This window comes from Streptomyces sp. ADMS (genome assembly GCF_033441795.1).
Lineage (GTDB): Bacteria > Actinomycetota > Actinomycetes > Streptomycetales > Streptomycetaceae > Streptomyces.
The window spans coordinates 1-56,010 of the sequence record NZ_JAVFVX010000013.1 but is presented as its reverse complement, the minus strand read 5'-3'; the positions used below and the strand labels follow the sequence as shown (position 1 = coordinate 56,010).

The 56,010-nt window shown below is 71.0% G+C and carries 52 protein-coding genes and 3 pseudogenes (1 of these 55 only partly in view); 24 read left to right on the top strand and 31 right to left on the bottom strand.

Annotated elements, in window-relative coordinates:
• Both RB628_RS08775 and RB628_RS08770 read right to left on the bottom strand, forming a co-directional pair.
• Positions 1-127 carry the start of a hypothetical protein gene (locus RB628_RS08775; RefSeq protein ID WP_318319741.1) on the bottom strand. 539 nt of this gene lie to the left of the window's left edge, so the window shows 127 of its 666 coding nt (coding positions 1-127); it begins with the start codon at positions 125-127; its stop codon lies off the left edge, out of view.
• A gap of 728 nt (positions 128-855) precedes the next feature.
• Positions 856-1,650: an RNA polymerase sigma factor SigF gene (locus tag RB628_RS08770; RefSeq protein WP_318319740.1), complete on the bottom strand. Its 795-nt coding sequence runs from the start codon at positions 1,648-1,650 to the stop codon at positions 856-858.
• A 658-nt stretch (positions 1,651-2,308) separates the two neighbouring features.
• Between RB628_RS08770 and RB628_RS08765 the strand changes: the two genes are divergently transcribed.
• From RB628_RS08765 to RB628_RS08755, 3 genes are read left to right on the top strand one after another with little or no spacing between them, the layout of a single operon-like run.
• Positions 2,309-2,722 carry a DUF2795 domain-containing protein gene (locus tag RB628_RS08765; protein WP_318319739.1) on the top strand — a complete coding sequence of 138 codons (414 nt, stop codon included), beginning with the start codon at positions 2,309-2,311 and terminating at the stop codon, positions 2,720-2,722.
• On the top strand, positions 2,719-3,177 hold the full coding sequence (locus RB628_RS08760; protein ID WP_318319738.1) for a CBS domain-containing protein: 459 nt from the start codon (positions 2,719-2,721) through the stop codon (positions 3,175-3,177). Before RB628_RS08765 ends, RB628_RS08760 begins: the two co-directional genes overlap by 4 nt.
• A gap of 19 nt (positions 3,178-3,196) precedes the next feature.
• Positions 3,197-3,742 (top strand): type 1 glutamine amidotransferase domain-containing protein, encoded by a 546-nt coding sequence (locus RB628_RS08755; protein ID WP_318319737.1) that lies wholly within the window; start codon positions 3,197-3,199, stop codon positions 3,740-3,742.
• Positions 3,743-3,885: 143 nt separating this feature from the next.
• Here RB628_RS08755 and RB628_RS08750 read toward each other — a convergent pair whose 3' ends face one another.
• From RB628_RS08750 to RB628_RS08740, 3 genes are all read right to left on the bottom strand, one after another.
• Positions 3,886-4,128: a DUF6158 family protein gene (locus RB628_RS08750; RefSeq protein WP_318319736.1), complete on the bottom strand. Its 243-nt coding sequence runs from the start codon at positions 4,126-4,128 to the stop codon at positions 3,886-3,888.
• Positions 4,129-4,196: 68 nt separating this feature from the next.
• The gene (locus tag RB628_RS08745) at positions 4,197-5,816 is read right to left on the bottom strand and encodes an ABC-F family ATP-binding cassette domain-containing protein (RefSeq protein ID WP_318319735.1); all 1,620 of its coding nucleotides are present in this window, start codon (positions 5,814-5,816) and stop codon (positions 4,197-4,199) included.
• 328 nt (positions 5,817-6,144) lie between these two features.
• Positions 6,145-6,804 (bottom strand): histidine phosphatase family protein, encoded by a 660-nt coding sequence (locus tag RB628_RS08740; RefSeq protein WP_318319734.1) that lies wholly within the window; start codon positions 6,802-6,804, stop codon positions 6,145-6,147.
• A 114-nt stretch (positions 6,805-6,918) separates the two neighbouring features.
• On the opposite strand from RB628_RS08740, the gene RB628_RS08735 reads away from it, so the two are divergent.
• From RB628_RS08735 to RB628_RS08725, 3 genes are all read left to right on the top strand, one after another.
• Positions 6,919-8,412 (top strand): bifunctional phosphatase PAP2/diacylglycerol kinase family protein, encoded by a 1,494-nt coding sequence (locus tag RB628_RS08735; protein WP_318319733.1) that lies wholly within the window; start codon positions 6,919-6,921, stop codon positions 8,410-8,412.
• 123 nt (positions 8,413-8,535) lie between these two features.
• Positions 8,536-9,369, top strand: coding sequence for a class I SAM-dependent methyltransferase (locus RB628_RS08730; protein WP_318319732.1), 834 nt, complete (start codon positions 8,536-8,538; stop codon positions 9,367-9,369).
• 71 nt (positions 9,370-9,440) lie between these two features.
• Positions 9,441-9,611 (top strand): hydrophobic protein, encoded by a 171-nt coding sequence (locus RB628_RS08725; RefSeq protein ID WP_318319731.1) that lies wholly within the window; start codon positions 9,441-9,443, stop codon positions 9,609-9,611.
• A gap of 181 nt (positions 9,612-9,792) precedes the next feature.
• Here the strand turns inward: RB628_RS08725 and RB628_RS08720 are convergent.
• The 3 genes and pseudogenes from RB628_RS08720 to RB628_RS08710 all read right to left on the bottom strand — a co-directional run.
• Positions 9,793-10,095: pseudogene (locus RB628_RS08720) on the bottom strand (DNA primase); the annotation flags it as partial.
• Positions 10,096-10,402: 307 nt separating this feature from the next.
• A complete protein-coding gene (locus RB628_RS08715; protein ID WP_318319730.1) occupies positions 10,403-12,274 on the bottom strand; it encodes a transketolase in 1,872 nt (623 codons plus the stop codon).
• Entirely contained in the window at positions 12,271-13,701 is a 1,431-nt protein-coding gene (locus tag RB628_RS08710; RefSeq protein WP_318319729.1) for an NAD(P)/FAD-dependent oxidoreductase, read from the bottom strand. Before RB628_RS08710 ends, RB628_RS08715 begins: the two co-directional genes overlap by 4 nt.
• A gap of 223 nt (positions 13,702-13,924) precedes the next feature.
• On the opposite strand from RB628_RS08710, the gene RB628_RS08705 reads away from it, so the two are divergent.
• Positions 13,925-14,884: a TIGR03557 family F420-dependent LLM class oxidoreductase gene (locus RB628_RS08705; protein WP_318319728.1), complete on the top strand. Its 960-nt coding sequence runs from the start codon at positions 13,925-13,927 to the stop codon at positions 14,882-14,884.
• Between the two features lie 200 nt (positions 14,885-15,084).
• Here the strand turns inward: RB628_RS08705 and RB628_RS08700 are convergent, their stop codons facing one another.
• The 11 genes from RB628_RS08700 to RB628_RS08650 form a co-directional block, all read right to left on the bottom strand.
• A complete protein-coding gene (locus RB628_RS08700) occupies positions 15,085-15,636 on the bottom strand; it encodes a GNAT family protein (protein WP_318319727.1) in 552 nt (183 codons plus the stop codon).
• 26 nt (positions 15,637-15,662) lie between these two features.
• Positions 15,663-15,854, bottom strand: a complete 192-nt coding sequence (locus tag RB628_RS08695; protein ID WP_318319726.1) for a hypothetical protein — start codon at positions 15,852-15,854, stop codon at positions 15,663-15,665.
• Positions 15,855-15,987: 133 nt separating this feature from the next.
• Positions 15,988-16,917, bottom strand: a complete 930-nt coding sequence (locus RB628_RS08690; RefSeq protein WP_318319725.1) for an LD-carboxypeptidase — start codon at positions 16,915-16,917, stop codon at positions 15,988-15,990.
• The gene (locus RB628_RS08685; protein ID WP_318319791.1) at positions 16,914-18,872 is read right to left on the bottom strand and encodes a prolyl oligopeptidase family serine peptidase; all 1,959 of its coding nucleotides are present in this window, start codon (positions 18,870-18,872) and stop codon (positions 16,914-16,916) included. The genes RB628_RS08690 and RB628_RS08685 overlap by 4 nt, the downstream gene beginning before the upstream one ends.
• 15 nt (positions 18,873-18,887) lie before the next feature.
• Positions 18,888-20,192 carry a M20/M25/M40 family metallo-hydrolase gene (locus tag RB628_RS08680; RefSeq protein ID WP_318319724.1) on the bottom strand — a complete coding sequence of 435 codons (1,305 nt, stop codon included), beginning with the start codon at positions 20,190-20,192 and terminating at the stop codon, positions 18,888-18,890.
• The gene (locus RB628_RS08675; protein ID WP_318319723.1) at positions 20,185-21,018 is read right to left on the bottom strand and encodes a M55 family metallopeptidase; all 834 of its coding nucleotides are present in this window, start codon (positions 21,016-21,018) and stop codon (positions 20,185-20,187) included. The genes RB628_RS08680 and RB628_RS08675 overlap by 8 nt, the downstream gene beginning before the upstream one ends.
• 225 nt (positions 21,019-21,243) lie before the next feature.
• On the bottom strand, positions 21,244-22,095 hold the full coding sequence (locus tag RB628_RS08670) for a hypothetical protein (protein ID WP_318319722.1): 852 nt from the start codon (positions 22,093-22,095) through the stop codon (positions 21,244-21,246).
• 304 nt (positions 22,096-22,399) lie between these two features.
• On the bottom strand, positions 22,400-23,125 hold the full coding sequence (locus tag RB628_RS08665; protein WP_318319721.1) for a class I SAM-dependent methyltransferase: 726 nt from the start codon (positions 23,123-23,125) through the stop codon (positions 22,400-22,402).
• Positions 23,126-23,353: 228 nt separating this feature from the next.
• Complete coding sequence (locus RB628_RS08660; protein ID WP_318319720.1) at positions 23,354-25,813, bottom strand: SpoIIE family protein phosphatase; 2,460 nt, start codon at positions 25,811-25,813, stop codon at positions 23,354-23,356.
• Positions 25,814-26,012: 199 nt separating this feature from the next.
• On the bottom strand, positions 26,013-28,436 hold the full coding sequence (locus RB628_RS08655) for an MFS transporter (RefSeq protein ID WP_318319719.1): 2,424 nt from the start codon (positions 28,434-28,436) through the stop codon (positions 26,013-26,015).
• A 163-nt stretch (positions 28,437-28,599) separates the two neighbouring features.
• The gene (locus tag RB628_RS08650; protein WP_318319718.1) at positions 28,600-29,043 is read right to left on the bottom strand and encodes an SRPBCC family protein; all 444 of its coding nucleotides are present in this window, start codon (positions 29,041-29,043) and stop codon (positions 28,600-28,602) included.
• Between the two features lie 204 nt (positions 29,044-29,247).
• Here RB628_RS08650 and RB628_RS08645 point away from each other — a divergent pair.
• A pseudogene (locus RB628_RS08645) lies at positions 29,248-29,352 on the top strand (radical SAM protein); the annotation flags it as partial.
• 14 nt (positions 29,353-29,366) lie between these two features.
• On the opposite strand, the gene RB628_RS42540 reads toward RB628_RS08645, so the two are convergent.
• Positions 29,367-29,702: a DUF6415 family natural product biosynthesis protein gene (locus tag RB628_RS42540; RefSeq protein WP_412180619.1), complete on the bottom strand. Its 336-nt coding sequence runs from the start codon at positions 29,700-29,702 to the stop codon at positions 29,367-29,369.
• Positions 29,703-29,869: 167 nt separating this feature from the next.
• Here RB628_RS42540 and RB628_RS08640 point away from each other — a divergent pair, with 167 nt between their 5' ends.
• On the top strand, positions 29,870-30,280 hold the full coding sequence (locus tag RB628_RS08640) for a RidA family protein (protein ID WP_318319717.1): 411 nt from the start codon (positions 29,870-29,872) through the stop codon (positions 30,278-30,280).
• Positions 30,281-30,310: 30 nt separating this feature from the next.
• Here the strand turns inward: RB628_RS08640 and RB628_RS08635 are convergent, their stop codons facing one another.
• Positions 30,311-30,466, bottom strand: coding sequence for a hypothetical protein (locus tag RB628_RS08635; protein WP_318319716.1), 156 nt, complete (start codon positions 30,464-30,466; stop codon positions 30,311-30,313).
• Here RB628_RS08635 and RB628_RS08630 point away from each other — a divergent pair.
• The 3 genes and pseudogenes from RB628_RS08630 (at position 30,465) to RB628_RS08620 (ending at position 31,532) form a co-directional block, all read left to right on the top strand.
• Positions 30,465-30,644: a hypothetical protein gene (locus RB628_RS08630; protein ID WP_318319715.1), complete on the top strand. Its 180-nt coding sequence runs from the start codon at positions 30,465-30,467 to the stop codon at positions 30,642-30,644. The genes RB628_RS08635 and RB628_RS08630 overlap by 2 nt on opposite strands.
• Positions 30,602-30,952: pseudogene (locus RB628_RS08625) on the top strand (radical SAM protein); the annotation flags it as partial. The gene RB628_RS08630 and the pseudogene RB628_RS08625, both read left to right, overlap by 43 nt.
• A 52-nt stretch (positions 30,953-31,004) precedes the next feature.
• Positions 31,005-31,532 carry a GNAT family N-acetyltransferase gene (locus RB628_RS08620; RefSeq protein WP_318319714.1) on the top strand — a complete coding sequence of 176 codons (528 nt, stop codon included), beginning with the start codon at positions 31,005-31,007 and terminating at the stop codon, positions 31,530-31,532.
• A 4-nt stretch (positions 31,533-31,536) separates the two neighbouring features.
• Here RB628_RS08620 and RB628_RS08615 read toward each other — a convergent pair whose 3' ends face one another.
• Positions 31,537-32,118 (bottom strand): adenylosuccinate lyase, encoded by a 582-nt coding sequence (locus tag RB628_RS08615; protein ID WP_318319713.1) that lies wholly within the window; start codon positions 32,116-32,118, stop codon positions 31,537-31,539.
• Positions 32,119-32,524: 406 nt separating this feature from the next.
• On the opposite strand from RB628_RS08615, the gene RB628_RS08610 reads away from it, so the two are divergent.
• The 9 genes from RB628_RS08610 (at position 32,525) to pssA (ending at position 43,533) form a co-directional block, all read left to right on the top strand.
• Positions 32,525-34,330: a 3-hydroxybutyryl-CoA dehydrogenase gene (locus RB628_RS08610; RefSeq protein ID WP_318319712.1), complete on the top strand. Its 1,806-nt coding sequence runs from the start codon at positions 32,525-32,527 to the stop codon at positions 34,328-34,330.
• A 196-nt stretch (positions 34,331-34,526) separates the two neighbouring features.
• Positions 34,527-35,339 (top strand): TetR family transcriptional regulator, encoded by an 813-nt coding sequence (locus tag RB628_RS08605; RefSeq protein WP_318319711.1) that lies wholly within the window; start codon positions 34,527-34,529, stop codon positions 35,337-35,339.
• A gap of 406 nt (positions 35,340-35,745) precedes the next feature.
• Positions 35,746-37,089, top strand: coding sequence for a crotonyl-CoA carboxylase/reductase (gene ccrA, locus RB628_RS08600; RefSeq protein ID WP_318319710.1), 1,344 nt, complete (start codon positions 35,746-35,748; stop codon positions 37,087-37,089).
• A 16-nt stretch (positions 37,090-37,105) separates the two neighbouring features.
• A complete protein-coding gene (locus RB628_RS08595; RefSeq protein WP_318319709.1) occupies positions 37,106-39,187 on the top strand; it encodes a protein meaA in 2,082 nt (693 codons plus the stop codon).
• A complete protein-coding gene (locus RB628_RS08590) occupies positions 39,184-40,143 on the top strand; it encodes a CoA ester lyase (RefSeq protein ID WP_318319708.1) in 960 nt (319 codons plus the stop codon). Before RB628_RS08595 ends, RB628_RS08590 begins: the two co-directional genes overlap by 4 nt.
• Before the next feature lie 5 nt (positions 40,144-40,148).
• The gene (locus tag RB628_RS08585; RefSeq protein ID WP_318319707.1) at positions 40,149-40,661 is read left to right on the top strand and encodes a MaoC family dehydratase; all 513 of its coding nucleotides are present in this window, start codon (positions 40,149-40,151) and stop codon (positions 40,659-40,661) included.
• A 2-nt stretch (positions 40,662-40,663) separates the two neighbouring features.
• Entirely contained in the window at positions 40,664-41,869 is a 1,206-nt protein-coding gene (locus RB628_RS08580; protein WP_318319706.1) for an acyl-CoA dehydrogenase family protein, read from the top strand.
• Between the two features lie 169 nt (positions 41,870-42,038).
• A complete protein-coding gene (locus RB628_RS08575; RefSeq protein WP_318319705.1) occupies positions 42,039-42,695 on the top strand; it encodes a phosphatidylserine decarboxylase in 657 nt (218 codons plus the stop codon).
• Positions 42,696-42,711: 16 nt separating this feature from the next.
• Positions 42,712-43,533 carry a CDP-diacylglycerol--serine O-phosphatidyltransferase gene (gene pssA / locus RB628_RS08570; RefSeq protein ID WP_318319790.1) on the top strand — a complete coding sequence of 274 codons (822 nt, stop codon included), beginning with the start codon at positions 42,712-42,714 and terminating at the stop codon, positions 43,531-43,533.
• Between the two features lie 82 nt (positions 43,534-43,615).
• Here pssA and RB628_RS08565 read toward each other — a convergent pair whose 3' ends face one another.
• From RB628_RS08565 to RB628_RS08545, 5 genes are read right to left on the bottom strand one after another with little or no spacing between them, the layout of a single operon-like run.
• On the bottom strand, positions 43,616-44,887 hold the full coding sequence (locus RB628_RS08565; RefSeq protein ID WP_318319704.1) for an ABC transporter substrate-binding protein: 1,272 nt from the start codon (positions 44,885-44,887) through the stop codon (positions 43,616-43,618).
• Positions 44,884-46,014 carry a branched-chain amino acid ABC transporter permease gene (locus tag RB628_RS08560; RefSeq protein ID WP_412180616.1) on the bottom strand — a complete coding sequence of 377 codons (1,131 nt, stop codon included), beginning with the start codon at positions 46,012-46,014 and terminating at the stop codon, positions 44,884-44,886. The genes RB628_RS08565 and RB628_RS08560 overlap by 4 nt, the downstream gene beginning before the upstream one ends.
• Entirely contained in the window at positions 46,007-46,897 is an 891-nt protein-coding gene (locus RB628_RS08555) for a branched-chain amino acid ABC transporter permease (protein ID WP_318319703.1), read from the bottom strand. Before RB628_RS08555 ends, RB628_RS08560 begins: the two co-directional genes overlap by 8 nt.
• Complete coding sequence (locus tag RB628_RS08550; RefSeq protein WP_412180615.1) at positions 46,894-47,706, bottom strand: ABC transporter ATP-binding protein; 813 nt, start codon at positions 47,704-47,706, stop codon at positions 46,894-46,896. The genes RB628_RS08555 and RB628_RS08550 overlap by 4 nt, the downstream gene beginning before the upstream one ends.
• A 6-nt stretch (positions 47,707-47,712) precedes the next feature.
• Positions 47,713-48,642: an ABC transporter ATP-binding protein gene (locus RB628_RS08545; protein WP_318319702.1), complete on the bottom strand. Its 930-nt coding sequence runs from the start codon at positions 48,640-48,642 to the stop codon at positions 47,713-47,715.
• 196 nt (positions 48,643-48,838) lie between these two features.
• Between RB628_RS08545 and RB628_RS08540 the strand changes: the two genes are divergently transcribed.
• Positions 48,839-50,080 carry a helix-turn-helix domain-containing protein gene (locus RB628_RS08540; RefSeq protein ID WP_318319701.1) on the top strand — a complete coding sequence of 414 codons (1,242 nt, stop codon included), beginning with the start codon at positions 48,839-48,841 and terminating at the stop codon, positions 50,078-50,080.
• 26 nt (positions 50,081-50,106) lie between these two features.
• Here the strand turns inward: RB628_RS08540 and RB628_RS08535 are convergent, their stop codons facing one another.
• On the bottom strand, positions 50,107-51,225 hold the full coding sequence (locus tag RB628_RS08535) for a glycerate kinase (RefSeq protein ID WP_318319787.1): 1,119 nt from the start codon (positions 51,223-51,225) through the stop codon (positions 50,107-50,109).
• 197 nt (positions 51,226-51,422) lie between these two features.
• Between RB628_RS08535 and RB628_RS08530 the strand changes: the two genes are divergently transcribed.
• On the top strand, positions 51,423-52,517 hold the full coding sequence (locus RB628_RS08530; protein ID WP_318319700.1) for an ADP-ribosylglycohydrolase family protein: 1,095 nt from the start codon (positions 51,423-51,425) through the stop codon (positions 52,515-52,517).
• 51 nt (positions 52,518-52,568) lie between these two features.
• Entirely contained in the window at positions 52,569-53,060 is a 492-nt protein-coding gene (locus tag RB628_RS08525; protein WP_318319699.1) for an NUDIX hydrolase, read from the top strand.
• 18 nt (positions 53,061-53,078) lie between these two features.
• On the opposite strand, the gene RB628_RS08520 is transcribed toward RB628_RS08525, so the two are convergent.
• From RB628_RS08520 to RB628_RS08510, 3 genes are all read right to left on the bottom strand, one after another.
• Positions 53,079-53,285: a DUF2191 domain-containing protein gene (locus RB628_RS08520; RefSeq protein WP_318319698.1), complete on the bottom strand. Its 207-nt coding sequence runs from the start codon at positions 53,283-53,285 to the stop codon at positions 53,079-53,081.
• Between the two features lie 216 nt (positions 53,286-53,501).
• Positions 53,502-53,990: a methylated-DNA--[protein]-cysteine S-methyltransferase gene (locus RB628_RS08515; protein WP_318319697.1), complete on the bottom strand. Its 489-nt coding sequence runs from the start codon at positions 53,988-53,990 to the stop codon at positions 53,502-53,504.
• Positions 53,991-54,006: 16 nt separating this feature from the next.
• Positions 54,007-55,500 carry an AlkA N-terminal domain-containing protein gene (locus RB628_RS08510; RefSeq protein ID WP_412180618.1) on the bottom strand — a complete coding sequence of 498 codons (1,494 nt, stop codon included), beginning with the start codon at positions 55,498-55,500 and terminating at the stop codon, positions 54,007-54,009.
• Positions 55,501-56,010: the final 510 nt, after the last annotated feature.

Sequence of the window (56,010 nt, the reverse complement as noted above, 5' to 3'; positions counted from 1 at the left end):
TGCCGCCGGGGCCGACGGTGCCCGGGCTGACCTCCCCGGCGGCGTCCGCGGACGCCGCCGAGGCGGCGGTGCCCAGGGCGGCACCGGCCAGGGCGGCGGCGGACAGGACACGGGCGGTGCGGCGCATGGCGGGGCTCCTTCGAGCGACGGCAGCGGGGCACGTCGGGTGATGCCCCGCAGCCCATCACAGCCCGACCGGCGGCGGAGCGCGCGCGGCCGGGCCCCATTCGCGGGACGGGCGCGCCCGAGCGGGTGAAGATGCCCGGGCCCGCCCGCCCTCGTCCGTCCCTGGACCGGGCGTCGGTCCGACAGGGAGACCGGCTCCCCCTCCGGACCGCGTCCGCGCCGGGCGACAACATGCGCGGTACCCCCGGACAGTTTGCGGTTGACGCCCTGCGAGATACGGCGCTGGACGGCGAAGGCGTCGCCGGCGTCACAGCCCAGGACCTGTATGACGATGCCGGACGACCGGTCGACGACAAGCCTGGTGCGCAGGCGGTGCCGAGCTGTTCCAGCTCCCTGAGCGCGGCGCGGTAGGAGCGGTCGCGGCACAGGATCCTGCAGACTGTCCCCTGGTCGTCGCCGGGTGGGCTCCCCCGCGCCGTACGTGCGTCCCGACGCCCCGGACGCCTTCGGCCACCACGCGACCGGCGTACCGATTCCGGGCCTGCGAACGTGACGTCCCTGCCGTGTGAACCGCCGGCCCGCGACGGCGTCGTACACGGGATGCTTCCCCTGCTTCCGCAGCACCCGGCCGGCGCTCTCGACGGCGGAGGCGCGGACGACGGACATGTTCTCTCGTCATACCGCCTCGGCCGTACACGAGTTGGCGGTGAACGGCCCCGGACCGGTCGGTCAGGCCGCGTCCTTCATGACCTGGTCCCGCAGCCGGTTGCAGGAGCGGCTGATCAGGCGGGAGACATGCATCTGGGAGATGCCGAGCTGCTCGGCGATGCGGCTCTGCGTCATGTCCCCGAAGAACCGCATGTAGAGGATGGCACGTTCACGCTCGGGCAGCGCCCGCAGCCGCGGCTTGACGGCCTCGCGGTCGATGACGATGTCGAGGGCCGGGTCGGGTGCGCCGAGCGCGTCGCTGAGGGAGTATCCGTCCTCGCTGCCGGGCAGTTCGGCGTCGAGGGAGAGCGCGGTGAAGCTCTCCAGCGCCTCCAGACCGACCTTGACGTCCTCCTCGCTCATGTTGGCGTGCTCGGCGATCTCGGCGACGGTGGGCCTGCGGCCCGAGATCGTCTGCGACAGGTTCTGGGTGGCGAACCGCACACGGTTGCGCAGGTCCTGGACCCGGCGCGGTACGTGCAGGGTCCACATGTGGTCACGGAAGTGCCGCTTGATCTCACCGGTGATTGTGGGTACGGCGTAACTCTCGAAGGCGTTCCCGAGCTCGGGGTCGTAGCGGTCGACGGCCTTGACCAGGCCCAGCGCGGCCACCTGACGCAGGTCGTCCAGGCTCTCGCCCCGGCTCCGGAAGCGGCCCGCGAGCCGGGCGGCCATGGGCAGCCAGGCCTCGACGATCTTCGCCCGGAGTGTGTCACGCTGCTGGCCGGGAGGAAGCGCCGCAAGCCTGCGGAACGCCTCCGCGGTGTCGGGGGCGTCGTTGTGAGGGTGGCGCTTCGGACTCGTTTGCGTTCGCATGGTGCGTCGCAACTCCCTTGGAGTGCTTGGGTTGGACGGGTCCCCGTGGGAGGTCGCGCACCACCCGGACAGACACATCCGGGCCGGCGGTAAGCCGCTCCCACGGACGTGCCTCCTGTCCGAAGCACTGATGTGCGCCTGCCCCGCCCTTTGCGCGGTAAACAGGTGTGCGCGGCGAACAGGTTTTCCGCGGTGCCACGTGGTGACTCGGCCAGAACCACCTCTACGTATCTCCTTCTGGGGCGTGGTGGAGGCCTTCGGTCTGTCCCGGCGACGGCATCAACGGTCCGCTCGCCACCCGGGGCCGTGCCGGGAACCGGCCCCACCGGGTCCGAGGCGTCCGCGGAACGGCGCAGCGTCCAGTCCCGGCACGTGGAGATGTGCGCGTTCGAGACGGTCGGCCACGCCGAGTTCGGCAATCGCCCCGGAGTACGCGCGGCCACCTCCGGGCACGGCGCGATCCACCTCCTGAACGGCCGGTACGACGCCAGGCCGACCGGGGCGCGACGGTCCGCCAGGGTTCAGGGCGAAGGGACGGGCATTTCCCGCGGTCCGGGTGCGGAGCCGGGAGAAGTCCGGGCGCGGGAAGCTCCGGGCAGGTGTGTCGGCAGCGGATCCTCGGGTACGCGGCGGGCACCCTCGAAGTCTGGAGGCAGTCATGCAACGAGGCAGCGGCCGTGTCAGCGCCCATCGCGACGACGAGATGAAACACGAGGTCCAGAGCCTGCTCAGGTCCGGCCATCCCACCCGCACCGAGGAGTGGCACGACCCGGAGCCCGCCGCCGAGGACGACCCGTGGATCGCGGGCGGTCCGGTGGCTCCCGGCCGAGCGCCGGCCGGGATCGAGACGGTGCGCTTCGAACTGGCCCGCTTCCTGAGCCGTACGTCCTTCCCGGCCGGCCCACGCGAACTGCGCCGCCTCATGCGCGCCGGGCACGCCCCCGACACGCTGGTCGAGCCTCTGGAGCAGCTTCCCGGGGACGCCCGCTACGGCTCCGTGCAGAAGCTCGCCGAGGCGGTCGTGAGCGGTTCCGCATCCGCTGGCACCACCGGAAGGGACCCGCGATCATGACCGAGCTCGTCAGGGACGTCATGACACCCCGGGTCGTCGCGGTGCCGCCGGGCGCCACGCTCGTCGACGCGGCGCAGCTGATGCGGGCCGAGGACATCGGCGATGTCCTCGTGGCGGACCAAGGGGTGCTGGTCGGGGTACTCACCGACCGCGACATCATGGTGCGGGCCGTGGCGGAGGGCGCCGATCCGCTCACCGTGAGTGCCGGGACGGTGTGCACGCCCGACCCGGTGGTGATCGGTCCCGACGAGGCGGTGTCCACCGCCGTCACGCTGATGCGCGAGCACGCGGTGCGCCGGCTGCCGGTCGTCTCGCACGGGAAGCCGGTCGGCATGGTCAGCCTGGGTGACCTCGCGGTGTCGCGGGACCCGGGTTCCGTGCTCGCCGACATCAGCCGGGCCGCGCCGGACAGTCTCCGGGGCATGCCGGGAACGTCGGGCCCCGCCCCCGCCTGAAGAAGGGACACCGAGACACATGCGTATCGCTTTTCTGACCGCCCCCGAGGGCGTCGAACAGATCGAACTCACCGAGCCGTGGCAGGCGGTGGCCGACGCGGGCGGGGAACCCGTGCTCGTGTCGACGGAGCGGGGTGAGATTCAGGCCTTCGACCATCTCGACAAGGCGGACACCTTTCCCGTGGACGAGGTGGCCGGCGAGGCACCGGCCGAGTCCTTCGACGGGCTGGTGCTGCCCGGCGGCGTGGCCAACCCGGACTTCCTGCGCACGGACGAGCGTGCCGTCGCTCTCGTCCGGGACTTCTTCGACCGGGGCCTTCCGGTCGCCGCGATCTGCCACGCCCCGTGGACACTCGTGGAGGCGGACGTCGTGCGCGGCCGGGTGCTCACGTCGTGGCCGAGTTTGCGCACCGACATCCGCAACGCGGGCGGCGACTGGGTGGACGAGCAGGTGCGGATCTGCGACCACGGGCCCAACATCCTGATCACCAGCCGCAAACCCGACGATCTGAAGGCATTCTGCGAGGCACTAGTGGCCGAGTTCGGCAAGAGGACCGCCGGCTGAGGCCTCCGGCCACCGGCAGCCTCGCCCCCGTCGCGGCGGTCGCGGCCCATCGGCACGGGATTCGACCCCCGGTGCGCCGCTGAGAGTCACCGCCGCCGCTGGTGCCGCTCCGGGAGCCGTCGGGCTCCCGGCAGCGGCACCGGTCACTTCTCTGACTCCTGCGTGCAGTCCCGGTCCCGGGCGCCCTCACGGGTACGGCCCGCGGCGATCGGGCGGCGCGGATGGCGGCGCAGGTACTCGCCCTCCAACTGCGCCATACGGCCGTTGTGGGCGCGCAGCGCGTCGTTCGAGCCGTGCAGCAGCGTGTCGTGGCGGGTGCGGTGGATCGTCTCCAGCTCCTTCATCAGCTGCTGGTCGTCCAGCCGGCCCGGGTCGACTCCGTTCATGGTGGCACCCCTGCTCCGTAGAGTCCTTCGATACGGCCCGGGTACCCGTGGCCGCTCGGGCGAAGCCCCTACCGCGCCCGCTCCACCCGTCGCTCGTCCCACACCGGCTCCGGGGTCTCACGGACCCGCCCGTCGCTGCCGAAAACCAGATAGCGATCGAACGAACGAGCGAACCAACGGTCGTGCGTGACGGCGAGAACCGTGCCTTCGAACGCCTCCAGCCCCTCCTGGAGGGCCTCGGCGGACTCCAGGTCCAGGTTGTCCGTCGGCTCGTCCAGCAACAGCGCCGTGACGCCCTCCAGTTCCAGAAGCAGGATCTGGAAACGGGCCTGCTGCCCCCCGGAGAGCCGCTCGAAACGCTGCTCGGCCTGGGCGGTCAGCTCGTAGCGGCGCAGCCGGGACATGGCGGCGCCCCGGTCCTGGGAGTGCTCACCCCACAGGATGTCGAGGAGCGTACGGCCCTCCAGCTCGGGATGGGCGTGCGTCTGCGCGAAGTGCCCGGGCACGACCCGCGCCCCGAGCTTCCACTCGCCCGCGTGGTTCACGGTCTCCCCGGCGAGCAGCCGCAGGAAGTGCGACTTGCCGGAGCCGTTGGAGCCGAGTACGGCGACCCGTTCGCCGTAGAAGACCTCCAGGTCGAAGGGTTGCATCAGCCCGGTGAGCTCAAGTCCCTTGCAGGTGACGGCCCTTACGCCGGTACGGCCGCCCTTGAGTCGCATGGTGATGTCCTGCTCGCGCGGCGGCTCGGGCGGCGGCCCCGCCTCCTCGAACTTCCGCAGCCTGGTCTGCGCGGCCTGATAGCGGGATGCCAACTCATGGCTGATGGAAGCCGCCTGACGGAGGTTCAGCACCAGCTTCTTCAGCTGGGCGTGCTTCTCGTCCCAGCGCCGCCGCAACTCCTCGAAGCGCGCGAACCGTTCACGCCGCGCCTCGTGATAGGTGGCGAACCCTGCGCCGTGCACCCACGCGTCCGCGCCGGCGGGCCCGGGTTCGACGGACACGATCTTCTGGGCGGACCGGGAGAGCAACTCCCTGTCGTGGGAGACGAAGAGCACCGTCTTACGGGTCTCCGCGAGCCGCTCCTCCAGCCACCGCTTGCCCGGTACGTCGAGATAGTTGTCGGGCTCGTCGAGCAGCAGCACCTCGTCCGTGCCGCGCAGCAGCGCCTCCAGCACCAGCCGCTTCTGCTCACCGCCGGACAGCGTGCGCACCAGCCGCCACTGGGCCTTCTCGTACGGCACTCCGAGCGCGGCCGTGGTGCACATGTCCCACAGGGTCTCGGCCTCGTAGCCGCGCGCCTCGGCCCAGTCGGAGAGCGCCTGCGCGTACTGGAGCTGGGCCGCCTCGTCGTCGACGGTCAGCATGCCGTGCTCGGCCAGGTCGACCGCCTTGGCGGCCTCCTGGATCCGTGGTGTGGCGACCGAGACGAGCAGGTCCCGTACGGTCGTCTCGTCCCGTACGGAGCCCACGAACTGGCGCATCACGCCGAGCCCGCCGCTCACGTTGACGGTCCCGCCGTGCGGTTTCAGTTCGCCGGAGATCAGCCGCAGCAGAGTCGTCTTCCCGGCGCCGTTGGGGCCCACGAGGGCCACGACGGCCCCCTCGCCCACCCGGAACGAAACATCGCCGAGCAGCGCCCTCCCGTCGGGAAGGTAGTACTCAAGGTGCGCTGCTTCGAGGTGTCCCATGAGGACGCATTCTGCGGGCCGACCACGACCTCGGGCAAACCCATAAACGCAGACCCGCACCGCCGCGTGCGGTCACGCGCGCGTGACCGCACGCGGCTGGGGCCTGGCGTCCGGATCACGCCGGCTTCAGGCTGCGGCGCCTCATCGGGTCAGGTGAGCGGGGTGTGGTGGGTGCGGCTGCACGGCGGAGGAGGGCGTCACGCGATGGAGGTTCCCGGCTTGAGCGCGGTCGAGAGCGGGGGAGCCGGCAACCGACGGCAACGCCGCTGGGCCCCTCCGGGGAAGTGCGTGCCACACCCCGCGCCCAGGCGTGATCCAGCGACAGGCTCTAACCGTGCAGCGCTTCCCCCGCCGGCCCGCTGCCCGTACCCGGCCCGGCCACCGCGACGACCGCGCCGGCCCAGGACAGGGCCTTCCAGCCGTCTTCCGGCGAGCCCTCCAGGACGACCACGCCGGTGTTGTCGAGCCGGTGCTCGGCGGCGTAGGGCACGTCGACGTTGTCCGCGCGAGCGGCCGTCCACATCCGGATCACGGCACCGTGGCTGACCATCGCGACCGTGCCGGCCCCGCTGTCGGCGGCCTCCGCGACGACCGCGTCGAACCGCCCGAGCACCTCTACGCCGTTCTCCCCGCCCGGCATCCGCGGCTCCGTGTCACCGGCCGACCACGCGAACAAAGTGGTCATGTACGTGTGCGCGGTCTCGGAGTCGCCGGGCAGCATCTCCAGGTCCCCGGCGGACACCTCACGAATGCCGTCGCGTATCTGTACGTCGAGGCCGCGCGCCCCTGCCATCGGGGCCGCGGTCAGTTGCGTACGGGTCAGGGTGGAGGCGTACAGCGCGTCGATGTCCTCGCCCGCGAGCGCCTCCCGCAGCGCTTCGGCCTGCCGCTCCCCCAGCTCGGTCAGTCCGGGCCCCGGAACCGCGGTGTCCAGCAGGTGCTTCACGTTCGACGGGGTCTGACCGTGCCGGATCAGCAGCAGACGCATACGACTTCCCTCTCGCCCACGACCTTGCGAAAGCCCCCTGACTCGTGCGGCCGACGACCGCGAAGGACTCGTCCGACAAGACAAGCAGGCTCACTTCAGGGTACCCAGAGGTGCATGACCGCAGACTTCGACTTCACCATTCCGCAGCCCGGCCGCCACGCCCTGCGCAAGCACCTGCTGAATCTCGACTCCCGGGTGTTCGAGGCCTCCGCCACCCTGCACTGGCCGGGTGCCGAGCCCGTCCTGCCGAGGCTGAGCCGCAGCGCGAACCACGGCGTCCTGTGGTTCGCGACAGCCGCCGCCCTGGCGGTCACCGGGAGCCCCCGGGCCCGCCGGGCCGCCGCCCGGGGCCTCGTCTCCCTCGCCGTGGCCTCCGCGACGATCAACACGGTCGGCAAGCGCTCGGTACGCCGCCCACGCCCCGTTCTGGACCCCGTACCGCTGGCCAGGCAGCTGAAGCGGCAGCCGATCACCACGTCGTTCCCGTCCGGTCACGCGGCGTCGGCGGCCGCTTTCGCGACCGGGGTCGCCCTGGAGTCCCGGGGCCTGGGGGCAGTGGTGGCGCCGGTCGCCTTCTCGGTGGCGATGTCCCGGGTCTACACCGGCGTCCACTTCCCCAGTGACGTGCTGGCCGGCGCGGTCCTGGGCGCGGGCGCCGCGTTCGCCGTACGGAGGCTCGTGCCGACCCGCGACCGCTCCGCGCCCCCGGCCCGGCCGCACGCCACGGTCCCGGCGCTGCCCGACGGCGAGGGTCTGATCCTGGTGGCGAACACGGCGGCGGGCACCGCGGACCGGGTCCGCGCCCTGGAGGACGCGCTGCCGCTGGCGGAGATCGTGGAGTGCGCGCCGGAGGACCTTCGGGACGAACTGGAGAAGGCGGCGGCCCGCTGTCAGGTGCTCGGCGTGTGCGGCGGCGACGGCACGGTGAACACGGCCGCCGGGATCGCCCTGCGCCGTGGACGGCCGCTCGCGGTACTGCCCGGCGGCACGCTCAACCACTTCACGCTCGACCTGGGTGTCAAGGACGCCCAGGACGTCGGCCGGGCGGTACGGCGGGGCGAGGCGGTGCGCGTGGACGTGGGGCGGTTCCGGTCCGGGGACCAGGAGGGAGTCTTCCTCAACAACTGCAGCCTGGGCGTCTACCCGGAGCTGGTGCGTGAACGGGAGCGCTGGTCCGACCGGATCGGTGACTGGCCGGCCGGGGTGCTCGCGGCGGTACGGGTGCTGCGCGCCGACCACCATCCCCTGGAAACTCAACTCCAGGGCGGACGGCGCCCGTTGTGGCTGCTGTTCGCGGGCAACGGCACCTACCACCGCTCGGGTCTCGTACCGGCCCGTCGGCTCGATCTGGCGGACGGACGGCTCGACGTACGGGTGGTGCACGGCGGACGGGGGCCGGCGCTGCGCCTCCTGGCGGCGGCCGTGGCGGGCCCGTTGACGCGATCCCCCGCTCACGCGGGGGTCCTGGTCCACCGTCTCCAGGTGGACGACGTAGCGCCGGGCACCCTTCTCGCGTACGACGGCGAGGCCACGGAGGTGGCGGGCGGCGTGACGCTCGACAAGCTCCCGGAAGCGCTGACGGTCTACCGCCCGCTGGACCCGAACTGACCTTCCCTCACCTCCTCTTGTCCACATTACAAGACGAGGGTCTCATTATTCGGCACGGCTGCGTACGGTGACGAGCGAGTCGTTCGAAGCTGGTCGCTCGAGAAGACGAGAAGGGGCACGGTCATGTCCAAGCCGCAGTCGCAGCCACAGGAGACCGCCGTCTACACGCACGGGCACCACGAGTCCGTGCTCCGCTCGCACACCTGGCGCACCGCCGCCAACTCGGCGGCGTACCTCCTCGGCTCGCTGAAGCCGCACATGAGGATCCTCGACATCGGCTGCGGCCCGGGCACGATCACCGCGGACCTGGCCGAACTGGTTCCCGACGGGCAGGTCACCGGCGTCGACCGAGCGCCGGGCATCCTGGACCAGGCCAGGGCCACAGCGGCCGAACGGGGTCTCGGGAACGTCGGGTTCGCGGTCGCGGACATCCACGCGCTGGACTACCCGGACGACACGTTCTGCGTGGTCCACGCCCATCAGGTGCTCCAGCACGTGGGTGACCCGGTGCGGGCGCTGCGCGAGATGCACAGGGTCACCAGACCGGGCGGGTACGTCGCCGTCCGCGAGTCGGACTACCTGGCCATGGCCTGGTATCCGGCATCGGAGGGCATGGACGCCTGGCTGGACCTGTACCGCCGGGTGGCCCGCGCCAACGGGGGCGAGCCGGACGCGGGGCGTCGGCTGAAGTCCTGGGCGCTGCGGGCCGGGCTCACGGACATCACGGCCACCTCCAGCACCTGGACGTTCGCGGACGCCGACGAGATCGCCTGGTGGAGCGGCCTGTGGGCGGACCGGACACTCGAGTCGGCGTACGCCGACCGGGCGACCGAAGGCGGGCTGGCGACGCCGGAGCAGCTGCGGGCGGTCTCGGAGGCCTGGCAGGAGTGGGGAGGGCGGAAAGACGCCTGGTTCACGGTGCCGCACGGAGAGATTCTCTGCAGAAAGGCCGCCTGATCGCCGCCTGATCCGCTCGGCCGATGTCTGAGACGCCGATTTCGGGAAACCCGGAGTGCAGGAGGTTCACAATGGTTCCCATTCTGCTCGTACTGCTTCTGGCCCTGATTCTCTTCGGTGCCGGATTCGCGGTGGAAATACTCTGGTGGATCGCACTCATCGTGCTCGTCGTCTGGCTACTGGGCTTCCTGGTGCGAGGCACGAGCGCGAGCGGATCAAAGGGTCGTTGGTATCGCTGGTAGCCGGTATCGGCAAATGATCAGCCCCTGGGAAGCAGGGGCTGAGCGGCCCGAGGACCAGATTCTGGTCCTCGGGCCGCAGTCGTTCCATGAATTGCTTGAACCTCGTCCGGAAGTGGCCACTGCAATTCGCCGGCGAACGCCCTGGGCACCTTTGGCGGCCGTCCGCTTACGCCCTCGGGTTGTCGCGGACCTCGCCCGCGCGGCCGTACGGACGGTCGGCCGGTATCCCGGCCTGCCGCTCGGCCATCGCACTGGACGCGGCTCTGGCGAGGTCCCACAGGTCCTCGCGCAGCTGGTCGCCGATCTCCTTGAAACGCGGGTTGTCGCGTAGTTGCAGCCGCACCAGGTCGGTGAGCGCCCGCGGGCTCAGCTGCATCCGCTTGCCGGCCGCCAGGACGCCGACGGCGAAGACCAGTTTCAGTGTTTTCGTACGTCCGAGGACGTAGCCGGCCCCTACCGCGAGGCCCAGTTCCACTCGGTTCATTTGTCGTGCCGTCCCTTGTCGGTGCCCGCGCCTGTGCGCAGGTCTGTCTCCGGTCGGTCAGGAAATTCGCCCTCGCGACGGCCGGGCTCCCCGTCGTCGATCTCGCCCGCCTCCCACCGCTGTTCCAGCTGGAGAAGTCCGGTGCGCGCCTCGGGCGAACGGCGGTGGCCCTCCGCGCTCAGCCCCTGTCGAGCCTTCGCCGCGGCGGCCCCCGCGCGCCCGCCCGCGACCCGTCACCCCGCCCCACGGGTCGGTACGGGTCTGCCGTCCGCCGGTCGGCCCGCACCCGCCGTCACGTCGGTGCCGCTCATGGCGCGATCGCTTCCTCCACGAGCAGTCGGCCCGCCGCCATGATCGCCTCGGCGTCGATGCCGGCGGCGCGCAGTTGTTCGTCGGGACTCGCCGAGCCTGGCATCGTACGGACGGCGAGGCGCGCCATACGGGGCACCGGCCGTCCGTCGAGGAAGGCGTCGAGGACCGCGTCCCCGATGCCGCCCTCCTCACGGTGGTCCTCGACGGTGAGCAGACAGCCCGTCTCCTCGGCGGCCCGGCGCAGCGTGAGCCGGTCGACGGGCTTGACGGAGTACAGGTCGATGACCCGCACCGGAATGCCCTGGGCGTCGAGCGCGACGGCGGCGGCCAGCGCCTCGTGGACGGTCACGCCCGCCGCGACCACCGTCAGCCGGTCCTCGCGCCCGGCGGAGCGCAGCACCTTGCTGCCGCCGACGGGAAACTCCTCGTCGGGCCCGTACAGCACCGGTGTCCCGCCGCGCGAGGTGCGCAGATACCGGATGCCGTCGAGGCCCGCCATCGTGGCGACGAGCCGCGCGGTCTGGTGGGCGTCGCACGGGTACAGCACCGTCGAACCGTGCAGCGCGCGGAACATCGCCAGGTCCTCCAGGCCCATCTGGGAGGGCCCGTCCTGCCCGATCGCGACGCCCGCGTGCGAGCCGACGAGATTGATGCCGACTCCGCTGACCGCCGCCATCCGCAGGAAATCGTGTGCGCGCGTCATGAAGGCAGCGAACGTCGACGCGTACGGAATCCAGCCGCGCGTCGCCAACCCCACGGCGGCGGCGACCAGTTGCTGTTCGGCGATGTAGCACTCGAAGAACCGGTCCGGGTATTCCTTGGCGAAGGCCTCGGCGCGCGTCGAGTCGCTCACCTCGCCGTCGAGGGCCACGACATCGCCCCGGGCGTTGCCGAGCGCGGCGAGCGCCTGCCCGTAGGCGTCCCGGGTGGGGATCTCGTCGCCCTCGCCCCAGCGGGGCGGTTCGAGGTGCCCGGCCCGTACGGCGTGCAGCGCCCGGGCGGCGCGCGGCTCGGGCGGGCGGATGCGGAGCTCGCGGACACCGCCGAGTTCGGCGATCGCCTCGGCGGCGTCCTTCAGCGGTTTGCCGTGCAGCCCCTCGCGGTCCTCGACGGCCGCGACTCCCTTGCCCTTGAGCGTGCGGGCAAGGATGACGACAGGCTGCCGGGCCGTGGACTCGGCCTCGCCGTAGGCACGGTCGATGGCCTCGACATCGTGCCCGTCGATCTCGACGGTGTGCCAGCCGAAGGCCTTGAACCGGCGGGCGTAGGCGTCGAGATCGTGCCCGTGCCGGGTCGGCCCGCGCTGCCCGAGCCGGTTGACGTCGACGACGAGGACCAGATTGTCGAGCTGCTCGTACGAGGCGTGCTCGGCGGCCTCCCACACCGATCCCTCGGCCAGCTCGCTGTCCCCGCACAGCACCCACACCCGGTACCCGGTGCGGTCGAGCCGCTTGCCGCCCAGCGCGATACCGACGGCCACGGGCAGCCCCTGGCCGAGCGACCCGGTGGCCGTCTCGACCCACGGCAGCCGCCGGGGTGTCGGATGCCCTTCGAGCCGGCTGCCGAGCCCGCGGTAGGTGAGCAGCTCGGCGTCGTCGATGGCGCCGACCGCCTTGTAGGCGGCGTAGAGCAGCGGCGAGGCATGCCCCTTGGAGAGGACGAAGCGGTCGTTGCCGGGGTGGGTCGGGCGGTCGAAGTCGTAGCGGAAGTGACGGGCCAGGAGTACGGCCATCAGATCGGCGGCGGACATGGACGAGGTCGGATGCCCGGAGTTCGCGGCGGCCGAGGCCCGAATACTGTCGACGCGCAACTGCTGGCCCAGTTCGACGAGTTCGGCGCTGTTCTGCAGGGGTTCGGCGGTTTTCACGACTCTCCTTCCGATGCTGCGGACTGTTCCGGAGCCCGCTGTGGTGGCTGCTGCGTGTCCCGCCCCGGGGACCTCCGCGCGCCCGGCACCCGCGCCAGTTCGGGCGACGCCGTGTCCAGCGGCACCGACCAGGACCGTACGAGCCCCAACTGCACGCCCTGGCGCGGCAGTACGGCGTCCAGCAGCCAGTCCGCCGCGACCCGCACCCGGTTTCCGGGCATCACCGCGAGGTGGTACGCGCGGGTGACCGCACCGGCGAGCGGCCCGGACAACGAGACGCCGAGCGGGTTGGCGGCGGCCTTGACCCCGCCCAGATCGACGACGAACCCGAGGTCACGATGGCGGTAGGCGCGTCGTGAGCAGATGCCGAGCGAGGCGGCGACGTTGCGAGCGGCGACCTTGCCCTGCCGCCAGGCGTGCTGAGCTGTCATCCCCGTGAACTGCCCGGGTTTGTCGAGGTCGGGTACAGCGGCGGCGTCCCCGCACGCGAACACCTCGGGGTGGCCCGGCACCTGGAGGAAGGGATCGACGATCAGCCGCCCGCGCTCCAGGGGCTGCCCGATGCTCTCGACGAGCGAAGCGAGATGGGGGTCCCCCCGCCCGAAGGGTGGGGGAGGATCCGGGCGGACCCCGACACACCACACAAGGGTGCGCGAGTCGACGAACTCCCCGTCGGACAACAGCACTCCACCGGCCGTCGCCTCCTTGACGGAGGTTTTGGTGCGTACGTCGACGCCCCGTTGACGCAGCACCCGGTCGGCGGTGCGCGACAGTTTCTCGTCCAGCTCGGGCGGGACACGCGGCGCGATGTCGAGCAGCAGCCAGCGGGGCCGCATGCCTTCGCGCAGGGGCTGCTTGCGTACCAGTGCGTCGGTGAACAGCTGCCCCTGCGCGGCGACCTCGGTACCGGTGTAGCCGGCGCCGACCACGACGAACGTACAGCGGGCGGCGCAGCTCTTGGGGTCGTCGGCGGATGCCGCCAGCTCTACCTGCCGGGTCACGTGGTCGCGCGGATACAGCGCCTCGGGCAGCCCGCGGAAGCCGTGGGCGTTCTCCGCGACGCCGGGCACGGGCAGCAGCTTGTTGACGCTGCCGACGGCGAGGACGAGCCGGTCGTAGCCGAGGATGCCGCTCTCGCCCTCGGGGTCCGTGTAGCGCACGGTGCGCGCTTCGAGGTCGATGCCGTCGGCGTCGGCCTCGCCGAGCACCAGGCGTACCCGGGGCAGGGTGCCGGGGAGGGAGACGGTGACGCGACGCGGTTCCAGGACTCCGGAGGCGACCTGTGGCAGCAGGGGCAGACACAGGAAGTGGTCGGTCGGGTTCAGCGGGGTGATGTCGGCCTTCTGCCGGGTCAGCCGGGCCAGGGTGCGGGCCGTCTGGTACCCGGCGAAGCCGCCGCCGACGATCAGGACGCGGGGTCGACTCACGTTTTCGCCTCCGGCGGGGTCTCGCGTACAGAGCCTTCGGTCAACCGTGCGAATGCCGTCATGAGCATCCGTACGAGCTTTCCGCGTCCCCCTGGTCAGGGCACCCAAACGTCCCTCGAAGCCGGTTCCGCCCGCGGTCCTGCCACCCGCGTGCCGGTTTCCCCGTCGCCCGCTGGGTACCCGAAGCACGCCCCGACCCGCCCTTTTCCGGAGGTGCTTCCCCATGCCCGAATACGGCTACTTCCTCGCGTGCGAGGAATTCGGTCCGGCGGACCTCGGCGAGCAGGCGAGGCAGGCCGAACAGGCCGGGTTCCGGGCGCTGTGGATCTCGGACCACTACCACCCGTGGAACGACGCCCAGGGGCAGAGTCCCTTTGTGTGGTCCGTGATCGGCGCGCTGTCGCAGGCGGTGTCGCTGCCCATCGAGACGGCCGTGACCTGCCCGACCGTACGGACGCACCCGGCGGTGGTGGCCCAGGCGGCGGCGACGAGCGCGGTGATGACGGACGGGCGTTTCCGGCTCGGCGTCGGCACCGGCGAGGCGCTGAACGAGCACATCCTCGGCGACCGGTGGGCGCCCGCGCACATCCGCCTGGAGATGCTGGAGGAGGCGATCCAGGTGATGCGCCGCCTGTTCACCGGCGAGGAGGTCACCCACCACGGCCCCCACTACACCGTCGAGAACGCCCGCCTGTACACCGTTCCCGACGAGCCCGTCCCGATCGACGTCTCCGGCTTCGGCCCCCAGGCGACCGCGCTCGCCGCCCGCGTGGGCGACGGCTACATCACCATGGGCCCCGAGGAGGACCTCACGACCCAGTTCCGCAAGGGCGGCGGGGGCGCGGGGCTCGTCAGCGGCGGTACGAAGGTCTGCTACGGCCCCAACCGTGAGGAGGCCGTCCGCACGGTGCACCGGCTGTGGTCCAACCAACTGCTGCCCGGCGAGATGGCCCAGATCCTCCCCACGCCACGCCACTTCGAGCAGCTGGAGCCGCTGGTCACCGAGAACATGGTGAGCGAGAACACGGTCTGCGGCGCCGACGTGGACGAACACGTCTCGGCCCTGTCCGCCTTCGCCGACGCCGGCTTCGACCGGGTGTACGTCAGCCAGATCGGTCCCGACCAGCGCGGCTTCTTCGACTTCTACCGCACGAAGGTGCTGCCCCGGCTGCCGGGCAGTTGAGGAGGGTGAAGCCGGCACCCGGGTACGGAGCGGTAGCGCCCGCGCGGACGGCAGCCCCGGAGAGGCGCGGCGCTGTATCGATCTGCGGCTGCGCCGCGACGGGGGCCCCGCGCGTGCGAAGCCGAGTGGGGGAGCGGCCGGCCACGACGTTCCGCAGGCCACGCACCGGCTCTCCCATCTCACCGGCCTTCAGCGGAGGGCTACCGCTTCACCATGTCCGACGTGATCGCCCACCGTTCGTGGTCCCGCCAGGCCCCGTCGATGTAGAGGAAGTCCGGCGAGAAGCCCTCCAGCCGGAAGCCGCAGCGCCGGGCGAGCGCGATCGAGGCGGTGTTGCCGGGCTGCACGTTGATCTCCAGCCGGTGCAGTCGCAGCGGCGGCCCGAAGGCGTACCGCACGACGAGATCCACTCCCTCGCCCATCAGCCCCCGCCCGGCCGCGTGCGCGAAGGCCCCGTACCCGAGGGCCCCGCACAGAAAGCCGCCCTGGACGATGTTGTTGATGTTGATGAACCCGGCGATGGCACCCCCGGCGCCCTTTTCACACACGAGGAACCCGGCCCTGGCCGGATCCTCGATCAGCCGCCCGGCGTACGAGGCGTAGGCGTCCGGGCTCGCCGGCGGGGCCAGCCAGGGGTGGTGCAGTTCCCGGCTCTCCCGCACCCGGGCGATGAACTCGGCACCGTCCTCGTAGGTGAACGGGCGTATGCCCGCGCGGGGCCCTTCGGCGAGATGTTCACGGTGCTCAGACACTCAGCCACCCTACGCGCGGCCCCCGTTCACCTGCGCCGCCGCATGAAGCAGGCCCCGCGGAGGGCGCCGATGACGGCGGTGCCGAGCAGCCCCGTCCACAGAGGCATCGTCACTTCGGGGATCAGCAGCCGGATCTCGGTGGCGCGGGTGTTCTCGAAGACGAAGATCAGGGCGAGCAGGGCTGCTGACGGCCACCCTGGTGGGCGTCGGCGGCCCACCGGGCACCACCGGTCCTGGCACCGTTCTCGGAGGTCTTCGGGCTCATGGGGCCGGCATCGGCCGGTCCGGGGCTTCTCGCGCCCGCAGGGGTACGCCGGACGGGTGACGGCGCCGGAGGCCGCCGCGCGCCGCTCACCGCAGCGCCGGTTCCTCCAGTGTCAGCGTCCCCGCGTCCGCGTCCAGTTCGGCGGCCACCCCGAAGGGTATGGTGAGCGCCCCGTCGCAGTGCCCGAACCCGAACTCCTCCACCACCGGTACCCCGAGCCCGCCGAGCCGGTCGGCGAACACGGCACGCAGCCCGTCGTACGGACCGCACCGTTCCCACGACCCGAGTGCGACCCCGGCCACGCCGTCGAGCCAGCCGGTACGCAGCAGCTGCGTCAGGGCCCGGTCGATCCGGTACGCGCTCTCCCCCACGTCCTCGATCATGAGCAGCCCGCCGCGCGCACCGGGCCGGGCGTGCGGGGTGCCCCGTTCGGTGGCGAGCAGGCTCAGGCAGCCGCCAAGGGTGACACCCCGGGCCCGCCCGGGCACCAGGGCCCCGCCGCCTCCCACTGCGGCGACGACCCGTACCGACTCCGGATCGAACAGCGTGGCCCGCAGCTGCTCCTGTGCCCGCGCGTTCTTGAGGATGTCGACGGCGGACGTCATCGGCCCGTGCAGCGTGGCGAGTCCCAGGCGCACCGCGAACGCCTCGTGCAGTGCGGTGATGTCGCTGTAGCCGACGAACACCTTGGGCCCGGCCGCCCGCAGCGCGTCCCAGTCGAGCAGGTCGATCATGCGCTGCGCGCCATAGCCGCCGCGGGCGCACAGCACCGCGTCGACCGTGGGGTCGCACCAGGCGGTCTGGAAGTCGGCGGCCCGGTCGGCGTCCGTTCCCGCGAGGTAGCCGAACTCCCCGTGCCGGTCCAGGACATGGGGCGCCACCACCGGGTCGAGGTCCCAGCCGCGCAGGATGTCGAGCCCTGCCTCCAGCCGCTCCTCGCGTACCGGCCCGCTGGGCGCGACGACGGTGACGCGGGCACCCGGCGCGAGCCTCGACGGCCGTACCAGCGGCTTCACCTGACGAGCTCCAGGGCCGGGACACCGGGCGGGTTGAGGCCGAATACCTGTGCGTACAGGGAGAGTTCGGACTCCAGGACACGTACGGTCGTGTCCGCCCGCCGGAATCCGTGCCCCTCCCCCTCGAACGCGATGTACCGGTGCGGCACACGGCGTCCCTCCGCCGCGAGCCGGGCGAGGAACCGTTCGCACTGCACGGGCGGGCAGATGACGTCGTCCAGACCCTGCAGCAGCAGGAAGGGCGCGGTGATGTCGGCGGCGTGCTCGGCGGGCGAGCGTTCCAGATAGCGGGCCGGGACCTCGGCGAGCGGGCCGACCAGGGTCTCCAGGTACTGCGACTCGAAGTCGTGGGTCTCCCCCGAACCCCAGCCGGCCAGGTCGAGGATGGGGTAGAGGATGGTGCCGCAGGCGTAGATGTCGGTGCCGGTGAGGGAGGCCGCCGCGGTCCAGCCGCCCGCGCTGCCGCCCCGCACGGCGAGCCGGGCGCGGTCGGCGGTGCCCTCGTCGGCGAGGGCGAGCGCGACGGCCGCGCAGTCCTCGACGTCGACGACGCCCCACTGCTCGCGCAGCCGGTTGCGGTACTCGCGCCCGTACCCGGTCGAGCCGCCGTAGTTGACCTCGGCGACGCCGATGCCCCGCGAGGTGAAGTAGGCGATCTCCAGGTCGAGCACGAGAGGCGCCCGCCCGGTCGGCCCACCGTGCGCCCACACCACGTACGGCGGCAGCTCGTCGCCGGGCGCCGTGTACCCGGGGTGGTGCGGCGGATAGATGTGCGCGTGGATGTCCCGGCCCTCCGGGCCGGTGAAGGTGCGGATCTGCGGCTCGGGATAGTGCACCGGGTCGACCGGGTCGTGGTGCGCGGCACCGATCACCCGGGCCCGTCCCGTACGGGTGTCCAGCTCGACGACCTCGTACGCGCTGCGCGGGCTGGCCCCGACGGCGACGACCCGGTCGCCGTGCACGGCGAGGGTGGCCGCGAACTCGGTCCAGGGGCCGGCCGCGTCGACGACGTCGCCGGTCTCGGGGTCCAGCAGCCCGAGCGAGGTCGTCCCGCGTCCGTGCACGACGGCGACGGGGCCGTCCTCCAGCGGTGCGAACCAGCGCTGCCCGACCTTCCACAACGCCCCGCCGAACTCCTCCGGCCGGGGACACACGGGCACGTCGTCCCGGTACAGGTTCCACCAGCCGGAGCGGTCGCTGACGTACAACAGCGCTCCGTCGGCCGCCCAGTCCACCTGCGGGATCGACTCCTCGGGCCCGCCGGCGACGGTCCGGGCACCGCTCAGGGTGCCGTCGGTGCCCACATCCGCGACCACCAGTCCGGTCCCGTCCCAGGGCATCCGCGGATGGTCCCAGGCGAGCCAGGCCGCGCGCCGCCCGTCGGGCGAGATCCGGGGCCCGGTGACGAACCGGTGCCGGTCGTCGGTGAGTTCACGGACGGCGTGCCGGTCCTCGGCGCCCGATCCGTCCAGCGGCACGGCGGCGAGCACGCGCCGCACATCGGTGGGTCCGTCGCCGGTGAACTCCTCCAGCACACACCACACTTCACCGAGTTCGAGCCGCAACAGCGGCTCCACCCAGCGCAGTCCGCCCCCGACCGGGGACAACGGCGTCAGCGGCCATGGTTCCTGACCCTCTTGAAGGCAGTACAGCCGCTGATCGGCGAAGTTCACGAACACGACCAGCGGGCCGCCGTCACGCATGGCACCGGCCCACGGATGGCCGCCGTACTCCATGACCCGGCTCCGCACGTTCCACGGCGCGTCCAGGACCGACTCCTGGGAGCCGTCGGCGCGCCGCCGCACCAGGGTGCGCCGGCCGCCCTCGGTGGGCCGGGGCTCGGTCCACCAGGCCTCGTCGCCGACGAAGCCGACGTACTCGGGTGATCCGTCGTGCTCGGCGGCCAGTTCCGCGCCGATGGGCGAGAGCCATGATCCGTACGGCAGTGTCTGCACTGTCTTCCCCACTCGCTAGGCCGTCCGCAGGAACCGGTCGAGTACCCGAACGCCGAAATGCAGCGCCTCGACCGGGACACGCTCGTCGACACCATGGAAAAGTGCCTGGTAGTCGAAGCCCTCGGGCAGCCTGAGCGGCGCGAATCCGTACCCGGTGATGCCGAGCCGCGAGAACTGCTTGGCGTCGGTGCCACCGGACATGCAGTACGGCACCACGAACCCCTCGGGCGCGAACTCCTCGACGGCAGCGCGCATTCGCTCGTACGTGGGCGAGTTCACGGGCGCCTGCAACGCCACCGAGCGATGGTGGAACTTCCACTCCACGTCGGGGCCGGTGAGTTCGTCGAGGGTCGTGCGGAACTCGTCCTCGCAGCCGTACAGAAAGCGCCCGTCGACGTACGCGACGGCCTCGCCGGGGATCACGTTGACCTTGTAACCGGCGTTCAGCATGGTCGGGTTGGCGCTGTTGCGGATGGTCGCCTCGACAAGCCGGGCGGCGGGCCCGAGCTTGGTCAGGAGCCCGTCGACGTCGTCGAGGTCGGGTTCGATCCCGTGGAGGGCGGCCAGTTCGGTGAGCGCGGCCCGGACGGTGGGTGTGAGGCGCAGGGGCCACTCGTACGCGCCGATGCGGGCGACGGCGGCGGCGAGGCGGGTGACGGCGTTGCTGTGGTTGACCTTCGAGCCGTGTCCGGCGCGTCCCCGGGCGGTCAGTTCGAGCCAGGCGGTGCCGCGCTCGCCTGCTGCGATGGGGTACAGGTGCCGTCCGCCGCCGTCGTGGAAGGTGAACGCCCCGGACTCGCCGATCCCTTCGGTGCAGCCCTCGAACAGCGCCGGGTGCTCGGCGGCCAGGAACTCGGAGCCGTCCTCGGCGCTGTCCTCCTCGTCGGCGGTGAACGCGATCACGATGTCGCGACGGGGCCGGACGCCCTGCCTGGCCCAGTCCCGGGCGACGGCGAGGATCATCGCGTCCATGTTCTTCATGTCGACGGCGCCCCGCCCCCAGACGACGCCGTCGCGGATCTCCCCGGAGAACGGGTGCACGCTCCAGTCGTCGGCCCGCGCGGGCACGACGTCGAGATGTCCGTGCAGGAGCAGCGCGTCGGCGGCGGGGTCGGTGCCCTCGATACGGGCGACGACGTTGGTGCGTCCCCTGGTCCGCTCCAGAAGCGTGGGTTCGAGGCCTGCTTCCGCGAGCAGTGCGGCGGCGTACTCGGCGGCGGGCCGCTCCTGGCAGTCGCCGCCGCCGTGGTTGGTCGTGTCGATCCGAATGAGATCGGAGGTGAACGACACCGCCTCGTCGAGAGCCTGCTGCTCAGCCATACTGCTCCTCCACCGCGGCCGAGACGATCGTCGTGACCGCCTTGAAGGTACGAATGCCCTCGTACATTGTGCCGCTGGTGTACGCCACTTTCCGCTCCCCGATCCGCACGACGCCGGGCACGACGGTGGCGGCCATGGCGAGATGCTCGGCGTCGAACTCCAGCGCGAGGGTGAACGGCCCCCCGGCGACGGGCTCATGGCGCACGGCCAGCGCGGCGGCCTCCTTCGCGGCGGCCCGGATGCCGGCGGCGGTCCTGGCGGGCGTCCGGCACACGGCGGCGTACCGCGACACATGGTCCTTGACGGCGACCTTCAGCGCCTCGGGCGCGTATCCGAGCGCGTCCTCGCAGGCGAGGTCGTCGCCGGTGACGAGGACGACGGGCACGCCGTACTCGGCGACCACATGGGAGTTGAGGAGCCCTTCGCTGGCCCGTACGTCGTTCACCCACACGCCGGTGATGGAGTTGGCGAGGTAGGTGTGGGCGAGGACGCCCTCCATGCCGGCGCCCGTGTGATAGCCGACGAAGGCGATCCCGTCGACGTCACCGTGCTGTACACCCTCCACCATGGACAGCGACTTGTGGCGCCCGGTGAGCATCTCCACCCGCTCGTCCAGCCGTTCGAGGAGCAGATTGCGCATGGTCCAGTGGGCCTCGTTGACCAGCACCTCGTCGGCGCCGCCGTCGAAGAAGCCGAGCACGGCGGCGTTGACGTCCGAGGTGAACATCGAACGGCAGCGCTCCCATTGCGGGGTGCCCGGCAGCACATCGGCGGGCCAGGTCACGCCGGTGGCGCCCTCCATGTCGGCGCTGATGAGGATCTTCATCGTGAAACAGTCCCGTCGCAGGTCAGCGGCTCGCTGTCCGAACGTTACGCGCCGGGCTCCGTCCCGACCAGGAAGCACCGCTCGGGCCTCCCTGGTGAACTCACGGATCTCCTCACCGAACCGTTCAGTAGCCAGGGCCACGGCGACAGCCCCGCCTCCCTGCGGAGACGGGGCTGTCAGGCAGGCTGCCGCGCTACGGGACGAGGGTGGCCCCTCGGCTCCCGGTCAGGAGCTGCGGGTGCGTCGGGCCAGGTACAGCGCCCCGGCTCCGAGGGCGACCACCACGGCCGCCGCACCGGCGATCGTGCCGACCGGCGCGCCGGCGCCGGTCTCCGCCAGCGGCGGGGTGCTCTCGCTGGGCGTGGGGGTGGGGGTGGCGGGCGGCGTCGACTCCGCCGGGGGCACGTCCGGGGTGGTGGGCGGCGTGGTGGAGGTGCCGGGGGTGGTGGGCGGGGTCGACTCCTCGGCGGGCGGCTCGCTGCCCTCGGGGGTGGTGGGGGTCGCGGGCGTGGTCGGCGTGGCCGGGGTGCTCGGCGCCGGCTCCGACGGGGTGGGGGCGGGCGGCTCGGAGGCGCCGGTGTCGCACGGCTTCTCGCCGCCGTTCCAGGCCGCTATGAGGTGGTACGGAGTGACCACGCCGTCGGGCTGGTACGGGGCGGGGCCGTGGCCCTCCCCGGTCTGGCCGTCGTACGTGATGTCGTCGCCGTACAGGTCGATCTGCCCGTAGCAGTCCGGCGTCCTCACGCTCAGCTTCTGCCAGGTCCGCTGCTCGTCGTAGTCGGCGCCGAGGTCGGCGGAGGTGAGGTAGACGGTGTCCTTGTCGACCAGGGTCTGGCGGCCGGAGGTGTTCCAGTTCGGGCCCTCGGTCGTGTACTCGGCCAGGGACACCGGGTACTTGCAGCCGTCCCCGACGGTCTGGCCCGGCGCCAGCCGCACCTCGACGGCGCCGGGAGCGCTGTCCCAGGCGCGGAAGCCGCCCTGCGAGGTCCAGTCGGCGCCGGCGATGCGGTACTGGACGGTGGCGGACCGGCACCCGCCGGTGGTGGCACTCGCCGTGGCCGCCCCGAGTACGGGCACGGCAGCGGCGGCGAAAGCGGTTACGGCGAGGACAGCCAGACTTCTGGGCTGTTGCGAACGCGACAAAATAAGCCTCTGTGGATCGAGAAGTGTGGGAGGTGGCTGGGTGCCAGCGACCGGTGCGGGCGGACACCACGAAGGCGTACGCGACCAGGTCACTCGCATCACTTCGCTCGCTTCAGGCACAGCGAAGTGATCCGAATTCTCGCCACCTTTCACGACTCCCGTCAATCCTTCACGAGTTCCCCACATTCCAGGTTGATCACGGTGGCCCCCGGCCGCCCGGCCCGTGCCGCCGCCCTCCTCACCGCTGCTGCGCCACCACGACCCACTTCGAGGGCAGCACGATGCGGGTTCCCTCCGGCGTGTACTCCGTTGTGGTGAGCGGGAGTTCGCCGCTCGCGAGAACCTCCAGGCCCGCCGCACCGAGGTACACGGGCACGGCCGAGTCCGCCACCTCGCCGGGTGCGATGCCGTGCTCGAGGACCGGGCGCAGCTTGGGCGGCGGGCCCTCGGCGCTCTGGGCGAGGCCCATCAGAATGGGGCGCGCGTCCTGCGACAGCTCGACCAGGAAGGCCCGGCCGCGCTGTCCGATCAGGGTCGCGATCCCGTCGACGATGGCCTGCCGGTCGTCGGCGTCGCACTGGTGGAGCACTCCGCGCATGTACACGTTGGTGTCGCCGAGCTTCCCGTGCAGTTCCTCGACCTCGGCCTTCTCGGCGCAGTCGAGCAGTTCGTACTCGGCCGCGCCCTCCGGGTCGGCGCTGCGGGCACGGTCCAGTGCCGCGGGCGAGAGGTCGGCGCCCACGACCCGGGTGAACCGGTCCGTGAGGAATCGGGTCTGGGTGCCGTTGCCGCAGCCGAGGTCCAGCAGGGGCAACTCGAAGTCGGCGAGGTGCGGTTCGTAGACTGCGAGGTGGAGTCCGGCCGTCAGCATCGGCTCCGAGTCCCAGAAGACGCCCCCCTGTCCGTGGGGAGCCTCGCGCCAGAAGCCCTCCCAGGACTCCCTGTACCCACTCGACACGCTCATGCCCAACTCCCCAGGGTGCGACGGCTGCCCGTCGGAGGTGACGGGCCAGTTCGGTCTACCGCGCCCCGGTTGTGCCGACAAGCGCACTGCGCATACCTTCACGGCTCGTTCGAGAGGTGTACGCCGGTGTGCGCCTCGCACGCCTCCCCCGGCCCCGCGGCACGACAATCCAAACACAGGGCACTGACGATGCCGGAGCCACGCCACCCGTTCCCTGCAGGCGGAGCGTCAGCGGCGACGCGGCAACGTGAGTTCGAACCAGACGGTCTTGCCCGCGACCGTACGGCTCGTGCCCCACTCCCGGGCCAGCGTGCTCACCACACGCAGCCCGCGGCCGAACAGGTCGGTGGGGTCGGTGCTGAGCAGCGTGGGCAGGGTGTGATCGTCGTCGTCCACCTCGCACAGCAGCGTCTCGCCACGCACCAGCCGCAGCTCGACGGGACGCCCGTGCGAGTGCCGTACGGCGTTGGTGACGAGTTCACTGACCAGCACCTCGGCACTCTCCACCAGCCGCTCCAGGCCCCAGTCGTAGAGCTGTTCACGGACCACGGCACGGGCCCGGCCGACCTCGGCCGGGTCGAGGGCGAGCCGCCACTCGGCGACGTCGTCGGGTTCGATGCCGTTGAGGCGGGCCATCAGCAGCGCGACGTCGTCCTTGCGGCCGCCTCGTGTGTTGAGGGCGCGGATGATGGTGTCGCAGGCGTCGTCCATGGAGGCGGCCGGGTGTGCGGCGGACTCACAGAGGGTCGCCAGGCCCACGCCGATGTCCTCACCCCGTACCTCGACCAGGCCGTCGGTGCACATCACGAGCCGGTCGCCGGGCTCCACGCGCACGCGTACCGCCTCGAAAGGCACTCCGCCGACGCCGATGGGCGCGCCGGTGGGCAGGTCGAGCAGCTCGCTCCGGCCGTCCTCCGCGCGTACCACCACAGGCGGGATATGGCCCGCGTTGGCGAGGTGCAGCTCACTCGCGATCGGATCGTAGACAGCGTAGAGGCAGGTCGCGAGGTAGGTGTCGCCGAGGCGCTGGGCGAGGTCGTCGAGGTTGCGCAGGAGCTGGGCGGGCGGCAGGTCGAGGGCGGCCATGGTCTGGACGGCTGTCCTCAACTGGCCCATCATCGCGGCCGAGTTGAGGCCGTGTCCCATGACGTCGCCGACGACGAGGGCGGTGCGGGCGCCCGGCAGCTTCACGGAGTCGAACCAGTCGCCGCCGACCCGGCCCAGCAGCGTGCCGGGCAGATAGCGGGTGGCGATGTCGCAGCCCGACATGCGCGGCGGGATGTGCGGCAGCATGCTGTCCTGGAGGGTCTCGGCGACGCTCTCCTGGTAGGTGTACATGCGCGCGTTGTCGAGCACGAGGCCCGCGCGGGCGGCGAGTTCGGCGCCGGTGACCCGGTCCATGTCGTTGAACTCGACGCGCTCCGGGTGGCGCAGCAGGATCATGAAGCCGAGGACGACGTTGCGTGCCTTCAGCGGTACGACCAGCATGGAGCGGCCCGTGATCAGCGGCCGGATGTCACGCTTCTCGAACTGAGAGGCGATCATGTGCCCCATCTGCTCGCTGATACGCGGCACGAGGACGGGCCGGCCGCTGGTCATGCACTGGAAGAACGGGGTGTGCGCCGGGAACGGCATGGCCTCGCCGACCGGTACGACGTCGTCCCAGCGACCGGGTTCGTCGGTGTGTTCCAGGGCGACGCGGTGCCACATCGTCGTCGTGTCGGGCACGCCCTCGGGGAACCCCTCGCCGGCGACGACCTGCTCGCGCAGATAGGTGCCGGCCACATCCGTGAAGCGTGGTACGACGGCCCTGCTGACCTCGATGATCGTGCGGGACAGGTCGAGCGAGGTGCCGATGCGTCCGCTGACCTCGTTGAGGAACTCCAACCGCTCGCGCACAGCCGCGTATTCGATGTCCTCGACATCGCCCTCAAGGCCGCCGGGCAGGGGTTCGCCGGCCCGCACCGCCCGGGCCGCCCGTTCCCGGCGTGCCTTTCGCTCGGCGCGCCGGGGCACGCCCCAGTCGGGGGTGACCGGGACCAGGTCGTTCTGACTGAACTCCAGTACCGGATAGCCCAGTTCGAGGATCTGGGCGACGATGCGGGCGCTTTCCCCGACGCTCATGCTGGGCAGGATCTCGGGGAGCCTGCCGGCGAGTTCGCCGGCGCCGGGGAAGTTCGTGTGCAGGGCGAATCCGGGCGCGATGCGCTCGACGGCGACGTCGTCGTCCTCCTGGCGCAGTACGCGGGTGTCTGCGGCCAGCACCAGGAGGCGCTCGTGGCCCGGACCCACCAGGGGGTAGGCCCACCACAGCACATCGACGCGGTCGTCGTCGCGCCCCGGCACCGTGAGGCGGGCGCGCCCGGCGGCCGGGTAGGACAGCCGGCCGTCGAGGGAGGACTCCAGGTCGGGTCCGAGGCCGTCGTAGGCCCCGTACGGCGTGTCCTCGTCGTCGGTGTCGGGGAGGGCTCCGGAGACGGGCAGCAGGTCGACGGCGGGCTGCCCGAGCGCTTCCTCCTTCGAGGCGCCGAACAGGCGCCTCGCACCCCGGCTCCAGTGCGAGACCAGGCCTTCACGGTCGACGACGACCACGGCCAGCGGGATACGGCCCGCCGCAGCGTGCTCCGCCGGTGCGTTCTCCCCAGCCCCGCGGCTGCGAGATGCGCCCGTCTCGGTGCCACGGTCCATGGCGCAGGCCCCCTCTTCCCACGGCTCCGCAAGATCTGTGCCGTCGTCACCACCGTACGGCTCCGGTCCGTCGCGATGTGTGGCAATCCGCTAATTGGTCTTGGCCGGTCCACTCCGGCGCACGGACGCGCGACCCACGCGCCCCGCGGCCGGACCGACTGGCCGGTCGGGGCGGCGCGCCGGTGTCCGCACCCGGGCATCAGGCGTCGTGCGCGAGCTGCAGGTCGCGTTCCGTACGGCCGTCGCCGGCCACCTGGAAGACGGTGGCGACCGGCGGGTAACCGGAGGCGATGACCGTGTACTCACCGGAGGCCAGGTCGACGAACCGGAACGTTCCGTCGGCGGAGGTGGTGAGCGTGTCCACGACGTTGCCCGCCGCGTCCAGGAGCGTCACGCGCGCGTCCTCCACGGGCCTCCCCCACCCTCCGGACGGGGGGACCCCCACCTCGCTTCGCTCGCCGCCGGCCCGCACGGTGCCCTCCAGAACGGCGCCGCCCGCGAGTTCGACGTCCTGGCGGGTCTCCCGGGAGGCCCGCACGGTGACCGGGAGTGCGGCCGGGCGGTGCGCGGGGGCGCCGGCGGCCAGGGTGTACTCGCCGGCCACCAGCTCGGTGATGACGTACCCGCCCTCGTGACCGCTGCGCGTGGTGGCGACGACCTCGCCGTGCGCATTGGTGAGCGTGACGGTGGCGTCCCGGACCGGAGTGCCGTCCGCGGTCAGGACCCGGCCCGCCAGGCGCCCCGCGCCGCCGAGGACGATGTCCAGTTCGACGGGCTGCTCGCCGACGGTCACGGAGACCGCCTGCGGCTGGTGGCCGCCCGCGGCGGCGATCAGGACATACGTCCCCGGGCCGGGCGTGAACAGCGCGAACCGCCCGTCCTCCGCGCTCGCGCCGCGCCCGGTCTGCGTTCCCCCGATGTCGATGAGGGTGAGCGCCGCCCGCGGTACGACGGACCCCTCCGGGTGCCGCACGGTGCCGCACACCGGGATTCCGGCCATGTACGGCGCCCGGACCTGCGGGATCGCCGGAGGGATCGAGGGGCCCTCCGAGTCGAGGTCGGCGGAGGCGGTGTGGTGGGACACCAGCGGTTTCTCCTTGAGGAAGAGGGCGATGAGCAGGCCGAGGACCAGCACCGGCACGAGGTACAGGAAGATGCGCGGCATGGCATCGGCGTACGCCCTGATGTAGCTGTCGCGCAGCGCCGACGGCAGTGCGTGGACGAGCTGCGGGGTGATCGAGTCGGGGTCGGGGAGACGGGCACCCGCGCGCGCGGGGAGGCTGTTCTCCAGGGACTCGGCGAGCCGGCTCGCGAAGAGCGTGCCGAAGATCGCGGCGCCGACGCTGCCGCCGATCTGCCGGAAGTAGTTGTTGGCGCTGGTCGCGGTGCCCAGATCGGCGGGGCGCACGGAGTTCTGCACGGCGAGGACCAGGACCGGCATCACCATGCCGAGGCCGGCGCCGAACACGGCCGTCCAGAGGCCGTAGTGCAGCCGGGGCGTGTCCACTTCGAGGCGGGACAGCAGCCACATGCCGAGGACGGACAGGGCACTGCCCAGGACCGGCCAGACCTTGTAGCGGCCGGTACGGCTGACGAGCTGCCCTGAGACGATCGACGCGCCGACGATGCCGGCCATCATGGGCAGCATCAGCAGACCGGACTCGGTGGCGGTGGCCCCGCCGGCCATCTGCAGGAAGGTCGGCAGATAGCCGGCCGCCCCGAACAGCGCCACACCGGTCACCAGGCCCACCAGACCCGTGACGTTGAAGACGGAGTCCCTGAACAGCCGCAGGGGGATGAGGGGTTCGGGCGCGAAGTGCTCGGCGACGAGGAAGAGCACACCGGCCACGACCGCTCCGGCGCCGAGCCCGAGGATCTCGCGCGAGCCCCACGCGTACTCGGTGCCGCCCCAACTGGTCAGCAGCACCAGGCAGGTCGAGGCCACACCGAGCAACAGCGCCCCGAGAAGGTCGAGCCGGGCCTTGACGGCGGGCTTCGGCAGTCTCAGTACGACGGTGACGACGGCCAGCGTCAGCAGTCCGAACGGCACGTTGAACCAGAAGCACCACCGCCAGGAGAGGTGGTCGGTGAAGTAACCGCCAAGGAGGGGCCCCGCGACCGAGGCGACGCCGAACGCGGCGCCGATCAGGCCCATGAAGCGCCCGCGTTCGCGCGGCGGCACGATGTCCGCGATGATCGCCTGCACGCCGATCATCAACCCGCCCGCGCCGACGCCCTGGAGGGCGCGGAAGGCGATGAGCTCGTTCATGGTGCGCGACCAGCCGGCCAGCGCCGAGCCGGCGACGAAGACGACGATCGCGAACTGGAAGACGCCCTTGCGGCCCAGCAGATCGCCGAGTTTGCCGTAGACCGGCAGCCCGACGGTGGCGGTGAGCAGGTACGCGGTGATCGCCCAGGACATCCTGTCCAGACCGTGCAGCTCACCGACGATCTCCGGGAGGGCGGTGGCGACGATCATCTGCTCCAGGGCGGCGAGCAGCAGCGCGAGCATGAGCGCGAAGAACACCAACCGCACCTGGCGCGGGCCGAGTTGTGGGGGCTCGGCCGGGGGTGGCGTGGGTGCGGTCGTCGGTTCGTCCTGTACCGGAGTGACCCCGCCCACGTACCGCTCCCCTCGTCGCACCTACCGCGCAATTCCTGCTTTGGGCGACAACTGCGAGCAAGCGCGACGAGTTACGGCGTACCGGTACACAGGACGGAGATCCACTCGAACCGGTGAGGGGCGCGGGCGGGGGCCAACGCCTCTCGTGAGGTTGCCCCTTGGGCTACTTCTCCACCTCGGCGGCGAACCTGTCGAGGAAGGCGTCGTAGATACGGGCGAGGCCCTTGGGGGCGAAGGTCCTCTCGAAGAAGCCGCCGATGCCCCCGGCGCCGTTCCAGACGCTGGTGACGACGACCCGCGACTTGCCCTCGCCGGCGGGGGTGACGCGCCAGGTGGTGACCATCGAGGAGTTGCGGTCCGTCTCGACGAGCTCGCCGTCGGTGGGCTCGGTGACCTCCAGGAGGCAGTCCCGGACGCGCTTGCTGGTGGCCCGGAGCTTCCAGTGGACGAGAGTGCCCTCGCCGTCGCCGCCCTCGCGCACCTCGTACTCGCTGAACTGCTCGGGCAGCGCCGTCGCGCGCGTGCCGCTGTAATCGGCGAGGGCGTCGAACACCGTCTCCGCGTCCGCCGCGACGATGCGCTCCGTGGTGGCCTCGACCTGCGCCATTGCGTTCCTCCAGCAGCTGGTTCTTCGGGGGTTCGGGCTTGTTCGGGCTCACCCAACCACCCCGCCGCCCGGCCGCCCAAATCGGGGTGCCGCACGGGCTCCGGCGAGGGCACCACCCAGGAGCTTCACAACACTCGAACACGGGATCGCACAATCAAGGGAACATGTGTTCTATTCTGTGGCCAGTGCTACCGAGGAGGTGCCATGCGCTGGGAGAACCTCTCAACGGAGTCCGGCTCCGGCCCGGCCGACGCCGCGCTGTTCGGCGCGGACGCGGTCACCACCCGTACCTTCGACCTCTTCCGCGGTTCTGGACGTGCTCACTAGCTGGCCCCCGGAAGTCCGCTGCTCACGTTCCCGTAGTGTTCACACAGAGCGTTCAGGGACCGGGAGAACCTGCGCGCGTAGCACGACCCCGCCGCTGGCCCCGGGGCCTGGTCCGGCACCGAGCTTGCCGCGGGCTTCGCCCACGCAGGGGAGCGCGCGGTAGCGGGGATGCTCTCCCTGTCGAGTTTCCCAGCGGCCTTCTCGACTTCAGGGATCAGCAGTTCCATGTGTCCGCGCAGGGTGGCGGTGAGCGTGTCCAGCTCGGCGGGGGCCGGCGGCAGGCTGTCCGGTCTGTCGTCCGGGCCGAGCACACGGCGCGCGGTCGCCCGAATCGCCTCCAGGTCGACCGGTGCCCGCTCTGCCGTGCCGGTGGTTGATGGTCTTCGCGGCCTTGTGGTTGGAGCCGGTGGGGTTGCTTCGGGTGCTTTCGGGCCCGGGTTCCGAGTGGGCCTGCTGAAAACGTGGTGCGCTGCGTCGGTCGAGTCGCCAGACTCGTGCCATGACCGCCGAGATCACACGAATCAATCCCGCCGAGCTCCATCCGACTCCGGGGTACCACCACATCACCGTGGTGGAGGCGGGCCGGACGGCGTTCCTGGCGGGGCAGTGTCCGCTCGACCGTGCGGGGACGCTAGTGGGTCCGGGCGATCTCGACACCCAGATCGACCAGGTGGCAGCTAGCGCCATCGCTGCTCTGAGCGCGGTGGGCGCCCGGCCGGACCATGTCGTGCGCTCGGTGATCTATGTGGTCAGCGGCGATGTCGCGGTTTTGGGCGCCGCCTGGCGGCGCCTGACCGGTTCGGTCATAGCGCCGGCGTTCACCACCGCGAGCACGCTGCTGGGAGTCGCGCAGCTCGGCTTCCCCGGGCAGTTGATCGAGGTCGACCTCACAGCGGCACTGCCCGGCTGACCGCAGACTCGTGAGTGGGGTCGCGGGCGGTCAGGCCGCTTCCTTGAGCGGGGTGCCGTCGTAGGTCCAGCGGAAGGGCCGGGCGCGGTCGTCCCGCTGGATCATCCACGTGTCCATCTTCTCGATCAGGTCGTCCCGGCTGGTGAAGTCGCCGTGCCGCAGGACAGCGCGGGTCAGCGAATCCATGCGGCATCACCTGCGCCAGCGGCTGAACGCCCACACCCGTGAGCACTGGCCCCAGCTGACCGATATGCACGGCCGGTGCCGCCAGACCAAGGACGTGCCCCTGCCGCACAGCAAGGGCATCCTGCTCCAGGCCCGCTGCCGCCGCTCCTGCCACCGGCAGATCGCGGGTACGCCGTGAAGCCGATCGCTGCCTCCCCGCTGGTGCTGCATCTGCGCCCCGGTGCCCGCGAGTGGTACATGGCCTGGCTCAGGCACCACCACCCGCATCTGGTGCGCCGGTACGAGCGGCTGTACGCGGAGGGCGCCTACGCCCCCAAGTGGTATGGAGCGCGCCGCATCACCCACCAGGTGCACGACCTGGCCCAGGAGTACGGAATGGGTCCCACGCGCGCGGGGATGCCGCGCGGGATCGCGCGACCGGCCGGGACCGACCCCCTCGCACCCGGGACCGCGGCACCCGAGCCGGTCCAGCTGACCCTTCTCTGAAGACCCGGACAATCAGGAGGTCCCCGCGCGCCGGCACGCCTAGGGTGCCGCCATGAACGACCCGATCCTCATCCGCGAGATGGCCTTCGACGACTGCGACCGTGTCTCCGAAATCCGCATCCGGGGATGGCAGTACGCGTACAGGGGCCTGATGCCGCAGCCGTATCTCGACTCCCTCAGCGTGGCGGAGGACGCCGAGAGGCGGCGTACGTTCTTCGTGCGGGCCGGGTCGGAGATCGTCGACCTGGTCGCCGAGCAAGCCGGCCAGGTCGTCGGCTGGGCCTGCCACGGGCCCTACCGGGACGGCGAATTCCGCACCGACGACGCCGAGTTGTACGCGATCTACGTGGACACCGCGCGGTTCGGCGCCGGGGTCGGGCAGGCGCTGCTGCGGGAGGCGGTACGCCGGTGCGCCGGTGCCAGGCACCGGCGCATGCTCCTGTGGGTCCTCAAGGGCAACGACCGCGCGCGGCGGTTCTACGAGCGGGCGGGGTTCGCGGCCGACGGCTCCGAGGAGCCCTTCGACGTGGACGGAGCCGCCGTCCCGGAGGTGCGGTACGTACGAGAGCTGCTCGGCTGACCGTTCACCGCTGCCTCGGCATGCGCGCCAGCGCCTGCACCGCCGCTTCCGCGAGAGACGGGTACGCGAGTGCCTCGTTCAGCACCGGGGCCGCGCGTCGGTCACCCAGCGTGCCCAGCGCCTCCACGCAGGCGAGCGCCACGCGCCGGTAGGGGTCGTGCGGCTTCAGGCGGCGGGCCAGCGTGGTGATCAGCGCGGGAACGGACTCGGGGGCGCGCAGCTCGGCCAGCAGGCGGACCGGGTGCAGGGCGTAGGCGACGCGCAGTTCGTTGGTCGCGAGGGCGGCTGCCGCGCGGGCCGTGCGCGGGTCCCCGAGGCGGGCCAGGGCGTACGCGGCGGAGGCACAACGCTGCGGGTCACGGTGGTTGAGGAGGAGAACGAGGGCCTCGAAGGCGCGCCGGTCCCCGGCGAGTCCCAGTCGGAAGGCGGCCAACTCCCTGGCCCACAGCGGCTGTCCGGGGGCGGTGAGGACATCGGCCAGCTCATCGAGGTCCTCGGACGCCACCAGGCGTTCGCACCCCTTCGCGGCACTCTCGCCGGCCTCGGCCCGTAAGCGCTCCGTGAGTGATCGCAACTCTTCGTCCATGATGCCGAGATTAGGCGCGGGGGCAGAGCGCGCGGGCAGGTTCCCGGGACGTACATCACAAAACCGGGGGCTGGCGCGCTCGTTACCCACCGGTTAAGCTCAGACGAGCGAGCTACCCACTCGCTTGCAATGCCTGCTTACGACGGCCTGGTGACGCAGCCGTCGTGAGTGCTGGTCGGTTCGGTACCTCGTGTACCTCTCAGCACGACACGGCTTGGGACAGGGCCGGTCGGACCTCACCGTTCTCCGGGCGTGTGCACGCCCGCGACGGTGGCACCGGGCGTGTGCGCTCGCAGCCCGGCATCACCCGCACTCCTTTCCTCGCACCCGGTGCGCCCTTCACAGGGCTTCCCTCCGGCGCACCCGGGCGCGCTTCCAGTCGTCACCCTCATTCCTGGAGTCCGCGATGGCCACTCCCCTGTCCCACACCTCTCCGTCCCCGCTCAGGACCGTCGCCGTGGTCGGCCTCGGCACGATGGGCACCGGCATCACCGAGGTCCTCACCCGCGCCGGCCGCGAGGTCGTGGGCATCGACATCAGCGAGGCCACGGCCGCGAAGGCCGTCGCCACTCTGGAGACCTCAACCGCCCGTGCCGTCGTGCGGGGCCGGCTCACCGAACAGGAGCGCGAGGACGTCCTCGCCCGCTTCCGCACCTCCACCGACCTGCGCGAGGCGGCCGACGCCGACCTGGTCATCGAGGTGGCGCCGGAGTCGTACGAGATCAAGCACCAGATCTTCCGCGCCCTCGACGACATCGTGCGCCCGGAGACGATCCTCGCGACCGGTACCAACGCCCTCTCGGTCACCCGCCTCGCCGCCGACTCGGCGCGTCCCGAGCGCGTCCTGGGCCTGCACTTCTTCAACCCGGCCCCGGCGATGAAGCTGGTCGAGGTCGTCTCGTCGGTGCTCACCGCGCCGCAGGCCGTCGCCGCGGTCACCGACCTGGCGATCGAGCTCGGCAAGGAGCCCGTCGCGGTCGGCGACCGCCCCGGATTCGTCGCCGACGGGCTGCTGTTCGGCTACCTCAACCAGGCCGCCGCGATGTACGAGGCGAAGTACGCCTCCCGTGAGGACATCGATGCGGCGATGCGGCTCGGCTGCGGGCTGCCCATGGGCCCGCTCGCCCTGCTGGACCTGATCGGCATCGACACGGCCCGTACGGTCCTGGAGGCCATGTACTCCGAGTCCCACGACCGGCTGCACGCGCCGGCGCCCGTTCTCAAGCAGCTCAGCGAGGCCGGTCTGACCGGCAGGAAGGCGGGGCGCGGCTTCTACTCCTACGAGGCGCCCGGCAGCGCGACGGTCGTCGAGGACGCGCTGACCCCGTTCGCCGGCGCCCCGGAGACCCCTGGCCGCGCCGTCCGCGCCGTCGGTGTCGCCGGCTCGGGCACGATGGCCTCCGGTATCGCCGAGGTCTTCGCCAAGGCCGGGTACGAAGTGGTCCTCGCCGCCCGCAGCGAGGAGAAGGCCCAGACCGCCAAGGACAGGATCGGCAGGTCGCTGGCCCGCTCCGTCGACAAGGGCCGCCTCACCGCCGAGGCCGCGGCACAGACCCTTGACCGGATCACCGCGGCGGGCTCGTACGACGCCTTCGCGGACGTCGATCTGGCCGTGGAGGCCGTCGCCGAGGACCTGGAGATCAAGCAGCAGCTCTTCGCGACGCTGGACAAGGTCTGCAAGCCGGGAGCGGTGCTGGCCACTACGACGTCCTCGCTGCCCGTCGTTGCCTGCGCCCGCGCCACCTCGCGTCCGCAGGACGTGATCGGTATGCACTTCTTCAACCCGGCGCCGGCGATGAAGCTGGTCGAGGTCGTCCGTACGGTGTTGACGGCCGACGACGTCCACTCAACGGTCCGTGAGGTCTGCGTCAAGATCAAGAAGCATGCCGTCGACTGCGGCGACCGGGCCGGTTTCATCGTCAACGCACTGCTTTTCCCGTACCTGAACAACGCGATCAAGATGGTGCAGGAGCACTATGCCTCTCTTGACGACATCGACGCGGCGATGAAGCTGGGCGGCGGCTACCCCATGGGCCCGTTCGAACTGCTGGACGTGGTCGGGCTGGATGTCTCCCTGGCCATCGAGAAGGTTCTGCACCGCGAGTTCCGTGACCCGGGCCTGGCCCCGGCACCGCTCCTGGAGCACCTGGTGGCCGCGGGCTGCCTCGGCCGCAAGACGGGCCGCGGTTTCCGCGAATATGCCCGCCGCTGACGGGCCCGGCGACTCGTCCGGTCCCGACTTCGGGCACGACTTCGGACACGGCTCCTGGCACGGAGTCGGACGCGCCTTCGGACATGAAGAGGACTGGGGCGGACTGCTCGACCCGTCCTCGCCACCCCCGCCCGCACCGGGCGGGGGTGATCCCGGACGGGCGCGCCACCCTGCGCACATGCAGTACGTTCGGGTCATGTCCCAGCCCGCCAGGTCCTTGCGTACCCCAGCCACGCCCGATGCGCCGGAAAGTGCCGCGGGCAGCCGCGCCGCCGCCCAACGTCTCAAGATGCGCCGAGAACTGGCGGCCGCGGCGATGGAGCTGTTCTCGGCCAAGGGTTACGAAGGCACCACCGTCGACGAGATCGCGGCCCGGGCCGGCGTTGCCCGCCGCACCTTCTTCCGGCACTTCCGCTCCAAGGAAGAGGCGATCTTCCCGGACCACGACGACACGCTGATCCGGGCGGAGGCGGTGCTCAACGCGGCGCCCGCGCACGAGCATCCGCTGGACACCGTGTGCCGCGGCATCAAGGAAGTCATGAAGATGTACGCGGCCCGGCCGGAGATCTCGGTCGCCCGCTACAAGCTGACGCGCGAGGTACCCACCCTGCGGGAGGCGGAGATCGCCTCGGTCGCCCGCTACGAACGTCTCTTCACCCGCTACCTCCTGGGCCACTTCGACGAGCACGCCCATGACGACGACGCGAACGACGACCCACTACTGGCCGAGGTCGCCGCGTCGGCGGTGGTCACCGCCCACAACCACGTCCTGCGGCGCTGGCTGCGGGCGGGCGGCCAGGGCGACGTCGAGGCCCAGCTCGACCACGCTTTCGGGATCGTACGGAAGACCTTCGTGACGGGCATCGGCGCGGGGCGGGACACCGCGCCCCGGACGGCGCCTGCCTCGGTGACCTCACAGGGGGAAGTGCTGGTGGCGGTGGCGCGGACCGACGCGCCCCTCGACGAGGTGATGCGGACCATCGAGCAGGCACTGAAGGAACGGTCGTAGGGAGAGACGCACGGGGGAACAGGCGGGTCGCGGCGACTGCGGCCCGCCTCTTTGCGCCCCGCGACCACTACTCCCCAGTAGCATTTGATCGATCATCGCTCATTTGTTACGTAAAGATTTCATTTGAGGCCACTTTCTGGCACCCAGTGCCTTGTCACCTGACACGGGGTGCCATACCTTGAAGGTGTCCGGGCGGCCGGCGTGCAGAGACCATTCGTACGCCGGCTGTCCCCGCAAACCACGTGCTTGCGCGCCCGGACGCCTGCGTCACAGGCAACCTCCCGCGCCACCACGCGCTGCCGAAGCACCACCCGCCGAACCGACGGCACGTCTCACCCAACCCTCAGCAGCACCGACGTAACCCTCAGCGTCTCCCCTCAAGACGCCATTCGCCGGAGGCAACACCGTGACCGTTAAGGACATCCTGGACGCGATCCAGTCGCCGGACTCGACTCCGGCCGACTTCACCGCTCTTCCGCTCCCCGAGTCGTACCGTGCGATCACCGTGCACAAGGACGAGACGGACATGTTCGCGGGCCTCGAAACCCGCGACAAGGACCCCCGCAAGTCGATCCACCTGGACGACGTCCCGGTGCCGGAACTCGGCCCCGGCGAGGCCCTGGTGGCCGTCATGGCCTCCTCGGTGAACTACAACTCGGTCTGGACGTCGATCTTCGAGCCGCTGTCGACCTTCGGCTTCCTGGAGCGCTACGGAAAGCTCAGCGAGCTCACCAAGCGCCACGACCTGCCGTACCACATCATCGGTTCGGACCTCGCGGGCGTCGTCCTGCGTACCGGCCCCGGCGTCAACGCCTGGCAGCCCGGCGACGAGGTCGTCGCGCACTGTCTGTCGGTGGAGCTGGAGTCGTCGGACGGGCACAACGACACGATGCTCGACCCCGAGCAGCGCATCTGGGGCTTCGAGACCAACTTCGGCGGACTCGCCGAGATCGCCCTCGTCAAGTCCAACCAGCTGATGCCCAAGCCGGGCCACCTGAGCTGGGAGGAGGCCGCCGCACCCGGGCTGGTCAACTCCACCGCGTACCGGCAGCTGGTGTCGCGCAACGGCGCCGGGATGAAGCAGGGCGACAACGTCCTCATCTGGGGCGCGAGCGGCGGACTCGGCTCGTACGCCACGCAGTTCGCGCTGGCCGGCGGGGCCAACCCCATCTGCGTCGTCTCCAGCGAGCAGAAGGCCGGCATCTGCCGGGCGATGGGCGCCGAGGCGATCATCGACCGCAACGCCGAGGACTACAAGTTCTGGCAGGACGAGCACAATCAGGACCCTCGCGAGTGGAAGCGCTTCGGAAAGCGCATCCGTGAGCTGACCGGCGGCGAGGACGTCGACATCGTCTTCGAGCACCCCGGCCGCGAGACCTTCGGCGCGTCCGTCTACGTCACACGCAAGGGCGGCACGATCGTCACCTGCGCCTCCACCTCGGGCTACAACCACGAGTACGACAACCGCTACCTGTGGATGTCCCTGAAGCGGATCATCGGCTCCCACTTCGCCAACTACCGCGAGGCCTGGGAGGCCAACCGGCTGGTCGCCAAGGGCAAGATCCACCCGACGCTCTCCAGGGTGTACTCCCTGGAGGAGACCGGGCAGGCCGCGTACGACGTCCACCGCAACCTCCACCAGGGCAAGGTCGGCGTCCTGTGCCTGGCCCCCGAGGAAGGCCTCGGTGTGCGCGACGAGGAGAAGCGCGCCCAGCACATCGACGCCATCAACCGCTTCCGGAACATCTGAGGGCCGGAGGTCATCGATGACTGAGCGTCAGTCCGCGTCCGCGCCCACCGGCGAAGAGCGCCCTCGGGCGAAGACGCAGAAGGAAAGGGACCGGCCGTGGCTCATGCGCACGTACGCCGGTCACTCCACGGCCGAGGCGTCCAACGAGTTGTACCGGCGCAACCTCGCCAAGGGCCAGACAGGTCTGTCGGTGGCTTTCGACCTGCCGACCCAGACCGGGTACGACCCCGACCACATCCTCGCCCGCGGCGAGGTCGGCCGGGTCGGCGTACCTGTCTCGCACGTCGGTGACATGCGCCGGCTGTTCCAGGACATCCCCCTGGACCAGATGAACACCTCGATGACGATCAACGCCACCGCCATGTGGCTGCTGGCGCTCTATCAGGTCGTCGCCGAGGAGCAGGGTGTCGACATCACCACACTCCAGGGCACCACCCAGAACGACATCGTCAAGGAGTACCTGTCCCGGGGCACACACGTGTTCCCCCCGGTACCCTCGCTCCGCCTCACGACGGACATGATCTGTTACACGGTGAACCACATCCCCAAGTGGAACCCGATCAACATCTGCAGCTACCACCTCCAGGAGGCGGGGGCGACCCCGGTCCAGGAGATCGCGTACGCCATGTCGACGGCCATCGCGGTGCTGGACGCCGTACGGGACTCGGGGCAGGTGCCCGCCGAGAAGTTCGGTGACGTCGTCGCCCGTATCTCCTTCTTCGTGAACGCCGGCGTCCGGTTCGTCGAGGAGATGTGCAAGCTGCGGGCGTTCGGGCGGATCTGGGACCAGGTCACACGCGAGCGGTACGGCATCGAGAACCCCAGGCAGCGGCGCTTCCGGTACGGCGTGCAGGTCAACTCCCTCGGGCTGACCGAGGCGCAGCCGGAGAACAACGTCCAGCGGATCGTGCTCGAAATGCTGGCGGTGACCCTGTCGAAGGACGCACGCGCGCGTGCCGTCCAGCTCCCCGCCTGGAACGAGGCGCTGGGGCTCCCCCGGCCCTGGGACCAGCAGTGGTCGCTGCGGATGCAGCAGGTGCTCGCCTACGAGAGCGACCTGCTGGAGTACGAGGACATCTTCGCCGGGTCGCACGTCGTCGAGGCGAAGGTGGCCGAGCTGGTCGAGGAGTCGCTCGCCGAGATCGGCCGCATCCAGGAGATGGGCGGCGCGATGGCCGCCGTCGAGTCGGGGTATCTGAAGTCGCAGCTCGTTGCCTCGCACGCCGAGCGGCGGGCCCGTATCGAGTCCGGTCAGGAGAAGATCGTGGGCGTCAACATCTTCGAGTCGACCGAGCCGAACCCGCTCACGGCCGACCTCGACGCGGCGATCCAGACGGTCGACCCGGCCGTCGAGGCCCGGGTGACGTCGGCGCTCCGGGGCTGGCGCGACACGCGCTATCAGCCGCCCTTCAACCACCCACGCCCCTGCAAGGCGCTGGAGCGGCTGAAGGAGGCCGCGAAGGGCACCGACAACCTCATGGAGGCCACCCTGGAGTGCGCCCGCGCCGGGGTCACGACCGGCGAGTGGGCCGGGGCCCTGCGCGAGGTGTTCGGGGAGTTCCGGGCGCCGACCGGTGTCTCGTCCGCGCCGGTCGCGGTCGCCGCCGGGGAGGGCACCGCACTGGCGCTGGTGCGCCGCAAGGTGGAGGTCACGGCGCAGGAGATGGGCGTCGGCAAGCTCCGTTTCCTGGTGGGCAAGCCGGGTCTGGACGGGCACTCCAACGGTGCCGAGCAGATCGCCGTACGGGCCCGTGACGCCGGCTTCGAGGTGGTCTACCAGGGCATCCGGCTCACCCCGGAGCAGATCGTCGACGCGGCGATCGCCGAGGACGTGCACGGCGTCGGCCTGTCCATCCTGTCCGGCTCGCACGCCCAGCTCGTCCCGGACGTCCTGGAACGGCTGCGCGAGGCCGGCGCGGCCGACATCCCGGTGATCGCCGGCGGGATCATCCCGAAGGCCGACGCCGAGCAGCTCAGGGCCGCGGGAGTGGCCGCGGTCTTCACCCCGAAGGACTTCGACATCACCGGGATCATCGGCCGTATCGTCGACGAGATCCGCAAAGCGCACAAGCTCGATCCCCTGGAGGTCCCCGCATGACCGTCAACCGTCTGCGTCCCCGCCGCTCCTGTCTGGCGGTCCCGGGAAGCAACCCCCGCTTCCTGGAGAAGGCCCAGGGTCTGCCTGCCGACCAGGTCTTCCTGGACCTGGAGGACGCGTGCGCCCCGCTCGCCAAGCCCGAGGCGCGGCACACCATCGTCAAGTTCCTCAACGAGGGCGACTGGACGGGCAAGACGAGGGTCGTGCGCGTCAACGACTGGACGACCGAGTGGACGTACCGCGATGTCGTGACGGTGGTCGAGGGCGCGGGCCCCAATCTTGACTGCATCATGCTGCCGAAGGTCCAGGACGCCCAGCAGGTCGTCGCGCTGGACCTGCTCCTCACCCAGATCGAGAAGACGATGGGCTTCGAGGTCGGCAAGATCGGCATCGAGGCGCAGATCGAGAACGCCCAGGGTCTGAACAACGTCAACGAGATCGCCACGGCGTCCCAGCGCGTCGAGACGATCATCTTCGGCCCGGCCGACTTCATGGCGTCGATCAACATGAAGTCGCTGGTCGTGGGCGAGCAGCCGCCCGGCTACCCGGCGGACGCCTACCACTACATCCTGATGAAGATCCTGATGGCCGCCCGCGCCAACAACCTCCAGGCGATCGACGGCCCCTATCTGCAGATCCGCAACGTCGAGGGCTACCGCGCGGTCGCCCAGCGTGCCGCCGCCCTCGGTTTCGACGGCAAGTGGGTGCTGCACCCGGGCCAGGTCGAGGCGTCCAACGAGATCTTCTCGCCCTCCCAGGAGGACTTCGACCACGCCGAGCTGATCCTGGACGCGTACGACTACTGCACGTCCGAGGCCGGCGGCAAGAAGGGCTCCGCGATGCTCGGCGACGAGATGATCGACGAGGCCAGCCGCAAGATGGCGCTGGTCATCTCGGGCAAGGGCCGGGCGGCCGGTATGCAGCGCACGTCGAAGTTCGAAGCCCCGGAGGCCTGAGCACCATGCAGTTCGGACGCACCTACGAGGAGTTCGAGGTCGGGGCGGTCTACAAGCACTGGCCCGGGAAGACGGTCACGGAGTACGACGACCACCTCTTCTGTCTCCTGACGATGAACCACCACCCTCTCCACATGGACGCCAACTACGCGGAGAACACGACCGACTTCGGCAAGAACGTCGTCGTGGGGAACTACATCTACTCCCTGCTGCTGGGCATGTCCGTGCCGGACGTGTCGGGCAAGGCGATCGCGAACCTGGAGGTCGAGTCACTGAAGCACGTGGCGCCGACCTTCCACGGCGACACGATCTACGGCGAGACGACGGTCCTCGGCAAGACGCCCTCCCGGTCGAAGAACGACCGCGGGATCGTCCACGTGGAGACCAAGGGCTACAAGCAGGACGGCACGCTGGTCTGTGTGTTCCGCCGCAAGGTGATGGTCCCCACCGAGATGTACATCAAGGAGCGCGGCGGCGAGCAGCCCGGCCGCCCCCAGCTCAAGGAGCAGGAGAAGTAGCCATGGCGCGACTCGCCCAGACCGCCGGTCTGACCGACATCCAGCGGGAGATCCTGTCCACCGTCCGGGACTTCGTGGACAAGGAGATCCTCCCGGTCGCGACCGAGCTGGAGCACCGCGACGAGTATCCGCAGGCGATCGTCGACGGCCTCAAGGAGTTGGGCCTGTTCGGCCTGATGATTCCCGAGGAGTACGGCGGTCTGGGCGAGTCGCTTCTGACGTACGCGCTCTGCGTCGAGGAGATCGCGCGCGGCTGGATGTCGGTCTCCGGGATCATCAACACGCACTTCATCGTGGCGTACATGCTCAAGCAGCACGGCACGCAGGAGCAGAAGGACCACTTCCTGCCGAGGATGGCGGCGGGCGACATCAGGGGCGCCTTCTCGATGTCGGAGCCGGGGCTGGGCTCCGACGTCTCGGCCATCACCTCCAAGGCCGTACAGGACGGCGACGAGTACGTCCTCAACGGCCAGAAGATGTGGCTGACCAACGGCGGAACGTCCAATCTGGTCGCCGTACTCGTCCGAAGTGACGAAGGACACCCGGAGGGGACCGCCCCCCACAAGTCGATGACCACCTTCCTGGTCGAGAAGGAGGCCGGCTTCGGAGAGGTCCGGCCCGGCCTCACCATCCCGGGGAAGATCGACAAAATGGGGTACAAGGGCGTCGACACCACCGAACTCATCATGGACGACCTGCGGATTCCGGCCAATCGCGTTCTCGGCGGGGCCACCGGCCGGGGGTTCTACCAAATGATGGACGGTGTCGAGGTGGGCCGCGTCAACGTGGCGGCGCGTGGTTGCGGGGTCGCTCAGCGTGCGTTCGAGCTGGGCGTCCAGTACGCCCAGCAACGGCACACTTTCGGAAAGCCGATCGCCCAGCACCAGGCGATCCAGTTCAAGCTGGCCGAGATGGCTACCAAGGTCGAGGCCGCTCATGCGATGATGGTGAACGCGGCACGCAAAAAGGATTCCGGGGAGCGAAACGACCTCGAAGCAGGGATGGCGAAGTACCTCGCCTCCGAGTACTGCAAAGAGGTCGTGGAGGACGCCTTCCGGATCCACGGCGGCTACGGCTTTTCCAAGGAGTACGAGATCGAGCGCCTCTACCGCGAGGCCCCGATGCTGCTGATCGGCGAAGGTACCGCCGAGATCCAGAAAATGATCATCGGGCGAAGGTTGCTCGAAGAGTATCGATTCCAGGGCTGATTGTCCGTTTCGGGGTGTTTTCTTCGAGAAGAAGATCACACCCCGTCAGTACGCTTCAGCCGCCGACTCGGCTTCCTGGCTTACCCAGTTGTGGCTGTGAGCCGCTACGATCGCCGGAAAGCCGCCGTCCCCTGATACAGCGCGGCATCATCCGCTACGAAGGTCATCCATGCCCCACAGCCAAACCTCTGCACCTCGCGACAGCCTGGCAGGCGTACGCCTGGCGCGCGGAGCATCGCCGTGGCTCCTCCCGACAGTCGCCACCGCAGCCCTCAGCCTGGTACGCGCGCGCAAGTCCGGCGCCGCCAAGGCCGTGGCCGTGCCCGCCACCGCGCTGGCGGCGGGCATGCTGTGGTTCTTCCGCGACCCCGAGCGCGAGATCACCGCGGGCCGGGTCATCTCTCCCGCCGACGGCGTGGTGCAGAGCATCATGCCGTGGAAGGACGGCCGTACCCGCGTCGCGATCTTCATGAGCCCGCTCAACGTACACGTCAACCGCGCGCCTCTCTCCGGCACGGTGACGTCCGTCGAGCACATCCCCGGCGGGTTCGTTCCGGCGTTCAACAAGGAGAGCGAGAACAACGAGAGAGTTGTCTGGCACTTCGACACCGAGCTCGGTGACATCGAGATGATCCAGATCGCCGGTGCGGTCGCTCGCCGCATCGTCCCGTACGTCCCGCAGGGCACGAAGGTCGAGCAGGGCGACCGGATCGGCCTGATCCGCTTCGGCTCCCGCGTCGACATCTACCTCCCCGAGGGTGTCGAGGTCGACGTCGAGGTCGGCCAGAAGACGGTGGCAGGGGTGACTCGCATTGACCGTGATTGATCCCGAGACCCAGTGGGTGCCGGAGGCCGACGAGGTGGGTGACGACGAGGAGGAGATGCCCCTTTCTCTCCGCCTCTCAATAGCGGACACCCTCACCCTCGGCAACGCCACCTGTGGCTTCATGGCGGTGTACTTCACCACCACCGGCATCCTGATCCCGCACCTCACCGGCAGTGACGAGTCGGGCATGGCCCGTCACTCGGCGGCGACCGCGGTGATCCTGATGCTCTGCGCGGCGGTCTTCGACCTGTTCGACGGTCTGGTCGCCCGCAAGCTGCGCTCCTCCCCCATGGGCGCCGAGCTGGACAACCTCTCCGATCTGATCAGCTTCGGTCTGGCACCGGCGTACTTCGTGCTGGTGTACGGCATGGTCGCGACCGACGCGTACGAGAGAGTGGCCGCGGTCGGCGCGATCGTCGTCCTGCTCGCGGTGGTGCTGAGGCTCGCGAGATTCTCGTGCGTGACGGTGAAGGACGGCACCTTCCAGGGCATGCCGAGTCCCTTCGGCGCCCTGACGGTCGTCTCGATCGTGCTCCTGGAGCTGCCGTTCGTGGCCACGCTCATGGCCATCGTCGGTACCGCCTGGCTGATGGTGAGCCGCGTCGAGTACCCGAAGCCGCGGGGTCCGCTCGCGGTGGCGATGATCGCCTGGATCGTCTCCGGCATGGGTCTCCTCGCTGCCTGGGCCTTCGACGCCCCCGGCGGCCAGCTCCTCCTCCAGACCGGCTGTGCCCTGCAGCTCGTCCTGGGCGCGGTGATCCCGCTCTTCGCCACGGCCCGCCGTGTGAACAACTTCCGCGGCAACCGCCGTGAGGCACGGGCGGCACAGCTGCCGTAGCGGTCGTGCGATGCGCTTGTACGGAGGGCCCCGAACCTGACGGTTCGGGGCCCTCCGCGTTGCGCGTACGGCGGGTTGGGGGTCACTCGGCGGGCGAGTAGCCCACCGCGACGGACGACGCCTCGGGCTCCCGTACGACCTTCATGCCTCCCGTCACGCTCTTGTCGGGCTGGAGGATCACGCTCTCCTTGGAGGAAGCGGCCTTCGGGTCGGTGAAGTCCTGCGGGCTGCCGAAGCCGGCGTCGAACGCGTTGATCGTCAGCAGGGCCTTGTCCAGACCCTCACGGGTGAGGTCCTTGTTCGCGCAGGCCTTCTTCAGTGCCTCGCCGAAGACGGAGGCCGCCGTCCAGCCGGCCACCACTCCGTTGTCCAGCGAGTCGCTCGGGTACGCGGCCTGGTAGTCGGTCACGAGCTTCTGCGCTTCCGGGGTGTCCGCCCCGATGGGCAGGGACGGTGAGGCGACCCAGTAGTTCTTGGACAGGGCCGGGCCCGCCTGGGTGGCCAGGAGCTGCGGGGCGAAGGCGGAGTTGTTGCCGATGACCGGGACGTTGAAGCCGCCGGCGGCGGCCACACCGACCAGCGAGGCGGCCTGGCGCGGGCCCGCACTGATCACGATCGCCTTGACGCCCGCCTGTTTCAGCGCGGCGACCTGGGCGGTCATGTCGTTGTCGGTCGGCTTGATCTTCTGCTCGACGACCGTCAGCCCCGATTCCTTCGCCATGTACCTGGCGCCGACCAGGGCGCTCTCCCCGTAGTCGCCCTCGAAGTAGACATGACCGATCTTGTCGCCCTTCTTGATCCCTTTCTCCTTGATCAGGAAGTCGACCGCGTTGATCGTCTCGATGTCGTACGTCGATCCGATCACGCGTATGTACGGACTGCCGAGCAGCGAGTCCGCCCACGCCTGCGGCAGCACGAGGACCTTGTCCTGGCCGTCGACGCGCTGTTTCACCGCCGCGACGAACGGCGAGCCGATGAACTGGGCGAAGCCCAGCACCTTCGGTGCCAGCTCCGTATAGCCGGAGACGGCCTTCTGCGGGTCGTAGCCGTGGTCTCGGACGGTGAGGCTCACCTGTCGGCCGCACACGCCCCCGGAGGCGTTCAGCTGCTTCACGTACAGCTGCTGGGCCTGGGTGACGCTCTTGCCGAGGGTCGCGTAGACCCCGGTCATGTCCGTGAGCACACCGACCGTGATCGTCTTGGCGGACACGCCCACATCGGTCTTGACTCCGCCCGCCGAGGCGGAGCCGTTGTCGCCCCCGTCGTCGTCCTTGGCCTTGGAGCTGCACCCGGCCACTGTCAGCAGCACGGCGAGCGCGCCCGCAGCGGTTCGGGCCGCGTATCTCGTGGTCATCTTTCCTCCCCTGGATTGCGTGTGACGCGGCGCCGGGCGGCCACCCTGACCAGCCCGCCCGGCAGAAAGAGCACCACCGCCACGATGGCGGCGCCGTACAGGTACCGGGACGCCTCGCCCGGTGCGATCCCGCCCGTGCCCGGGGCGGAGACCAGGGGCAGGGCGTCGCTGTAGCGGGTCAGTAGTTGCGGCAGCAGCGAGACGAAGGCAGCGCCGATCACCGCCCCGGAGACCGAGCCGAGCCCGCCGATGACGATCATGGCGAGGTACTCCAGCGAGAGTGTGAAGCCGAAGTAGTCGGGCACCGTCCGCTGGAAGACCAGGGCGAGCAGGACGCCGGCCAGCCCCGCGTACATCGACGACAGGACGAAGACGCCGGCACGGTAGCGGGCCACGGGCACACCGATCACCCCGGCGGCGATGCGGTGGTCGCGGATGGCGTTCATGGCCCGTCCGGGCCGCCCTCGCAGGACGCCACGGGCGAACAGCGCGCAGCCCAGGAGGAGGACGAGTCCTGCGTACCAGAGCTTCTCCGCGGACCCGAACGGCACGTTCGCGACGAGGAGTTCACTCTCGTCGAAGGTGAGGCCGAAGAGGCTGAGCGGCGGTACGTCACGGCCGTTGAAGCCGCCGGTGAGGTCGCGGGCGTTGAACAGCACGTGCTGGCCGATGAAGATCAGGGCGATGGTGGCGATACCCAGGTAGGGGCCGCGCAGGCGGCCCGCGATCGGGCTGAACAGGCCGCCCGCGGCCCCCGCGACCAGCGTGGCCAGCACGGCCGCGAGCCAGGTCGGCAGCCCGAGCCCGGTCAGCCCGTCGCCCCCGTCCGCGGCGAACACGCAGTAGCTGTAGGCGCCGACCGCGAGGAAGAAGGCATGGCCCATGGAGAGCTGGCCGGTGGCGCCGGTGAGGAGGTTGATGCCGATGGCGCCGATCGCGGCGGCCATGGCGAACAGGCCGGCCTGCAGCCAGAAGCGGTCGAGGTAGAACGGGAGGGCGAGCAGCAGGAGGGTGCCCGCGATCCCGATGTACGTATGCGAGTTCGAGGGCAGGCGGAGAGCACCGCGGAGTCCACGGGGCGGCGGTTCCGTACGGGCGGGGGCGTCGGACACGGGTGCTTCAGACACGGGCCAGCTCCTTCGTGCCGAAGAGCCCGGCGGGCCGGACGAGCAGGATCGCGACCATGACCAGATAGGGCGCGAGGTCTCCGAGGCCGCGGCCCATGAAGGCCAGGTCGCTCTGGTATCCGGTGGCGAGGGACTCGGTGACGCCGACCACCAGACCGCCGACGAGGGCGCCGGTCGTGGAGTCGAGGCCGCCGAGGATGGCGGCCGGAAAGGCCTTGAGCGCGGCCAGAGAAGTGGCCCGTTCCAGGCCCGGGGTCGGGAAGACGGTGAGGAACAGGGCGGCGACGGCCGCGAGTCCGCCCGCGACGGCCCAGGCGCCGAGCGATACCCGGCCCAGCCTGACCCCCATGAGGGCGGCCGTCTCCGTGCTCTCGGCCGCCGCGCGCATCGCCACGCCCCAGGTGGTGTAACGGAAGGCGAGCAGGAAGGTGGTGATGAGCAGGGCCGCGGCGACGAAGGCGGCGATGCGGGTGTGCGCGAGCGAGATCGGGCCGAGGCTGAGGACGGCGTCACCCCAGGGGTCGCCGAGCGCGAGGACGTCCGTACCCAGGCGGCGGGTGAGTTCGGTGGTCAGCAGGATGTCGACGCCGATGGTGACGATGGCCAGCACGCTGTGGTCGCCGCCCCGGGCGCGGCGCATCACCAGGAACTCCACGGCCGCGCCGACGAGCGCGGCAGAGGCGATGCCCGCCAGCAGCGCGGGCCAGAAGCCGATGTCGTCGTGGAGGGTGGCGGTGACGTAGCCGCCGGCGAGCAGCAGGGAGGCGTGCGCGAAGTTGACGACCTCCGTGGCCCGGAAGATCACCACGAATCCGAGGGCGATGAGGGCGTAGACGCTGCCCATGGAGATGCCGTTGAGGAGCAGTTCGGCGAAGGTGCTCACGGTGTGGCCTCCTCACCGAGATAGGCCCGTACGACCTCCGGGTCGTTCTGTACGTCCGCCGGAGCCCCGTCCGCGATCAGCCGGCCGAAGTCCAGGACCGTGACCGTGTCCGCGAGTCTCATCACCACCCCCATGTCGTGTTCCACCAGGACGATCGAGATGCCGAGGCTGTCGCGGACGCCGGCGATGACGGCGGCGACCCGGCGCCGTTCGTCGGCGGTCATCCCGGCCACCGGTTCGTCGAGGAGCAGCAGCCTTGGCTCCATGCACAGGGCCCGGGCGAGTTCCGCGAGTTTCTGCTGCCCGTAGGGCAGGGAGCCGGCGGGGCGTCCCAGGTACTTCTCCAGGCCGACGAACTCGGCGATCTCCCGCACGCGCGCGCGGTGCCTGCGTTCCTCGTGCACCGCCGACGGCAGCCGCAGGCCGGCGGCGACGAAGCCGGTCCTGGTCAGCCGGTGTCGGCCGAGCAGCAGGCTGTCCTCGACAGTCGCGTGGGGCGGGAGGGCGAGGTTCTGGAAGATGCGGGCGACGCCGAGGTCGGCGATGCGGTGCGGGGGCATGCCGGTCAGCTCGTGCTCGCCGAATCGGACGCTGCCGGAGGTGGCCCGGTAGACACCGGACAGGACGTTGAAGCAGGTGGACTTGCCCGCGCCGTTGGGGCCGATGAGGGCGTGGACGGTGCCGGGGTGGACCGTGAAGGTGACGTCGTCGAGGGCGAGGAGGCCGGCGAAGCGGACGGTGAGGTGGTCAACGTTGAGGGAGGGAACGTGGGCGTCAATGGTGGACGCCGGTCCGTCAACTCTGGACAATCTGGATCAACCCTCCCATCTGGTCAGCCTCGGCATGGAGTGCGTCAGCCCGGGCGCGCCCGCTCCACCCGTCGCTCCCGTCGGCCCTGTTGCCCCGGCTGCCTCCATCGCGCCTGCCGCGTCCGCCGCCGCGTCCTCGTCCACCACGCCCAGATAGCGGCGCCGCACCTCGTCGGAGGCGGCGAGTTCGGCGCAGGGGCCGAAGAGGGTGACCTCGCCGACCTCCAGGACGTACGCGTGGGTGGCCAGCCGAAGAGCCAGGGCGGCGTTCTGCTCGACGAGCAGGACGGAGGTGCCCTGGGCGTTGATCTCGCGCACGGTGTCCGCGATGCGCGCGGCCATCAGCGGGGCCAGGCCCAGCGACGGCTCGTCGAGGAGCAGCACCTTGGGGGCGGCCATGAGGGCACGGCCGACGGCCAGCATCTGCTGCTCGCCGCCCGACAGCAGCCCGGCGCGCTGCTGGGCGCGGTCGGCGAGGACGGGGAACAGTTCGTGCACGCGGCGCAGGGCGGCGGTCCGTTCCGCACGTCCGCCGCTCGCACCGAGAGCTCCGGCGCGCAGATTGTCGGCGACGGTCATCCGGGCGAACACCCGCCGCCCTTCCGGCACCTGGGACACCCCGGCGGCCACCACCCGGTCGGGGGCGAGCCCGTCGATCCGGCGCCCGCCGAGTGTGACGGTGCCGCCGGTCGTCGCCCCGCCCTGGAAGGAGAGGGTGCGGCTGATGGCGCGCAGGAGCGTGGACTTGCCGGCACCGTTGCCGCCCAGCACCGTCACGACAGCCGCCTCGGGCACTTCCAGCGACACCTGACGCAGGGCGCGAACGGGCCCGTACCCGACCGACAGGTCCCGTACGACGAGATCGGCACCGCCCGGAGAACTGCCTCCGGAACCACCCGCGGAGCCGCCCGGAGATCCCCTTGTTCCACCGCCCATGGCGTTTCTCCTCCCGCACACACGTCCGGTGTGGCGCTCAGCCCAGCACCGGGGCGGGCGTCCGTCCACGGGTCGCGGCCGAAACCCCACTGAAACGTGGCCGGTGACCAGAGGACCCCGCCGCCCGTTGTGCGCGTGCACAACGCTGCGTGTCAGGGGCCTGCCGAAGAGGCGCGGCAGATGGCATCCTCCGCTCATGGGACCGCGCAGAAGGCGTACGGGTCATGACTGGCAGGTGCTCGCCGAGTCCTGCGCGGCACTGCTGGAACGGGTGCCGGAGCTGGTGGACGAGCATGTGCGGCAACTGACGGAGTACTCCCCCGTCTACGGCCAGGTGCTCCCGCCCGACCAGCAGTGGCGGGAGGCTGAGGAGGCGATGCGGATCGGCATCGGGACGATCTCCGCGCCCCGGGGCTCCCCGCGCCGCGATCTGGAGTACGCGGAGGACACGGGCCGGCTTCGCGCCCAGCAGGGGCTGCCGCTGGAACTGCTGGTGCACGCGTACCGGAGTGCGGGCTATCTGGTCTGGGACGCGCTGCTGGAGGGCGCGGGCGGCCAGGAACCGGAGCGGCTCGGCGTGCTGATGCGGTCGGCGACCCTGGTGTGGTCGGCGATCGACGCGCAGGCGGCGGTGGCGTCGGAGGCGTACCGGGCGACCGAGATGGAGTTGCGGCGGCGCACGGACGAGCAGTTGCAGGCGTTGCTGGACGCGCTGCTCGACGGCCAGGAGTCGCCGGGGCTGGCGGCCAGGGCCGCGGCGGGGCTCGATCTGCCGGAGCGGGGCGCGTACGCGGTGGTGGTGCTGCGGGCGGAGCGGCGGGACCCCCGGGAGGCCTTCCACCGGCCGTTACGGGGTGCCGGATACCGGTTCGTGTGGCGGATGCGGGCAGACCGGGAGCTGGGCGTGGTGCTGCTGGAGCCCGACCAGGGGCTCGACGCGGTGGCGCAGGCGCTGAGCGGGCGGTGCTCGGGGGCGGGCGGGATCAGTCCCGTCGTACCGGGGCTGGCCGAACTTGGGCGGGCCCGGCGACTGGCCGAACTGGCGTTGCGCACCTGCCCGCCGGACGCGAGCGAGGTCGTACGCCTGGATCGACGGATGCCGACAGCCCTGGTGGTGAGCCAGCCGGAACTCGCGAACCGGCTGGTCTCGGCCGTCTTCGGCGCCCTCCTCGGGCTGGAACCCGCCGACCGGGAGGTGCTGCTGGAGACGCTGGACGTGTGGCTGGCCTGCGAGGGGTCGGCGGGACAGGCGGCCGGACGGCTGTACTGCCACCGCAACACGGTCTTCAACCGGCTGCGGCGGCTGGAACAGCTGACGTCCAGGTCACTGGCCAGGCCGCGCGATCTGATCGAGATGACGCTGGCGCTGGACGCGTACCGCCTGTCGGGGCCGGCGGGCGCGCCGGAGGAGGCCGCACGGCTGGCCGGGAGCGGCTGACGCCGCGAGGGACTCGGCCCTCGGCGTCAGACCAGGAAGTCCCGTCCGATGTTCTCCGCGACCCGTTCCAGGATCGGCCCGGCGTCGGCGATGCACTTCGCGATGTCGGGCTCGATCTCCGTCAGGGGGTACGCGCGCCGGATGCCTGCCCGGCCCAGTGCCTCCGGGCGCAGGGCGAGGCGTCCGCAGACCGCGACGACCTCGCGGCCCTCGGCCCGTGCCGCCGCGGCGACGCCGGCCGGGGCCTTGCCGTGCAGGGTCTGCTCGTCGAGGGAGCCCTCGCCGGTGATCACCAGCGTGGCGCGGTCCAGGGCGGCCGCGAAGCCGAGGACGTCGAGCATGACCTCGATGCCTGGCCGGAACCGGGCGCCGAGGACCAGGGCACCGTAGCCGATGCCGCCGGCGGCGCCGGCACCCGGCGCGGCGGCGTACTCGGCGGCCTTCGGTCCGATCGCCGTCTCCAGGATCTTCGCGTAGTGCGCCAGAGCCTCGTCCAGGGCGGCCACGTCGTCCGGGGAGGCGCCCTTCTGCGGGCCGTACACCGCGGGCGCGCCCGTCGGCCCGGTCAGCGGGTTGTCCACATCGCTGGCCAGCACGAGATCGACGTCCGTGAGGCGGGCGTCGAGGCCCGAGAGGTCGGCGGTGGCGAGGCCGTCCAGCCCGTCGCCCCCGGGCGGCACCGGCTCGCCGTCGGCGTCCAGGAAGCGGGCGCCGAGCGCGGACAGCATGCCGGCTCCCCCGTCGGTCGTGGCGCTGCCGCCGACCCCGAAGACGATCGTGCGCGCGCCCGCGTCCAGCGCGGCCCGCAGCAGTTCTCCGGAGCCGTACGTCGATGCCGTGAGCGGTGCGAAAACTCCCGCGGGCAGCCGCTGCAGCCCGCTCGCCTCCGCCATCTCCACCACGGCGGTGTCGCCGCGTAGCGCGAACGCGGCCGTCACCTCGTGCCCGAGCGGCCCCGCGACCCGTACCTCACGCCGCTCGAATCCGGCGGCGACCGCGGCATCCACGGTCCCGTCGCCACCGTCGGCGACGGGCAACGCCTCGACCTCGACCCCGGGAGCGGCCCTGCGCAGCCCGGCGGTCACCCGCTCGGCGACCTGTACGGCCGTCAGCGACCCCTTGAACTTGTCGGCAGCGATCAGCACCCGAGCCGTCCGCGCACCCGTCACACTCGCCGTATCCGAAGCGTCCGCCACTTTGCACTCCCCTTGCTTTCCGGCCCCGTACACGTCAGGGCAGTCGCGCCGCTGCGACCTTAACCGGAGGAGGCCCGCCTGGTCATGCCTTCCCGGCCGCTCACAGTCAGGGCACCTCCGACCGCCCATGGTGGTAGACCGAAGGTATGACCTCTCTGGGCACCGCCACCGGACACGCCGACCGCGTTCTCGGGGGCTGGCTGGGCCGGATCGCGGGCAACATGCTCGGCAAACCGGTCGAGCGGGGCGACTACTGGACGCGCGAGCGCATCGACCGCTATCTGCGGCGCACCGGCGCCCTGCCGCTCACCGACTATCTGCCCGAGCCGCCGGCCGGCACCCAGGACGGGGACGACGGGCCCGACGGCTTCCAACTGCGCCCGGAGTGGCGTCAGTGCGTTCGTGGCCGCATCCACGGCAGTTGCCGCGACGACGACGTCGACTACGCGATCCTCGGCCTCGACCTGCTGGAGACGTACGGCTTCGACTTCAGCACCGAGCAGGTGGGCGAGCTGTGGCTGCTGCGGCTGCCGTTCCTCCAGACGTTCACGGCGGAACGCGCCGCCTATCGCAACCTCGCCGCCGGTCTCAGGCCTCCGCTGACCGCCACGTACGACAACCCGTACCAGGAGTGGATCGGCGCTTTGATCCGCGCCGACATCTACGGCTGGACCTGCCCGGACGACCCGCACCGCGCCGCCTACCTGGCCCGCAGGGACGCCGTCCTCTCGCACACCGGCAACGGCGTGTACGGGGCGATGTTCGCGGCGGCACTGATCTCGGCGGCGTTCACGGCACCCACTGTGCGCCGCGCCCTGGACACGGCGCTGACGGTGATCCCGGCGAGCAGCCGTCTGGCCCGTACCGTGCGCCGGGTCGTGTCGCTGCACGAGACCCAGCTGACCTGGGAGGACACGCTCAGTACGGTCGCCGTGGAGACCGCCGGGCTCGGCTGGATCCACACAGTGCCGAACGTCGCCGTCCTCACCGCCGGGCTGCTGTACGGCGACGGCGACTTCACCCGCACGATCACGCTGACCGTCCGGGGCGGCCTGGACACCGACTCGAACGGCGCGACGGCGGGGTCGGTGGCCGGCGTGCTGTGCGGCGCGGAGGCGATCCCGAGCCAGTGGACGGACCCGCTGGAGGACACCGTACGCAGCGCGGTGTTCGGCTTCGACGGTGCGCGCATCAGTGAACTGGCGGAGCGGACCGTTCGGTTGGGCCACCCGCAGGTGTGACGGAACGCCGACGGACGTATCCCGGTCTTCTCCCCTGGTTACGCTTCCCGGATGACCATCCAAGACTTCGCCACGTACATCGCCGGCCTGCCCCGTGTCCTGGCCGGCGCCGCCGCGCTCTTCCGTGACGCCGACGGGCGGGTCCTGCTCGTCGAGCCCAACTACCGTGAGGGCTGGGCTCTTCCGGGCGGCACGATCGAGTCGGACGACGGGGAGACCCCACGCCAGGGCGCGCACAGGGAGACCCTTGAGGAGATCGGCCTCGACCGGGAACCCGGCCGCCTTCTGACCGTCGACTGGACCCACGGCGCGGGCCGCCCGCCGCTGGTGGCGTACCTCTACGACGGTGGCGTTCTGGACGAGGACGAACTCAAGTCGATCAGGCTGCAGGAGGAGGAGTTGCTGTCGTGGCGGCTCGTACCGCGCGAGGATCTCGCCGGTTATCTGCAGGGCTCCCTTGGCCGCCGGGTCCTGCACGCCCTCGATGTACTGGCGCAGGGCGCGGGAACGGTGGAGCTGGAGAACGGGAACCGGGCGGCCTGAGGAGCCCCGGGCCGCGGTTCAGCCCTGTACGTCCGGCGGCTTCACATCGCCCGCCGCACGCAGCGCGTCGTCGCGCTCGGCGACCCGGGCCTCCGTACGGTGGCCGCGCGCGATGTAGTCCCGCACGACGAGCTCGACGGCGTCCTGGGGGTTCCCGACGCCGGCGAGCACCATGGCTTCGACGACGAGTTCGGCGTCGAGGGACACGGAGACCTTGGCTGCCATGCGCAGACACTAACACCGGGCGCGTGTGCGTACTCCGGTACGGCGGCTACGGTCTCGACCCCGGCGACGGCCACGGCCAAAGGTTCCGTTCACCAGTCGCCGCCCCGAACTCCGGGACCCGCAGCGACGCGGGCGTCTCGACCGACTCCGGCATACGGACACGCCGCCTCCTTCCGGATCGGAAGAACTCCCCATCGACGGGCCGGGGTCCCGGCGTCACGCCTGGAGGAACGCCGACCCCTGTTCGAGGTCCAGCAGCCGCTGCTTGCGCTCCAGCCCGCCGCCGTACCCGGTGAGGCCGCCGTCGGCGCCGACCACCCGGTGGCACGGCACGATGATGCCGACCGGGTTCCTGCCGTTGGCGAGGCCCACGGCACGGGAGGCCTTCGGATTACCGAGGGCGTCGGCGAGTTCGCCGTACGAGCGGGTCTCGCCGTACGGGATGCGGCACAGCTGTTCCCAGACGCTGCGCTGGAACGGCGTTCCCGACAGGCGGAGTTCGATGGTGAACTCTTTCAACTCGCCCTGAAAATATGCCTTCAGCTGGTCGATCGACTCACCGAAGGGTGTGTCTTCGCGCACACCGAAGTTCTCCTGGGGCGGGCGGTGTCGCTGGTCGACCATGTAGAGGCCACAGAGGGCTCCGTCGTCGGCTACGAGGGTGAGGGGGCCGTACGGGCTGTCGATGACCGTGTGCTGTTTCACTGCTGTCCTGACATCCTTACACCGGGAGGAAGTTGATCGGGTGGCTGTCCGTGGCCCACAGATACTGGACCGCGTACGCCCGCCACGGCCGCCAGGCCGCCGCACGGGCGGTGAGCGCGGCCGGCGTCGAGGGGAGGTCCAACTCCTGGGCCGCGCGCCGGATTCCGAGGTCTGTCGGGAGAAACGCGTCGGGGTCACCGAGGGCACGCATCGCGATGACGTCGACCGTCCAGGGGCCGAACCCGGGGAGGGCGAGGAGCCGGGCTCGGGCTTCCGGCCAGTCGCTCTCGACGCCCAAGTGGATGACTCCGTCAGCAAGTTGGCTGACGAGGGTGGTGAATGTGGTCCGCCGGGTGCGAGGCATGGCCAGGGACTCGGGGTCCAGGGCGGCCAGTGCCTGTGGGGTCGGGAAGAGATGGGTGAGGCCGCCCTCCGGATCGTCGACCGGGTCACCGTGCGCCGTGACGAGACGGGACGCGTGGGTACGGGCGGCGGCTGTCGAGACCTGCTGACCGAGCACCGCCCGTACGGCGAACTCCGCCTCGTCGACCGTCCGGGGAACGCGTCGGCCCGGGGCCTTCGCGACGAGTGGCGCCAGCACCGGATCCGTACACAGCTGCTCGTCGACCGCGACCGGATCGGCGTCCAGGTCGAGCATCCGGCGGCAGCGGCTGATGGCGACGGGCAGGTCGCGCAGATCGCTGAGGGTGAGGCGACACGCGATGTGGTCGGGCTTCGGGGTGAGGGCGGCGATGCCGTGCCCGTACGGGAGGCGCAGGGTCCGGCGGTACGCGCCGTCGCGCCATTCCTCCACGCCGGGCACGGCGGTCGCGGCGAGGTGGCCGAACAGGTTGTCGGGGTTCAGCGGGGCGCGGAAGGGGAGGCGAAGGTTCAGCGCGCCCGGTGCACTGACGGCCGCGCCCCCAGCACCGGCGCGCGTACGTTCCTTCGGAAGGCGGTCGCGGAGTTCGCTCGGTGAAAGGGCGAACACCTCACGGACGGTGTCGTTGAAGGTGCGGATCGAGGAGAAACCCGCCGCGAAGGCGATCTCCGCCATGGGCAGCTCGGTCGTCTCGACAAGGAGCCGCGCGGTCTGGGCGCGCTGGGCGCGGGCGAGAGCGAGCGGTCCCGCGCCCAGTTCGGCGAGGAGTTGCCGTTCGATCTGGCGGGTGCTGTAGCCGAGGCGGGCGGCGAGACCCGGGACGCCCTCGCGGTCCACGGTTCCGTCGCCGATCAGCCGCATGGCGCGGGCCACGAGGTCGGCCCGCTGGTTCCACTCCGGTGAACCGGGGCTGGTGTCCGGGCGGCACCGCTTGCAGGCCCGGAAGCCCGCCTGCTGGCAGGCCGCCGCGCTCGGGTAGAAGATCATGTTCTCGGGCTTGGGCGGCACCACGGGGCAGCTGGGCCGGCAGTAGATGCGGGTGGTCAGGACCGCCGTGAAGAACCAGCCGTCGAAGCGCGCGTCCTTGGACCGGACGGCACGTACGCAGCGCTCGGTGTCGGTGTGCATCGCGTTCCGCATACGTCCAGCATCGGCGATGGGCCGGGCCGGGGCTGGCGGAAATCCGACATCAAGGTGGCCTGTGCAGGGACACTCCGGATCGCCCCTCGGGCCTGGGCCCGGGGATCAGTGGCTTGTTGACTCACCCGCTCATCGGCTGAGCCACTGAGCCAGGGATGGTTGGGGCTGGCCAACCGCCTCGCGGACTGATCCACCAAACCACCTGCTCACCTGCTCACCTGCTCACCTGCTCACCTGCTCACCTGCTCACCTGCCAACTGGTACATCAGCTCACTGGCTCACCGGCCCACTGACTCACCAGCCCACTTGCCCACCGGCTCACCACCTGGCCGAGTGGCTGATCCACCGACCCACAGACCCACCGCCCCCTGACTGACCAACCGGCTCATTGACTGCCCCACCGACCCACCGGCGCACCAACCGGGGCACCGACGGGACTCTGTGACCAGCGACTATGACCCCCTCCGGGGAGATCGTCTCCCACGCTGTCACAGATCG

Excerpts from the sequence above, each read along its gene's own strand:
- RB628_RS08730 (WP_318319732.1), top strand. The coding sequence starts at position 8,536 with ATGTCCAAGCCGCAGTCGCAGCCACAGGAGACCGCCGTCTACACGCAC.
- RB628_RS08740 (WP_318319734.1), bottom strand. The coding sequence starts at position 6,804 with ATGCGTCTGCTGCTGATCCGGCACGGTCAGACCCCGTCGAACGTGAAG.
- RB628_RS08595 (WP_318319709.1), top strand. The coding sequence starts at position 37,106 with ATGACTGAGCGTCAGTCCGCGTCCGCGCCCACCGGCGAAGAGCGCCCT.
- RB628_RS08675 (WP_318319723.1), bottom strand. The coding sequence starts at position 21,018 with ATGAAGATCCTCATCAGCGCCGACATGGAGGGCGCCACCGGCGTGACC.
- RB628_RS08650 (WP_318319718.1), bottom strand. The coding sequence starts at position 29,043 with ATGGCGCAGGTCGAGGCCACCACGGAGCGCATCGTCGCGGCGGACGCG.
- RB628_RS08580 (WP_318319706.1), top strand. The coding sequence starts at position 40,664 with ATGGCGCGACTCGCCCAGACCGCCGGTCTGACCGACATCCAGCGGGAG.
- RB628_RS08635 (WP_318319716.1), bottom strand. The coding sequence starts at position 30,466 with ATGGATTCGCTGACCCGCGCTGTCCTGCGGCACGGCGACTTCACCAGC.
- RB628_RS08640 (WP_318319717.1), top strand. The coding sequence starts at position 29,870 with ATGACCGCCGAGATCACACGAATCAATCCCGCCGAGCTCCATCCGACT.
- RB628_RS08545 (WP_318319702.1), bottom strand. The coding sequence starts at position 48,642 with ATGGGCGGTGGAACAAGGGGATCTCCGGGCGGCTCCGCGGGTGGTTCC.
- RB628_RS08725 (WP_318319731.1), top strand. The coding sequence starts at position 9,441 with ATGGTTCCCATTCTGCTCGTACTGCTTCTGGCCCTGATTCTCTTCGGT.
- RB628_RS08750 (WP_318319736.1), bottom strand. The coding sequence starts at position 4,128 with ATGAACGGAGTCGACCCGGGCCGGCTGGACGACCAGCAGCTGATGAAG.
- RB628_RS08540 (WP_318319701.1), top strand. The coding sequence starts at position 48,839 with ATGGGACCGCGCAGAAGGCGTACGGGTCATGACTGGCAGGTGCTCGCC.
- RB628_RS08510 (WP_412180618.1), bottom strand. The coding sequence starts at position 55,500 with ATGCACACCGACACCGAGCGCTGCGTACGTGCCGTCCGGTCCAAGGAC.
- RB628_RS08590 (WP_318319708.1), top strand. The coding sequence starts at position 39,184 with ATGACCGTCAACCGTCTGCGTCCCCGCCGCTCCTGTCTGGCGGTCCCG.
- RB628_RS08525 (WP_318319699.1), top strand. The coding sequence starts at position 52,569 with ATGACCATCCAAGACTTCGCCACGTACATCGCCGGCCTGCCCCGTGTC.
- RB628_RS08760 (WP_318319738.1), top strand. The coding sequence starts at position 2,719 with ATGACCGAGCTCGTCAGGGACGTCATGACACCCCGGGTCGTCGCGGTG.
- RB628_RS08755 (WP_318319737.1), top strand. The coding sequence starts at position 3,197 with ATGCGTATCGCTTTTCTGACCGCCCCCGAGGGCGTCGAACAGATCGAA.
- RB628_RS08705 (WP_318319728.1), top strand. The coding sequence starts at position 13,925 with ATGCCCGAATACGGCTACTTCCTCGCGTGCGAGGAATTCGGTCCGGCG.
- RB628_RS08680 (WP_318319724.1), bottom strand. The coding sequence starts at position 20,192 with ATGGCTGAGCAGCAGGCTCTCGACGAGGCGGTGTCGTTCACCTCCGAT.
- RB628_RS08665 (WP_318319721.1), bottom strand. The coding sequence starts at position 23,125 with ATGAGCGTGTCGAGTGGGTACAGGGAGTCCTGGGAGGGCTTCTGGCGC.
- RB628_RS08770 (WP_318319740.1), bottom strand. The coding sequence starts at position 1,650 with ATGCGAACGCAAACGAGTCCGAAGCGCCACCCTCACAACGACGCCCCC.
- RB628_RS08585 (WP_318319707.1), top strand. The coding sequence starts at position 40,149 with ATGCAGTTCGGACGCACCTACGAGGAGTTCGAGGTCGGGGCGGTCTAC.
- RB628_RS08735 (WP_318319733.1), top strand. The coding sequence starts at position 6,919 with ATGACCGCAGACTTCGACTTCACCATTCCGCAGCCCGGCCGCCACGCC.
- RB628_RS08575 (WP_318319705.1), top strand. The coding sequence starts at position 42,039 with ATGCCCCACAGCCAAACCTCTGCACCTCGCGACAGCCTGGCAGGCGTA.
- RB628_RS08610 (WP_318319712.1), top strand. The coding sequence starts at position 32,525 with ATGGCCACTCCCCTGTCCCACACCTCTCCGTCCCCGCTCAGGACCGTC.
- RB628_RS08630 (WP_318319715.1), top strand. The coding sequence starts at position 30,465 with ATGCGGCATCACCTGCGCCAGCGGCTGAACGCCCACACCCGTGAGCAC.
- RB628_RS08745 (WP_318319735.1), bottom strand. The coding sequence starts at position 5,816 with ATGGGACACCTCGAAGCAGCGCACCTTGAGTACTACCTTCCCGACGGG.
- RB628_RS08530 (WP_318319700.1), top strand. The coding sequence starts at position 51,423 with ATGACCTCTCTGGGCACCGCCACCGGACACGCCGACCGCGTTCTCGGG.
- RB628_RS08660 (WP_318319720.1), bottom strand. The coding sequence starts at position 25,813 with ATGGACCGTGGCACCGAGACGGGCGCATCTCGCAGCCGCGGGGCTGGG.
- RB628_RS08620 (WP_318319714.1), top strand. The coding sequence starts at position 31,005 with ATGAACGACCCGATCCTCATCCGCGAGATGGCCTTCGACGACTGCGAC.
- RB628_RS08520 (WP_318319698.1), bottom strand. The coding sequence starts at position 53,285 with ATGGCAGCCAAGGTCTCCGTGTCCCTCGACGCCGAACTCGTCGTCGAA.
- RB628_RS08615 (WP_318319713.1), bottom strand. The coding sequence starts at position 32,118 with ATGGACGAAGAGTTGCGATCACTCACGGAGCGCTTACGGGCCGAGGCC.
- RB628_RS08605 (WP_318319711.1), top strand. The coding sequence starts at position 34,527 with ATGTCCCAGCCCGCCAGGTCCTTGCGTACCCCAGCCACGCCCGATGCG.
- RB628_RS08765 (WP_318319739.1), top strand. The coding sequence starts at position 2,309 with ATGCAACGAGGCAGCGGCCGTGTCAGCGCCCATCGCGACGACGAGATG.
- RB628_RS08565 (WP_318319704.1), bottom strand. The coding sequence starts at position 44,887 with ATGACCACGAGATACGCGGCCCGAACCGCTGCGGGCGCGCTCGCCGTG.